General features: G+C 64.4%; 50 protein-coding genes, 1 tRNA gene, 3 pseudogenes and 1 riboswitch (2 of these 55 only partly in view). Of the genes and pseudogenes, 21 read left to right on the forward strand and 33 right to left on the reverse strand.

Annotated features, from left to right (window positions below):
• The 3 genes from tldD to ACOCG7_RS33230 all read right to left on the reverse strand — a co-directional run.
• A protein-coding gene (tldD, locus tag ACOCG7_RS33220; protein WP_073428213.1) for a metalloprotease TldD crosses the window boundary here: on the reverse strand, positions 1-494 show its 5' end (the start). Its footprint begins 973 nt before the window's first position; 494 of the gene's 1,467 nt are visible here — the first part of the coding sequence; its start codon is at positions 492-494; its stop codon lies off the left edge, out of view.
• A 104-nt stretch (positions 495-598) separates the two neighbouring features.
• Positions 599-1,453, reverse strand: a complete 855-nt coding sequence (locus ACOCG7_RS33225; protein ID WP_073428212.1) for a carbon-nitrogen hydrolase family protein — start codon at positions 1,451-1,453, stop codon at positions 599-601.
• A gap of 129 nt (positions 1,454-1,582) precedes the next feature.
• A complete protein-coding gene (locus ACOCG7_RS33230) occupies positions 1,583-5,767 on the reverse strand; it encodes a YhdP family protein (protein ID WP_114161907.1) in 4,185 nt (1,394 codons plus the stop codon).
• Between the two features lie 186 nt (positions 5,768-5,953).
• Between ACOCG7_RS33230 and glnE the strand changes: the two genes are divergently transcribed.
• A complete protein-coding gene (gene glnE, locus ACOCG7_RS33235; protein ID WP_114161908.1) occupies positions 5,954-8,746 on the forward strand; it encodes a bifunctional [glutamate--ammonia ligase]-adenylyl-L-tyrosine phosphorylase/[glutamate--ammonia-ligase] adenylyltransferase in 2,793 nt (930 codons plus the stop codon).
• A 75-nt stretch (positions 8,747-8,821) separates the two neighbouring features.
• Here the strand turns inward: glnE and recN are convergent, their stop codons facing one another.
• Positions 8,822-10,492 carry a DNA repair protein RecN gene (recN, locus tag ACOCG7_RS33240; RefSeq protein WP_114161909.1) on the reverse strand — a complete coding sequence of 557 codons (1,671 nt, stop codon included), beginning with the start codon at positions 10,490-10,492 and terminating at the stop codon, positions 8,822-8,824.
• A gap of 73 nt (positions 10,493-10,565) precedes the next feature.
• A complete protein-coding gene (locus ACOCG7_RS33245) occupies positions 10,566-11,468 on the reverse strand; it encodes an NAD kinase (protein ID WP_073428208.1) in 903 nt (300 codons plus the stop codon).
• A gap of 384 nt (positions 11,469-11,852) precedes the next feature.
• On the opposite strand from ACOCG7_RS33245, the gene hrcA reads away from it, so the two are divergent.
• From hrcA to ACOCG7_RS33260, 3 genes are all read left to right on the forward strand, one after another.
• Positions 11,853-12,872 (forward strand): heat-inducible transcriptional repressor HrcA, encoded by a 1,020-nt coding sequence (gene hrcA / locus ACOCG7_RS33250; protein WP_073428207.1) that lies wholly within the window; start codon positions 11,853-11,855, stop codon positions 12,870-12,872.
• 175 nt (positions 12,873-13,047) lie between these two features.
• Entirely contained in the window at positions 13,048-14,118 is a 1,071-nt protein-coding gene (hemH, locus tag ACOCG7_RS33255) for a ferrochelatase (RefSeq protein ID WP_083084556.1), read from the forward strand.
• A gap of 9 nt (positions 14,119-14,127) precedes the next feature.
• Complete coding sequence (locus ACOCG7_RS33260) at positions 14,128-14,535, forward strand: RNA-binding S4 domain-containing protein (RefSeq protein WP_073428205.1); 408 nt, start codon at positions 14,128-14,130, stop codon at positions 14,533-14,535.
• Here ACOCG7_RS33260 and ACOCG7_RS33265 read toward each other — a convergent pair.
• The gene (locus ACOCG7_RS33265; protein ID WP_167363274.1) at positions 14,521-14,673 is read right to left on the reverse strand and encodes a hypothetical protein; all 153 of its coding nucleotides are present in this window, start codon (positions 14,671-14,673) and stop codon (positions 14,521-14,523) included. The genes ACOCG7_RS33260 and ACOCG7_RS33265 overlap by 15 nt on opposite strands.
• A gap of 388 nt (positions 14,674-15,061) precedes the next feature.
• Between ACOCG7_RS33265 and grpE the strand changes: the two genes are divergently transcribed.
• The 5 genes from grpE to pabB all read left to right on the forward strand — a co-directional run bounded on the left by grpE (position 15,062) and on the right by pabB (position 21,631).
• Complete coding sequence (grpE, locus tag ACOCG7_RS33270) at positions 15,062-15,658, forward strand: nucleotide exchange factor GrpE (protein WP_073428204.1); 597 nt, start codon at positions 15,062-15,064, stop codon at positions 15,656-15,658.
• Positions 15,659-15,700: 42 nt separating this feature from the next.
• Positions 15,701-16,147: a thioredoxin family protein gene (locus ACOCG7_RS33275; protein ID WP_073428203.1), complete on the forward strand. Its 447-nt coding sequence runs from the start codon at positions 15,701-15,703 to the stop codon at positions 16,145-16,147.
• Positions 16,148-16,300: 153 nt separating this feature from the next.
• Positions 16,301-18,253 (forward strand): molecular chaperone DnaK, encoded by a 1,953-nt coding sequence (gene dnaK, locus ACOCG7_RS33280; RefSeq protein ID WP_073428202.1) that lies wholly within the window; start codon positions 16,301-16,303, stop codon positions 18,251-18,253.
• A gap of 266 nt (positions 18,254-18,519) precedes the next feature.
• Positions 18,520-19,662: a molecular chaperone DnaJ gene (gene dnaJ / locus ACOCG7_RS33285; protein WP_073428201.1), complete on the forward strand. Its 1,143-nt coding sequence runs from the start codon at positions 18,520-18,522 to the stop codon at positions 19,660-19,662.
• A 25-nt stretch (positions 19,663-19,687) separates the two neighbouring features.
• Positions 19,688-21,631 carry an aminodeoxychorismate synthase component I gene (gene pabB / locus ACOCG7_RS33290; RefSeq protein ID WP_073428300.1) on the forward strand — a complete coding sequence of 648 codons (1,944 nt, stop codon included), beginning with the start codon at positions 19,688-19,690 and terminating at the stop codon, positions 21,629-21,631.
• An 84-nt stretch (positions 21,632-21,715) separates the two neighbouring features.
• On the opposite strand, the gene panB is transcribed toward pabB, so the two are convergent.
• The 7 genes from panB to ACOCG7_RS33325 all read right to left on the reverse strand — a co-directional run bounded on the left by panB (position 21,716) and on the right by ACOCG7_RS33325 (position 28,039).
• Positions 21,716-22,531, reverse strand: a complete 816-nt coding sequence (panB, locus tag ACOCG7_RS33295; RefSeq protein ID WP_073428200.1) for a 3-methyl-2-oxobutanoate hydroxymethyltransferase — start codon at positions 22,529-22,531, stop codon at positions 21,716-21,718.
• 36 nt (positions 22,532-22,567) lie between these two features.
• Positions 22,568-23,248: a deoxynucleoside kinase gene (locus tag ACOCG7_RS33300; RefSeq protein ID WP_073428199.1), complete on the reverse strand. Its 681-nt coding sequence runs from the start codon at positions 23,246-23,248 to the stop codon at positions 22,568-22,570.
• Positions 23,245-23,793, reverse strand: a complete 549-nt coding sequence (gene folK / locus ACOCG7_RS33305; RefSeq protein ID WP_083084550.1) for a 2-amino-4-hydroxy-6-hydroxymethyldihydropteridine diphosphokinase — start codon at positions 23,791-23,793, stop codon at positions 23,245-23,247. Before folK ends, ACOCG7_RS33300 begins: the two co-directional genes overlap by 4 nt.
• A 48-nt stretch (positions 23,794-23,841) precedes the next feature.
• A complete protein-coding gene (gene pcnB / locus ACOCG7_RS33310) occupies positions 23,842-25,440 on the reverse strand; it encodes a polynucleotide adenylyltransferase PcnB (RefSeq protein WP_073428197.1) in 1,599 nt (532 codons plus the stop codon).
• Entirely contained in the window at positions 25,437-26,123 is a 687-nt protein-coding gene (locus tag ACOCG7_RS33315; RefSeq protein WP_073428196.1) for an HAD family hydrolase, read from the reverse strand. Before ACOCG7_RS33315 ends, pcnB begins: the two co-directional genes overlap by 4 nt.
• Positions 26,116-26,877, reverse strand: a complete 762-nt coding sequence (gene hda, locus ACOCG7_RS33320; protein WP_073428195.1) for a DnaA regulatory inactivator Hda — start codon at positions 26,875-26,877, stop codon at positions 26,116-26,118. The genes ACOCG7_RS33315 and hda overlap by 8 nt, the downstream gene beginning before the upstream one ends.
• A gap of 85 nt (positions 26,878-26,962) precedes the next feature.
• On the reverse strand, positions 26,963-28,039 hold the full coding sequence (locus tag ACOCG7_RS33325) for an AI-2E family transporter (protein WP_073428194.1): 1,077 nt from the start codon (positions 28,037-28,039) through the stop codon (positions 26,963-26,965).
• A 95-nt stretch (positions 28,040-28,134) separates the two neighbouring features.
• Between ACOCG7_RS33325 and purM the strand changes: the two genes are divergently transcribed.
• Entirely contained in the window at positions 28,135-29,190 is a 1,056-nt protein-coding gene (purM, locus tag ACOCG7_RS33330) for a phosphoribosylformylglycinamidine cyclo-ligase (RefSeq protein WP_073428193.1), read from the forward strand.
• A gap of 62 nt (positions 29,191-29,252) precedes the next feature.
• Here purM and miaA read toward each other — a convergent pair whose 3' ends face one another.
• Positions 29,253-30,200 (reverse strand): tRNA (adenosine(37)-N6)-dimethylallyltransferase MiaA, encoded by a 948-nt coding sequence (gene miaA / locus ACOCG7_RS33335; RefSeq protein ID WP_073428192.1) that lies wholly within the window; start codon positions 30,198-30,200, stop codon positions 29,253-29,255.
• 43 nt (positions 30,201-30,243) lie between these two features.
• Positions 30,244-32,271: a DNA mismatch repair endonuclease MutL gene (mutL, locus tag ACOCG7_RS33340; protein ID WP_073428191.1), complete on the reverse strand. Its 2,028-nt coding sequence runs from the start codon at positions 32,269-32,271 to the stop codon at positions 30,244-30,246.
• 193 nt (positions 32,272-32,464) lie between these two features.
• On the opposite strand from mutL, the gene ACOCG7_RS33345 reads away from it, so the two are divergent.
• Positions 32,465-33,136: a DedA family protein gene (locus ACOCG7_RS33345; RefSeq protein ID WP_073428190.1), complete on the forward strand. Its 672-nt coding sequence runs from the start codon at positions 32,465-32,467 to the stop codon at positions 33,134-33,136.
• 114 nt (positions 33,137-33,250) lie between these two features.
• Here ACOCG7_RS33345 and ACOCG7_RS33350 read toward each other — a convergent pair whose 3' ends face one another.
• The 13 genes and pseudogenes from ACOCG7_RS33350 to ydfG all read right to left on the reverse strand — a co-directional run bounded on the left by ACOCG7_RS33350 (position 33,251) and on the right by ydfG (position 44,310).
• On the reverse strand, positions 33,251-33,619 hold the full coding sequence (locus ACOCG7_RS33350) for a hypothetical protein (RefSeq protein WP_073428189.1): 369 nt from the start codon (positions 33,617-33,619) through the stop codon (positions 33,251-33,253).
• 340 nt (positions 33,620-33,959) lie between these two features.
• Positions 33,960-35,759 (reverse strand): chloride channel protein, encoded by a 1,800-nt coding sequence (locus ACOCG7_RS33355; RefSeq protein WP_073428188.1) that lies wholly within the window; start codon positions 35,757-35,759, stop codon positions 33,960-33,962.
• A gap of 78 nt (positions 35,760-35,837) precedes the next feature.
• Positions 35,838-36,251: a MarR family winged helix-turn-helix transcriptional regulator gene (locus ACOCG7_RS33360; protein ID WP_073428187.1), complete on the reverse strand. Its 414-nt coding sequence runs from the start codon at positions 36,249-36,251 to the stop codon at positions 35,838-35,840.
• Positions 36,252-36,336: 85 nt separating this feature from the next.
• On the reverse strand, positions 36,337-37,512 hold the full coding sequence (locus ACOCG7_RS33365; protein ID WP_073428186.1) for an HPP family protein: 1,176 nt from the start codon (positions 37,510-37,512) through the stop codon (positions 36,337-36,339).
• Between the two features lie 225 nt (positions 37,513-37,737).
• A tRNA-Lys gene (locus ACOCG7_RS33370) sits at positions 37,738-37,813 on the reverse strand.
• A 183-nt stretch (positions 37,814-37,996) separates the two neighbouring features.
• Entirely contained in the window at positions 37,997-38,746 is a 750-nt protein-coding gene (gene ybgF / locus ACOCG7_RS33375; RefSeq protein WP_073428185.1) for a tol-pal system protein YbgF, read from the reverse strand.
• A gap of 19 nt (positions 38,747-38,765) precedes the next feature.
• On the reverse strand, positions 38,766-39,275 hold the full coding sequence (pal, locus tag ACOCG7_RS33380; protein ID WP_073428184.1) for a peptidoglycan-associated lipoprotein Pal: 510 nt from the start codon (positions 39,273-39,275) through the stop codon (positions 38,766-38,768).
• A gap of 31 nt (positions 39,276-39,306) precedes the next feature.
• Positions 39,307-40,598: pseudogene (gene tolB / locus ACOCG7_RS33385) on the reverse strand (Tol-Pal system beta propeller repeat protein TolB).
• 137 nt (positions 40,599-40,735) lie between these two features.
• Complete coding sequence (gene tolA / locus ACOCG7_RS33390) at positions 40,736-41,743, reverse strand: cell envelope integrity protein TolA (RefSeq protein WP_073428182.1); 1,008 nt, start codon at positions 41,741-41,743, stop codon at positions 40,736-40,738.
• Positions 41,740-42,183 carry a protein TolR gene (gene tolR / locus ACOCG7_RS33395; protein ID WP_073428181.1) on the reverse strand — a complete coding sequence of 148 codons (444 nt, stop codon included), beginning with the start codon at positions 42,181-42,183 and terminating at the stop codon, positions 41,740-41,742. Before tolR ends, tolA begins: the two co-directional genes overlap by 4 nt.
• A gap of 10 nt (positions 42,184-42,193) precedes the next feature.
• On the reverse strand, positions 42,194-42,871 hold the full coding sequence (gene tolQ / locus ACOCG7_RS33400; protein ID WP_007179119.1) for a protein TolQ: 678 nt from the start codon (positions 42,869-42,871) through the stop codon (positions 42,194-42,196).
• Positions 42,872-43,025: 154 nt separating this feature from the next.
• On the reverse strand, positions 43,026-43,505 hold the full coding sequence (gene ybgC, locus ACOCG7_RS33405) for a tol-pal system-associated acyl-CoA thioesterase (protein ID WP_073428180.1): 480 nt from the start codon (positions 43,503-43,505) through the stop codon (positions 43,026-43,028).
• 58 nt (positions 43,506-43,563) lie between these two features.
• Entirely contained in the window at positions 43,564-44,310 is a 747-nt protein-coding gene (gene ydfG / locus ACOCG7_RS33410; RefSeq protein ID WP_073428179.1) for a bifunctional NADP-dependent 3-hydroxy acid dehydrogenase/3-hydroxypropionate dehydrogenase YdfG, read from the reverse strand.
• Positions 44,311-44,548: 238 nt separating this feature from the next.
• Positions 44,549-44,657, forward strand: a riboswitch (ZMP/ZTP riboswitch).
• Positions 44,658-44,823: 166 nt separating this feature from the next.
• Here ydfG and glyA point away from each other — a divergent pair.
• From glyA to ACOCG7_RS33445, 7 genes and pseudogenes are all read left to right on the forward strand, one after another.
• Positions 44,824-46,071 carry a serine hydroxymethyltransferase gene (glyA, locus tag ACOCG7_RS33415; RefSeq protein ID WP_114161917.1) on the forward strand — a complete coding sequence of 416 codons (1,248 nt, stop codon included), beginning with the start codon at positions 44,824-44,826 and terminating at the stop codon, positions 46,069-46,071.
• Positions 46,072-46,077: 6 nt separating this feature from the next.
• Positions 46,078-46,560, forward strand: a complete 483-nt coding sequence (gene nrdR, locus ACOCG7_RS33420) for a transcriptional regulator NrdR (protein ID WP_012431825.1) — start codon at positions 46,078-46,080, stop codon at positions 46,558-46,560.
• 199 nt (positions 46,561-46,759) lie between these two features.
• Positions 46,760-47,326 (forward strand): GspH/FimT family pseudopilin, encoded by a 567-nt coding sequence (locus ACOCG7_RS33425; protein ID WP_167449645.1) that lies wholly within the window; start codon positions 46,760-46,762, stop codon positions 47,324-47,326.
• The gene (locus tag ACOCG7_RS33430) at positions 47,323-47,769 is read left to right on the forward strand and encodes a type IV pilus modification PilV family protein (protein WP_114161918.1); all 447 of its coding nucleotides are present in this window, start codon (positions 47,323-47,325) and stop codon (positions 47,767-47,769) included. Before ACOCG7_RS33425 ends, ACOCG7_RS33430 begins: the two co-directional genes overlap by 4 nt.
• A 137-nt stretch (positions 47,770-47,906) precedes the next feature.
• A pseudogene (locus ACOCG7_RS33435) lies at positions 47,907-48,689 on the forward strand (PilW family protein); the annotation flags it as partial.
• An 89-nt stretch (positions 48,690-48,778) separates the two neighbouring features.
• Positions 48,779-49,291, forward strand: coding sequence for a pilus assembly PilX family protein (locus tag ACOCG7_RS33440; protein ID WP_244219958.1), 513 nt, complete (start codon positions 48,779-48,781; stop codon positions 49,289-49,291).
• A gap of 10 nt (positions 49,292-49,301) precedes the next feature.
• Complete coding sequence (locus ACOCG7_RS33445; RefSeq protein WP_114161920.1) at positions 49,302-49,733, forward strand: type IV pilin protein; 432 nt, start codon at positions 49,302-49,304, stop codon at positions 49,731-49,733.
• Positions 49,734-49,779: 46 nt separating this feature from the next.
• Here the strand turns inward: ACOCG7_RS33445 and ACOCG7_RS33450 are convergent, their stop codons facing one another.
• The 3 genes from ACOCG7_RS33450 to ACOCG7_RS33460 all read right to left on the reverse strand — a co-directional run bounded on the left by ACOCG7_RS33450 (position 49,780) and on the right by ACOCG7_RS33460 (position 51,194).
• Complete coding sequence (locus ACOCG7_RS33450) at positions 49,780-50,250, reverse strand: DUF3318 domain-containing protein (RefSeq protein WP_073428173.1); 471 nt, start codon at positions 50,248-50,250, stop codon at positions 49,780-49,782.
• A 118-nt stretch (positions 50,251-50,368) separates the two neighbouring features.
• Positions 50,369-50,755: a phage holin family protein gene (locus ACOCG7_RS33455; protein WP_073428172.1), complete on the reverse strand. Its 387-nt coding sequence runs from the start codon at positions 50,753-50,755 to the stop codon at positions 50,369-50,371.
• A 136-nt stretch (positions 50,756-50,891) separates the two neighbouring features.
• Complete coding sequence (locus ACOCG7_RS33460; RefSeq protein WP_028198798.1) at positions 50,892-51,194, reverse strand: DUF883 family protein; 303 nt, start codon at positions 51,192-51,194, stop codon at positions 50,892-50,894.
• A 343-nt stretch (positions 51,195-51,537) separates the two neighbouring features.
• Between ACOCG7_RS33460 and ACOCG7_RS33465 the strand changes: the two genes are divergently transcribed.
• Positions 51,538-52,176 (forward strand): peroxiredoxin, encoded by a 639-nt coding sequence (locus ACOCG7_RS33465; protein WP_073428171.1) that lies wholly within the window; start codon positions 51,538-51,540, stop codon positions 52,174-52,176.
• Between the two features lie 111 nt (positions 52,177-52,287).
• On the opposite strand, the gene ACOCG7_RS33470 is transcribed toward ACOCG7_RS33465, so the two are convergent.
• Positions 52,288-53,478: an acyl-CoA dehydrogenase gene (locus tag ACOCG7_RS33470; RefSeq protein ID WP_114161921.1), complete on the reverse strand. Its 1,191-nt coding sequence runs from the start codon at positions 53,476-53,478 to the stop codon at positions 52,288-52,290.
• A 95-nt stretch (positions 53,479-53,573) separates the two neighbouring features.
• Between ACOCG7_RS33470 and ACOCG7_RS33475 the strand changes: the two are divergent.
• A pseudogene (locus ACOCG7_RS33475) lies at positions 53,574-54,359 on the forward strand (IclR family transcriptional regulator); the annotation flags it as partial.
• Between the two features lie 73 nt (positions 54,360-54,432).
• Here ACOCG7_RS33475 and ACOCG7_RS33480 read toward each other — a convergent pair.
• The gene (locus tag ACOCG7_RS33480; protein WP_073428169.1) at positions 54,433-55,266 is read right to left on the reverse strand and encodes an EAL domain-containing protein; all 834 of its coding nucleotides are present in this window, start codon (positions 55,264-55,266) and stop codon (positions 54,433-54,435) included.
• A gap of 305 nt (positions 55,267-55,571) precedes the next feature.
• Here ACOCG7_RS33480 and hmgA point away from each other — a divergent pair, with 305 nt between their 5' ends.
• On the forward strand, positions 55,572-56,570 hold the 5' portion of the coding sequence (gene hmgA / locus ACOCG7_RS33485; RefSeq protein ID WP_114161922.1) for a homogentisate 1,2-dioxygenase. The gene runs 348 nt beyond the window's last position; the window shows 999 of its 1,347 coding nt (coding positions 1-999); its start codon is at positions 55,572-55,574; the stop codon falls past the right edge of the window.

The following is a 56,570-nucleotide window of genomic DNA, read 5'->3' on the forward strand; positions in this document are numbered from 1 at the left end:
TGAATACGCGGATCGCGACCGCGCGCCATCTGTTCGACGCGCTCGAGCAGCTTGACCTTGGCGGTGGCGTCGAGCGAATGCAGCGGGTCGGACGGCAGATACAGGTCGCGGCCGGCGATGCCCGTCAGCGACGACGCCACCTTGATCTTCTGCTTGCCGCCGCCGGCCTTGGCGATTGCGCGTGTGGCGATGGCCGCCTGGCGGATCGCTTCGGGCGAGAGGTCGTCCGAATAGGCGAAAGCGGTGCGATCGCCCGACACGGCGCGCACGCCGACGCCTTGGTCGATGCTGAAACTGCCCGACTTCACGATACCCTCTTCGAGACTCCACGCTTCGCTGCGCGTAGCCTGGAAGTACAGGTCGGCGTAGTCGATCTTGTGCGTGAAGATTTCGGCGAGCGTGCGGGTGAGCAGGGATTCGTCGAGGCCGTAGGGCGTCAGGAGGATGTCCTTGGCGGTGGCGAGATTACGGATACCGGGTTCGATGATGTTCATGCGAAGTATGTTCTGCTCGATACGAAGGATTCGGTTAGCGCCACGCTCGCTATATGAGTGGCAGGCGCCGCAGTTTCAACGTCTTGATGCGTCAGGTCAATGAGTCAACTCAGCACGCGGTGACGCCAGGCGGGCAGGCTTTGCCGCACTTCGTCGATGCGCGCACGCTCGAGATCGCCGGCGACCACGCCCGCGCCCTCGTCGCGCACCGCGACGATTTCGCCCCACGGGTCGATCAGCATGCTGTGGCCCCAGGTACGGCGGCCGTTTTCATGTTTGCCGCCTTGCGCGGCGGCCAGCACGTAGCACTGGTTCTCGACCGCCCGGGCGCGCAGCAGCATCTCCCAGTGCGCGCGGCCGGTGGTGTAAGTGAACGCGGACGGCACCACGATCAGCGCGCAATCGCCCATGCGGCGGTACAGCTCGGGAAAGCGCAAATCGTAGCAGACCGACAGGCCGACCCGGCCGAACGGCGCCTCGAAGGTGCGGACCTCGCCGCCGGGACAGATGGTGCGCGCCTCGTCGAACGATTCCTCGCCTTTTTCGAAGTTGAACAGATGGATCTTGTCGTAGCGGGCGGCTTCGTTGCCTTGCGGATCGAACACCAGCGTGGTGTTCAGCACGCGCGACGCTTCGGGTGCCATCAGCGGCAGCGTGCCGCCGATCACCCAGAGCTGGTGACGGCGTGCGGCGTCGGCGAGAAAGCGCTGGACCGGGCCGTCCTGATAGGCTTCGCGCACGGCGAGCTTGTCCGTGTCCTTGAAGCCCATGAAGCAGAAGTATTCGGGGAGCAGGACGAGCTGCGCGCCGTCGGCGGCGGCCTCGGCGATCAACCGGTCCGCTTCGGCCAGATTGCGCTCGCGCTCGGGCGTGCTCACCATTTGCAGCGCGGCGACGCGAAAGACGCTTGCGGAAGATCCGCTGGACGACGGCAATGAAGAGACGTGTGTTTCGCTCATGAGCGTTTCGAGAAACTCCCGGCAAGGCGGCGGCGCGAATCGCTCGGGCCGCGGACGTCGTTCAAGGCTGGCTGCGGCCGGGCGGCGCGGCGCCTGGTTTTTTCGGCCGAACGAGGGGTCGAATAAAGCTCAATGCGCTTGCACGGCCGAAGCCGGAGCGTCCATCTTACCGCGATCGCCCTTCACCCGCTCGATGTGCGGTTTCGACCACGAACCGGTGATCGCGTACTCCCGCGAAAACGCGTGCGAGATCGACTGGCTGAACGCCAGATCGGCCACCAGCGCGCCCAGGCCGAGCAGCGGATTGATCACGGTCGCGGCGATCACGGCGGCGCCAGCGCTGACCGTCGGCACGATCTGAACGTGCAGATTCTGCGTCTCCTGGGCGAGATCGACCGAGCCCTTCATGTCGACGCGAGCCGGCGCCGTCACCATCTCGAAGTTCTCCGTGCGGCCGATGCCGTTGCGGACCTGGGCGGTCCCGGTCACGTGTTCGAACGGCAGACCTTCGCCGATCACGTCGCGGAAATTCAGCGTGGCGAAGCGCGCGAGGCTTTGCAGACTCAGCACGCCCAGCAGCTTGGCGACGCCCGGGTCGACCTTGAGAATCTGCCCGTGGCGCAGATCGACGGCCAGGTTGCCGTTGAGCGTCGGATAGTCGATGGCGGTCGGGCCGCCGCGCCACACCATCTTGCCGGAGAGCGAACCGCTGCCCGACTTCAGCGTGCGCGGCTGGCCGAAGCGTTCGAGCAGCGCGCCCGCGTCCTTGATGTCGAGCTTGAAATCGAACACCGTGCGGCGCGGCGTCGTTTCGTCGGCGGCGCTGCCGAGGCCCGTCGAGGTGCGCCAGTTCGCGGTGGCGGTCAGCGTGGCGGCGGCGTTGGTGATGCCGAGCTTGTCGAGTTGCCAGACCGGCACGCCGTCCTCGTCGAAGTTGTGCGCGTTCACTTCGAGACGGCCGACGTTGCGATCGCGGAAGATCAACTCGTTGACCACCAGATCGATCGACGGCATGTTCTGCGCGGGAGCGGAGATCGCCTGGCCGAGCAGGTCCTTGTCGGCGACCGAAGGAATCACCACGCGCGCGAAGCGCGCCTGCAGCGTGCCCGGCGATTCCTTGCTGGGGCCCGGCAGCCACGACACGTGGCCGGATACCTGATTCGACGCGATGTTGGCCTGCCATTTGCCGTCCGCATGCGACGCGCCGACGATCACGCTGTCCCAGTGGCGCTTGAGCAGCGTCAGCGTGCCGATGTGCAGCGCGAAGCGGTTGGGCAGGAACTGCGTGAGGATCGGGTTCGGCGCGGCCGGCGGCGCGGCGGCGGGTGCTTCCTTGTTGCGCATCTGCGCCACGAGCGCGCGCCAGGCGTCGGCGTCGAATGCCTCGACGTCGACGGCCGCGATCACGCCTTCGGACGGCAACTCCGCAGGCTTGTTGACGCCGATCGCGCCGCGCACGACGGTGGGCGCCGCCTTCGGCTGGTAGCCCAGCAGGTAGGCGGCGGCGACCGGGCCGAACGTGAGATCGGCGCGTTCCAGGCCGGTCTCGCCCGGCGCCGCCGACGGCCTGACGGCAAAGCGCAACGGCATCGGCGTGCCGACCGGCTTGTTGAACGGCGCGGGGAAGTCGAGCGCGAGACCGGTGAGGTCGGAGTTCGCCGTCACGTCCGGCAACCGGCCTTTCGCGCCGCGCACGGTCAGCGCATACGGCGCGCTGCCGCTCATGCGCGCGAGCACCTCGGCGGCCGGACCATGCAGATTCAGATCGCGCGCCGCATCGACGGCAATGTGGCCGCCGAGGTCGAGCGCATAGGTGCCGTCCTTTTTCAGCCCGCCGCTCGCATGCACGTCGCCGCCGAGGAACTGGCCGGAGAGCCGATCCGCCTGAGCCGTATATTCGGTGAAGCGCACCTTGCCGTTCAGTCGCGACAGCGGCGGCACGTTCTCGACCGTCAGCCGGTTGTTCTGGAAACCGACCGCGCCTTCCACGGCGATATGCGGCTTCGGCGTGCGCGGCACCGTCAGCTTGAGCGCGAGCGACGCCGGCCCTTCGGCGCGCACTTTCTCGGTTTCGTGCTTCGCCATGATGCCGAGCGAGCTTTCGTTGACGTAGTCGAGCATGTCGGCGAGCGGCCCGCGGCCGTCGCCCTGAATGACCAGGTTCGACGCCTTGGTGCCGAGATCGTCGATCTTGCCGTTGACGCCCATCAGCGCGACCTGCTTGTAATGCGCGCGGTCGATGTCGAAGCGCAACATGTTCTGGCTCAACTCGAACACGCCGTCGATGCCGTCGAGCGGCGGCCACACGTTCGGCGTGCCGTTTTTCATCGTGCGCGGCGGGTACGGCGAGGGATCGAACTTGCCGCCCTTGAACGGCGCGACGATATGAAAGATGCCGGCCTCCGGGTCGCGCGAGTAGGGGAACCTGGTCAGATCGCCGTGCACCTCGATGGTCGCGCCCTTCGATACGCCCGCTTGCAGCCCATGGCCGAGATAAATGCGCAGCTTCTCGCTGATGCTGGTCGGGAGATAGCGGACGATGCGCGTCACCTGCGCGCGCTCGAAGTCGGCTTTCAGGTCGAGCGCGCCGCGGCCGTGGCCGGGGTTGCTGTAGTCGGCGGTGGCGCTGGCCGCGACGTCCGCATTGGCGACGCTGAGATGGGCCACCTTCACGGCAAAGGCCGGGTGGTTTTCGCCGGGCGCCTTCGGCGTGATGGTCCAGTCGGCGCGGCCTTGCAGACGGTCGAACTTCAGGCGCGGATCGTCGAACACGCCCGGCAGCGTGATCGCGACGTTGGATGTGTCGAGTATCGCGGTGCCGCGCTTTTCGTCCGCATCGACGCTGCCCCACAGGTTTTCGATGCCCGGTATGCCCGCGCGCGGGTGATTGCGCAGCGTGAGCCCCGGCGGCGGTTCCTGCGCGGCCACGCTGATGCCTTGCAGGTCGCCCTTGAAACGATAGCGCTCGATCGGCTCGGTCCCGCTCGCGAGATGGTCGCTGCCCGCCTCGCCGGATTCGGGTTTGCCGCGCTCGACCTCGATCACATAATTGGCGACCAGCCCGCGCGGATTGAAGCGCACGAGACCGTTCAGCAGGCGCCGCGGCAGCGGCAGCGCGCGGCTGAATTCGGCGAGGATGCCCAGGTCGACGCGGTCGCCGCTCACGCTGAGCAACTGGCCGCGCTGCTGCGTGGCGGTGCGAAAGCGTCCGCTCAACGTCGACAGCGCGAGGATGCGGGTGAGCGAGGTGCCGTCGTCGAGCGGCGGCTGGCCGAGCTCGGCGTGCAGGTCGTTCAATTGCAGCTTGTAGTCGCCCTGGTCGGCTTCGAGGCGCCATGAAAAATGAGCAACCGGCAGCAGCAGCTTGGGCTGTGTGGGGCGCACTCGCAGGGCGACGTCCGTGCCGGCCAACTGCCCGCTCGCCGCCTTCATGCGGCCGTCGGCGAAGTCGGCCCAGATCGCGTTGTCGATGCGGCCGGCAAACGTCTCGATCGGGAATTTGACATAGCGCGCGAGCATCGGCAGATCGACCGGGCCCGTCGAGACATACACCTGGCCCTTCCAGTTGACCGGCGCGCCGATCTCGGAGAGACGCGCGTGTTTGAAGTTCGTGCGGAAGTCGATCGGGCCGCGCAGGACCTGGCCGTCGGCGGGAGCCTGCAACGCCAGCCGGTGATCGTAGCCGTCGTTGAGAATCGCGATGCGGATGTCGCGCAGCGCGAGTTCCGGTGCGTCGCGCTGGGCATCGCGCCAGCGCAGCACGCCGCCGCGCACGACGATCGCCTGTTGCCGCAGTAGCCAGGTCGTCAACGTGGCGTTGCCGCTATGCCGGGTCGGCACGGGCACGCCCGCCACCGACAGCACGCCGTCGCCGGCGCGCGAGACCAATACGTCCGGCTTGTCGACGATCAGGCTGGAGAGCGCTGGACGAAACTGCCAGAGCGACTTCCACGAGAGCGTGGCGGTGGCGTGCGGAATCGTCAGCGCCGGTTTGCCCTCGCGGTCGCGAATGACGAGATCGGTGATGTCGAGGCCGGGCTGAAAGCCGCTCCAGAGAGGCGCGAGCTTGCCGATGGTGAACTGCGCATGCAGCTTCTCGGAGACGGTGGCTTCGATGCGCGGCCGGAACGAATCGGCACGCGGCAACACCACATAGCGCAAACCGAGGAACAGACCCGTCGCAATGAAGTAGAGAACGAGGGCGAGCGCAAGGACGACATGCAAGGTCCGGCGCAGCACGACGTGATCGCTTCCGCTCGCAGGCCGGACCTGCCCGGTTTCGTGCGGGTCGGCGGATTCGTTTCGCTCGGGCATGCTGCGGCGGGTGGGCGTATGGTAGTTTTGCGAATTAACGACGAAATGTAACACACGGGCAAGCGTCGGCAGTACTTCCTGCAAAGCCAGTCTGCATGCGCCTCGCGACGTTCGCAAGGACGCCGGAACCGTGTGCCGCGATGAACTGAACCACGCTAATCAAGCAACGAGCGAGCCAGATCCTTGATGACTGACGCCACACTACTGAGTTCCAACTATTCGCATTACGCGGCGCGTGCGGTGGCGGCCCGTCCGCGACTCGCGGCGCACGTGGCGGCGCTTGCCGCCATGCCGCTGACCCGTGAGCGCATCGACGCGCGCTTTGACGCGCTGTGCGCCGAAGCCGCCGGCGCGAGCGGCGCTCCGTTGAGCGAGGACGCGCTCAAGCGGGCCTTGCGGCAGTTGCGCACCGAGGTGTTCTGCGCCGTGATGGAGCGCGATCTGACCGGCGAGGCGGACGTCGCCGAAGTCACCGGGGCAATGACCGATCTGGCGGAGACGACGATCCAGCGCGCGCTCGCGGTGTTGTCCGCCGAACTGGAAACGTTGTACGGCGAGCCGCGCGGACCGCAAGGCGAGCGGCTTGCGCTCGGCGTCGTGGGCATGGGCAAGCTCGGCGGGCGCGAGTTGAATGTGTCGTCGGACATCGATCTGATCTTCGTCTACGAAGAGGACGGCGAGACCGCGGGCGGCCAGCGCGCGCCGATCCCCACTCAGGATTTTTTCACGCGCCTCGGCAAGCGCCTGATCGGCGCACTCGCCGAAGTCACCGCGGATGGTTATGTGTTCCGCGTCGACATGCGCTTGCGGCCGAACGGCGACTCGGGGCCGCTCGTCTCCAGTCTCGGCATGCTCGAAGAGTATTTCTACGTGCAGGGCCGCGAGTGGGAGCGCTATGCGTGGATCAAGGGCCGGCTCGTGTCCGAAGGCGCGAGCGACGCGGCGCGGCGATTGCAGAAGCAGCTCGACGCGATCGTCACGCCGTTCGTCTATCGGCGCTATCTCGACTTCGGCGTGATCAGCGCGATTCGCGCGCTCCATCTGCAGATTCGCCAGGAGGCGCAGCGCCGTGCGTCGATGCGGCCGGACAAGGCCGACGACATCAAGCTCGGGCGCGGCGGCATCCGCGAGATCGAATTCAGCGCGCAGGTGTTTCAGTTGATTCGCGGCGGCCAGGACGCCGGTTTCCGGGTGCGGCCGACGCTTGCCGTCTTGCGCTATGCGGCCACGCATGGGCTGATCGACTCGGCGGTCTGCGTGAAGCTCTCGCAGGCCTATCGCTTCCTGCGCGAACTCGAGCATCGGCTCCAGTACCGCAACGATGCGCAGACCCACGCGATGCCGGTCGATGCCGAGGAGCGCGCGGCGCTCGCTCGCGCGATGGGTTGCGATAGTTATGCCGCGCTGATGACGAAGCTCGACGCGCACCGCGAATTCGTCGAGCAGCAGTTCGACCAGATTTTCGCCGACAAGGTGAGCGGCCGCGACGGCTGCGGCGCGCCCGAAGACGGCGCCGCCGCGTGGGTGTGGAGCAGCGCGCTCGCCGACGACAGCGCGGAAGATGCCCTGCGGGCGCGCCTCACCGAACTCGGCGTTGCCGAGCCGGGCGAATTGCTCGCGCGGCTGCGCGGGGTGTGGCAGTCGTCGCGTTATGCGGGGCTGGCCGAGCGCAGCCGGCAACGCTTCGACATCGTCGCGCAGCGCGCGCTCGATGCCGCTCGCACGCTGGAGCCGCCCGAGCGGCGCGGCGACACGGTGGCGCGCCTGTTCGATCTGCTCGAGGCGGTGGGCCGGCGCGGCGCGTATCTGGCGTTGCTGACCGAATATCCGCAAGCGCTGCACCAGGTGCTGTCGGTGCTGGGCGCCTCGCGCTGGGCCGCGGGCTACCTGATCCGGCATCCCCAGTTGCTCGACGAACTGCTGGACGACGAGGCGATCAACAGTCCGTTCGACTGGCCCGAGTTCAAGCGCTCGCTGCGCGTGCGCCTCGCCGCCGCCGACGGCGTCGAGCAGCAGATGGATCTATTGCGCCACGCTCACCAGGCCGAGGTGTTTCGTATCCTGCTGATCGACCTCGCGGGCAAGCTGAGCGTCGAGCATGTGAGCGACCGCCTGTCCGAACTCGCCGACGCCGTGCTCGACGTCACGCTCGAAGCGGTCTGGAAGCAGTTGCCCAAACGCCACCGCGAGGCGCCGCGCTTCGCGGTGATCGCCTACGGCAAGCTGGGCGGCAAGGAACTGGGCTACGCGTCCGACCTCGACGTGATCTTCCTTTACGACGATCCCGACGATGCCGCAGCCGACGTCTATTCCACCTATACCCGCCGCCTCATCACATGGCTCACGACCGCGACCGGCGCCGGCACGCTATTCGACGTCGACTTGCGCTTGCGGCCGAACGGCGAGTCGGGTCTGCTCGTTACCGATCTGGACGCGTTCCGCCGCTACCAGTTGCGCGAGGGCGACGCGGCGAATACCGCCTGGGTCTGGGAGCACCAGGCATTGAGCCGCGCGCGGTACTGCGCGGGCGATGCCGAGATCGGCGCGAAGTTCGAGGCGATCCGCGAACAGGTGCTCACGACGCAGCGCGAAGCCGCGCCGCTTGCGAACGAGATCGTGGAGATGCGTGAGCGCGTCGAGGCGGGGCATCCGAACCCCACGCCGCTGTTCGATCTGAAGCACGACCGCGGCGGCATGGTCGATATCGAATTCGCCGTGCAGTACTGGGTGCTGTTGCACGCGGCGAGCGATCCCGCGCTGATCCGCAACACCGGCAACATCGCGCTGCTGCGCGAAGTGTCGGGCCTTGGCTTGATGAGCGAGGCGGAAGCGGAGACGGTCGGCGCGGCTTATCGCACTTACCGCAAGTTGCAGCACAAGCTGCGGCTGGACGGGATGGAGAAGGCGCGGGTCGATCCGGCGTTGGTTGCCGCCGAACGGAAGGCGGTGCTGGCGCTGTGGAAGCGGGTGTTCGGGTGAGGGGTAAGGCGCTGCGTTGGCTGGGGGGGGCGGTTCGGTGCGCCGCTGCGATTCCCCTGTCCTCGCACAATTACGCTACGCCGCCAGCATTTCCTTCGCGTGCTTGCGGGTGGTCGCGGTGATTTCCAGGCCGCCAAGCATGCGCGCGACTTCTTCCACGCGGCTCGCCTTGTCGAGCGAGATCACGCTGCTGACCGTGCCGCCCTTGCCGTTGCCCGCCTTCGCCACCTGGAAATGATGGTCGCCGCGTGCCGCGACCTGCGGCAAGTGCGTCACGCACAACACCTGGCGCGCTTGCCCGAGTTGATGCAGCAAACGCCCGACCACTTCGGCGACGCCGCCGCCGATTCCGGTATCCACTTCGTCGAAGATCAGCGTGGGCGTCGGGCTGGCGGCGCTCGCGATCACCGCCAGCGCGAGGCTGATGCGCGCCAGTTCGCCGCCTGAGGCAACCTTCGCGAGCGGCCGCAGCGGCACGCCGGCATGACCGGCGACGCGGAACTCCACCTGCTCGAGTCCATGTGCGCCGCCTTCGGGTAGCGGCACCAGCGCCACCTCGAAGCTGCCGCCTTTCATCGACAGTTCCTGCATGCCGGTGGTGACCGCCGCGCCGAGCGCCTTGCCGGCTTTGGCGCGCGCTTTCGACAGTTTTTTCGCTTCGGCCAGGAAGGCTTCGCGGGCCTGGGCTTCGGCGGCGTGCAGGCTATCGAGATCGGCGGCGGCGTCGAGCGCGGCCAGTTGCGCGCGGCGCGCTTCGTGTTCCTCGGGCAGCGTTTCGGGCTGCAAGCGGAATTTGCGCGCGGCCGAATGCAATGCGTCCAGACGCTTTTCGACTTGCGCGAGACGGTCCGGGTCGAGTTCGAGCTTTTGCGCGTAATGACTGAGCGAATACGCCGCTTCCTGCAACTGGATCTCGGCCGGCTCGAGCGCGGCCAGCACGTCGTTCAGCGCCGGATCGATCTCGGCCAGGTCGCGCATCTTCGAGATGATCGACGCAAGGTGCGTGATCATCGCCTCGTCCGATTCGGACAGCGCGGCGAGCGCGCCTTGCACGCCGTCGATCAGATTGGCCGAATGCGACAGCCGCCGATGCTCGCTGTTGACCTCCTCCCATTCGCCCGGCTGGGGTGCGAGCTTGTCCAGTTCGGCGAGCTGCCATGCAAGGCGCTCGCGCTCCAGTTGCAACTCGCGGTCGCGCGTTTGCGCGTGCTCGACTGCCTGAACCTTTTCGCGCCACGTGCGCCACGCCCGCGTTACCGACGCGGCGGTCTCGGTCAAACCCGCGTGCGTGTCGAACAGTTCGCGTTGCGCGTCCGGCCGCATCAGCAATTGATGCGCGTGCTGACCGTGGATATCCACCAGCATTTCGCCGACTTCGCGCAGTTGCGCCAGCGTCGCCGCCGTGCCGTTGATGAACGCCCGCGAGCGGCCATTCGCGTCCACCACGCGCCGCAGCATCACCGTGCCGCCGTGTTGGCCGTCGTCGGCGGTGGCCCCGAGCGCCTGCTCGTCGAGCCACTGCTCGACTTGCGCATGCGTCTCGAACTCGGCGGTGATGTCGGCGCGGCTCTCGCCGGTGCGCACCACGCTCGCATCGGCGCGCGCGCCAAGCGCGAGCGCCAGCGCGTCGATCAGGATCGACTTGCCGGCGCCGGTTTCGCCGGAGAAAACGGTAAAGCCGCTGTCGAATTCGAGATCGAGCGCGGCGACGATGACGAAGTCGCGTATCGAGAGATGGCGAAGCATGGAGGTCGTCTGGTGAGCGTGAGATTCAGGGTTCGGCAGCGGCGGCGTTCGCGTTCCAGTGATTGCCGGCCGCTCAGGGTTTGTCGTCTTCTTCGTGTGACGGGTATTCGTTCCAGTGCAGCTTCTTTCGCAGCGTCGCGTAATGGCTGTAGCCGACCGGATGCAGAATCGGCACGGTATGGCGCGAGCGGCGCACTTCGATCGTGTCGCTCAGTTCGAGCGAGGTGAACGACTGCATGTCGAAATTGACGTTCACTTCGCGGCCCGAGACGATCTGAATGCTCACCTTTGAATCGTCCGGCAGCACGATCGGCCGGTTCGACAGCGCGTGCGGCGCGATCGGCACCAGCACGATGCCCTGCAACTGCGGATGCAGGATCGGCCCTTGTGAAGAAAGCGCGTAAGCGGTCGAGCCGGTCGGCGTGGCGACGATCAGGCCGTCGGAACGCTGGTTGTACATGAAGCGCCCGTCCACCGAGACATGCAGTTCCGCCATGCCCGAGAAGCCGCTGCGGTTCACCACCACGTCGTTGAAGGCCAGCGCGTGATAGATCGGGTTGCCGCCGCGCATGATGCGCGCTTCGAGCAGCATGCGTTCCTCGCGCTCGAAGTTGCCGCACAGCATTTGCGGCACGGTCTCGCGCATGTCGGAGATCGGAATGTCGGTAATGAAGCCGAGCCGCCCGTGGTTGATGCCGATCAACGGCGTGCGGTAAGGCGCGAGCTGACGGCCGATGCCGAGCATGGTGCCGTCGCCGCCCAGCACCACGGCGACGTCGGCGCGCGCGCCGATCTCGGCGGGACGCAACGCCGGGTAGTCGGTGATGCCGATTTCAGCGGCCGTCTCGGCTTCGAACACGACGTCGAAGCCGCGCTTCGCGATGCACGCGGCGAGCTCGGTCAGCGGCTCGCCGATGCCCGGCGTGTTGTTGCGCCCGACGAGCGCAACGGTCTTGAACTGGCTGGTTACTTGCATGCCGGCATTACACCATAGGTGGGGCCTGAAAAGAACCGCAGACAGACCCGGTGGCGGGCCGGCTGGAGCGGGCTGTCAGCGTATCGCGCGATTGTCGTTAGAATGGTGAAGCCTTGATGACATGCGCGCCGGGTAAAGTGCGGCGGCGCGCTGCCGTCGGATTCGTCGGACTGGCGGCCGGCGAGGCGCTGTACCGAGCGATGGACTTCGCGCCGCCACTGGATCGCGCGGGCGCAAGAACGCTGGACGAAGCGCCGAACCGCGGGCTGGCACGCGCGCCGCAGCGAATGCGAAACGCCGTCCCGCCGGCTTGCGGCGCGGCCGTTAGGGGCGGGCGCCGTTAGCGCTCGCGGTAGCGCTGTCATTGAGCTAAAATTTTCCGTCATGCTAGATCCTCGCGCACAAACCCTCCTCAAAACGCTGATCGAGCGCTACATCGCCGAAGGTCAGCCGGTCGGCTCGCGCACGTTGTCACGCTATTCCGGCCTCGAACTGAGTCCGGCCACGATCCGCAACGTGATGTCCGATCTCGAGGACCTGGGGCTCGTGATCAGTCCGCATACGTCGGCGGGCCGCATTCCTACTCCGCGCGGCTACCGGCTCTTCGTGGATACGATGCTGACGGTGGAATCCGCCGCGGACGAAGAAGCCGTGATGCGTACCGTCAAGACTACGCTGCAGGCGGGCGAACCGCAGAAAATCGTCGCCGCGGCGGCGAGCGTGCTCTCCAATCTGTCGCAGTTCGCCGGCGTGGTGCTCACGCCGCGGCGCAGCCATGTGTTCAAGCAGATCGAATTCATGCGCCTGTCCGACAAGCGCATCCTGCTCATCATCGTGACGCCGGAAGGCGACGTGCAGAACCGCATCATGGCCACCCAGCGCGACTTCTCGCCGTCGCAACTGGTTGAAGCGTCGAATTACATCAACGCGCACTTCGCTGGCCTGTCGTTCGACGAAGTGCGCCGCCGTCTGCGCGAGGAAATCGACGAACTGCGCGGCGACATGACCACGTTGATGCACGCCGCCGTCACCGCCAGCACGGATGAAGCCGACACCGGCGAGACCGTGCTGATTTCCGGCGAGCGCAACCTGCTGGAAGTCGCCGATCTGTCCTCGGACATGGCGCGCTTGCGCAAGCTGTTCGATGTGTTCGACCAAAAGACAAGCCTCCTTCAATTGCTCGACGTGTCGAGCCATGCGGCGGGTGTGCAGATTTTCATCGGCGGCGAGTCGAACCTGGTGCCGATCGAGGAAATGAGCGTCGTCACCGCGCCCTACGAGGTGAACGGCAAGATCGTCGGCACGCTCGGCGTGATCGGGCCGACCCGCATGGCCTACAACCGCGTGATCCCGATCGTGGATATCACGGCGCGTCTGCTTTCCCTCACCCTCAGCCAGCAGTAACACGGCCGCCCATCGCGGCCGCGGAGGTTCGTGCCGCACATGATGCGCGACGGCGCCCGGCTTGCCAATTGGCCGAATGGCCAGGGGTCTCCGGCGGACCTCGCCGGGAACCGCGCCGCTATAATGAATCCCACCTGAACCGACTTTCCGCCCAAAGCGGTTACCCCTCCTGCCTATGCGCTTCGACCTCGAGCGGCCTTCACAGAACGCCACGTCACATCGTGTCGCCGTGCTGCTGATCAATCTCGGCACGCCGGACGCGCCGACGCCGCGCGCGGTCCGCCGCTATCTGGCGCAGTTCCTGTCCGATCCCCGCGTGGTCGAGATTCCCGCCTTGCTCTGGCAGGTGATTCTGCGTCTGCTGATCTTGCCGTTGCGCGGCCGGGCGTCGGCGAAGAAATACGCGGCGGTCTGGATGCCCGAGGGCTCGCCGTTGCGCGTGCATACGGAGAAGCAGGTGGAGGCGTTGCGCCATCTGCTGCAATTGAACGATTACACGGTGCTGGTCGACTACGCGATGCGTTACGGCACGCCCGGCATTCCGGCCATGCTGAACCAGTTGAAGCTGGCGGGCGCCGAGCGCGTGCTGCTCATGCCCATGTATCCGCAATACTCGTCGTCCACCACGGCCACCGCGTTCGACGATGCTTTTTCGGCTCTCAAGCGCATGCGCAACCAGCCGGAAATCCGCACGGTGCGGCATTACGCGGACCATCCGGCCTATATTGCCGCCCTCGCCGCGCAGGTGCGTCAATACTGGCATCAGCATGGCCGGCCTGACTTCGCGGCGGGCGACAAGCTGGTGCTGAGTTTTCACGGCGTGCCCAAGCGCACGCTCGATCTCGGCGATCCGTACCACGAGCAATGCCAGCAGACCGGCGCCTTGTTGATGCAGGCGCTCGAACTGACGCCGGTGGAATGCCGCATTACTTTCCAGTCGCGCTTCGGCAAGGCCGAATGGCTGCAGCCGTACACTGCGCCCACGCTGAAGGAATTGGGCGCGGCGGGCGTGCGGCGTGCTGACGTGTTCTGTCCAGGCTTCACCGCCGATTGCCTGGAAACCATCGAGGAAATCGGCATGGAAGTGCGCGACGAGTTCCTGCATGCGGGCGGCAAGGAGTTTCACCGGATCGCCTGCCTGAATGCGTCGCAAGCGTGGATCGCGGCGCTCGGCGAAATCGTCGCGCAGAATTTGCAAGGCTGGCCGGTGCAGGCGGTGCCGGTGCCGCATACGACAGGGGCTTGACCGAGGCTCATGAATTACAGGATCTCCACTGAACCGGGCGCGAGGCTGCGCATCGACAAATGGCTGTGGGCGGCGCGCTTCTTCAAGACGCGCTCGCTGGCGGCGGACGCGGTCGACAAGGGGCACGTGCGCATCGGCGGCGCGACCGTCAAGCCGAGCAAGGACGTGCGGGTCGGCGATCTGGTCGAGATCGAGATCGAACGGATCGTGTGGCAGGTGGAAGTGCTGGGCGTGTGCGACGTGCGCGGCCCCGCGAGCGTCGCGCAGACGCTTTATGCGGAAACCGGTGAGAGCAAGGTAAAGCGGCAGGCCGAGCAGGAACGGCGCAAGACGTATCGCGAACCGGCCGCCGCATTGCACGGCAGGCCGACCAAGCGCGACCGGCGCACTATCGACAAATTGTCAGGTGGCGGTTAAACAGAACAGTTGTTCCAAGGTCGCGTTCACGCCGCCGTATTCGGTCGTGCGATCGTTGACAGCGCCGGACATGCAGATGGTCGTGGTGCCTGCAATCAGTACCAAGGCGACCACCGAGATTGCAAAGGTCAGTTTCACGGTACTCCCCTCGGGACGTTGCAGGATAGAAACGGGCGTTTCGGTTGGAATTTGAAAAATGTCGGAAAGGCGCTTGTCAGACTAGGGTTAACACGTCTTTTCCGATGCTTTATTGGAGCATAGGCCACTTGTTGGTCGCACTCAATCTCAATCTGATTGCGCCGATCCAATGGTTGTAACGGCGCATTTCCGCCACGCGTCAGCGGCGTGAAAAGTTCGGGCAGAGGCGCTTGAAACGGGTCTTTCCGGCCCCATCTGCGGTGGCGATACGCGGTGACGCGCCCAATCCGCGCCCGGTTGTTGTCGCAATATTGCAACGCACGAATGGCACCGGTTGTTGGGCGCCGCCACCACCGTTGGCTTTTACTTTTTAACGACTTTCAGCGACATGGAAAACACGCAAGAGAACCCGACGAGCCAGAATCCCACGCCCGCCGACGAAGCCGCGCGCCAGGCCGCAGAGGCTCCCGAGGCAACTGCTCCGCAACAGGACGAGGCAGCCGCGGGCGCCGCCGCCGAGGCGCCCGCAGCCGCCGCGCAAGCCGCGCTGGCCGAAGCCGAGGCGAAGATCGCCGAGTTGCAGGAAAGCTTCCTGCGGGCCAAGGCGGAGACCGAGAACGTGCGCCGCCGTGCGCAGGAAGACGTGGCCAAGGCCCATAAATTCGCAATCGAAAATTTCGCTGAGCATTTGCTGCCGGTGGTCGACAGTCTCGAAGCGGCGGTTGCCCACTCGTCCGACGATCTGCAGAAGGTGCGCGAAGGCGTCGAACTCACGTTGCGCCAGCTCAATGGCGCGTTGGAGAAGGGCCGCGTCGTCGCCTTGAACCCGGTTGGCGAGAAGTTCGATCCGCACCGTCATCAGGCGATTTCGATGGTGCCGGCCGACCAGGAGCCGAACACCGTGGTCGCGGTGCTGCAAAAGGGTTTCGTGATCGCCGACCGCGTGCTGCGCCCGGCGCTCGTGACCGTCGCGGCGCCGAAGTAAGCGTCGCGGGGTTCTGGTCAGCCGTTTCGCATAGCCGCCGTCATGACGAACATTCCCGTCGACGCCACCGCCTTCACAGTGTTCGACATGCGGGAACTCAGCGCCGCATCGTTCGACGCCGGGCTCGCGGAAGCGGGGGACGCACTGGCCGTGGTGTTTTTCTGGGGGCTCGACTGCTTCAACTGCGAGATCGCCAAGAAGGCCATGCTGGCGCAGCCCGACGCGATTCGCGCGCTCGGGCTCAAATGGTTTCACAGCAACGTCTACGAGCATCGTGAACTGGGCCGTCGCTTCATGCTTCACGGCGTGCCCACCTGGTTTTTCTTTCACCGCGGCAAGCGGCTCGGCCGGGCGACCGGCTGGCACGGCCTCGGGCAGTTCCAGGCGGCGGTCGCGGCCGCGCGGGACAAGATCCGGGCGGCCAATGCGAGCGGTGCCGCGTCGTCACACGGCAGTGGCGCGAATTCGGACGAAAGTTCGGCTGATTGAAAAAAATTAAAGACCGCATCGCAAAAGAGGTCTTGAAAACGATGCGGACGCACTTATGTTGAGTGCAGGTTATGAATTGAGAGCGGAGCGCCTGACCGCCACACGGCAAAAACGGCGCTTTCCGCAGCGATCAAAGTCAGGAGATTAGTAAAAATGGGCAAAATTATCGGCATCGACCTCGGCACGACCAACTCGTGCGTGGCGATCATGGAAGGCAATTCGGTCAAGGTGATCGAGAACTCGGAAGGTGCGCGCACCACGCCGTCGATCATCGCTTACATGGAAGACGGCGAGATTCTCGTCGGCGCGCCCGCGAAGCGTCAGTCGGTCACGAACCCGAAGAACACGCTGTACGCGGTCAAGCGCCTGATCGGCCGCCGCTTCGAAGAAAAAGAAGTGCAGAAAGACATCGGCCTGATGCCGTACAAGATCATGAAGGCCGATAACGGCGACGCATGGGTCGAAGTGCGCGAGCAGAAGCTGGCGCCGCCGCAAATCTCCGCGGAAGTGCTGCGCAAGATGAAGAAGACGGCTGAAGACTACCTCGGCGAGCCGGTCACCGAAGCGGTGATCACGGTTCCCGCGTACTTCAACGACAGCCAGCGTCAGGCAACCAAGGACGCAGGCCGCATCGCCGGTCTCGAAGTGAAGCGCATCATCAACGAGCCGACCGCGGCCGCGCTCGCATTCGGCCTCGACAAGAACGAGAAGGGCGACCGCAAGATCGCGGTGTACGACCTGGGCGGCGGCACGTTCGACGTGTCGATCATCGAAATCGCGGATGTCGACGGTGAAAAGCAGTTCGAGGTGCTGTCCACGAACGGCGATACGTTCCTCGGCGGCGAGGACTTCGACCAGCGCATCATCGATTACATCATCGGCGAGTTCAAGAAAGAGCAAGGCGTCGATCTGTCGAAAGACGTGCTCGCGCTGCAACGCCTGAAGGAATCGGCGGAAAAGGCCAAGATCGAGCTGTCGTCGAGCCAGCAAACCGAAATCAACCTGCCGTACATCACGGCCGACGCGTCGGGTCCGAAGCACTTGAACCTGAAAATCACGCGTGCGAAGCTCGAGGCGCTGGTCGAGGAGCTGATCGAGCGCACGATCGAACCGTGCCGCGTGGCGATCAAGGACGCGGGCGTGAAGGTCGGCGAAATCGACGACGTGATTCTGGTCGGCGGTATGACCCGCATGCCGAAGGTGCAGGAAAAGGTTAAGGAATTCTTCGGCAAGGATCCGCGCCGCGACGTGAACCCGGACGAAGCCGTGGCCGTTGGCGCCGCGATTCAAGGCCAGGTTCTGTCGGGCGACCGCAAGGACGTGCTGCTGCTCGACGTGACCCCGCTGTCGCTCGGCATCGAAACGCTCGGCGGCGTGATGACGAAGATGATCAACAAGAACACCACGATCCCGACCAAGCACGCGCAGGTCTACTCGACGGCCGACGACAATCAGGGCGCCGTGACGATCAAGGTGTTCCAGGGCGAACGCGAAATGGCGGCCGGCAACAAGCTGCTGGGCGAGTTCAACCTCGAAGGCATTCCGCCGGCGCCGCGCGGCACGCCGCAGATCGAAGTGAGCTTCGACATCGACGCGAACGGCATTCTGCACGTCGGCGCGAAAGACAAGGCGACCGGCAAGGAAAACCGCATCACGATCAAGGCGAACTCGGGTCTGTCCGAAGCTGAGATCGAGAAGATGGTGAAGGACGCAGAAGCGAACGCGGAAGAAGATCACAAGCTGCGTGAGCTGGCCGACGCCCGCAACCAGGGCGACGCGCTGGTCCACAGCACGAAGAAGGCGCTCACCGAATACGGCGACAAGCTGGAAGCCGCCGAGAAGGAAAAGATCGAAACCGCGTTGAAGGAGCTCGAAGAGGCGCTGAAGAGCGGTTCGAGCGACAAGGCGACGATCGAAGCCAAGATCGAAGCGGTAGCCACGGCCTCGCAGAAGATGGGCGAGAAGATGTACGCCGACATGCAGGCAGCGCAAGGCGCCGAAGCGGCGGCAGCGGGCGCGGCTGGCGCGGGTGCATCGGCGGGCGGCGCGAGCCAGCAGCAGGACGACGTGGTCGACGCTGAGTTCAAGGAAGTCAAGAAAGACTAAAGCCAGGTCGCATTTCGACCGTAAAGCCGCACACAGCGATGTGTGCGGCCCGGCTGCACAAGGGACCGAGCCGTTCTGGTCTCGCGAACGTGCAAGAGCGGTTATCTCGCCTGGCGAGCCTTTTGGGCTCTCCGGGCACATTTGTTTTATGGAGGGCGTTGTTTTAGCCGCCTGAAAGCGGCGTGAACAGCGGCCGGACGAGTCGTGAGACTCCAGCATTCAAGAGGAGCCACCGCGCCGTATTGCGCGAGTGGCGTTGAACCGATATGGCGAAACGGGATTACTACGAGGTTCTGGGCGTTGCGAAGAACGCGAGCGACGACGAAATCAAGAAGGCTTATCGCAAGCTTGCGATGAAGCACCACCCTGACCGCAATCCGGACAACAAGGATGCGGAAGGGCATTTCAAGGAGGTGAAGGAAGCCTATGAAATGCTCTCGGACTCGCAAAAGCGTGCCGCGTACGATCAGTACGGCCACGCCGGCGTCGATCCGAATATGGGCGGAGCCGGTGCGCAGGGCTTCGGCGGTTTTGCCGATGCGTTCGGCGATATTTTCGGCGACATCTTCGGTCAGGCGGCCGGCGGCGCAGCACGCGGCGGTGGCGGCCGGGCCGGCCCGCAGGTCTATCGCGGCGCGGATCTGCGCTACAGCATGGAAATCACGCTGGAACAGGCCGCGCACGGCTACGACACGCAGATTCGCGTGCCGAGCTGGGTATCGTGCGAAGTCTGTCACGGCTCGGGTGCGAAGCCCGGCACCAAGCCCGAAACCTGCCCGACCTGTAGCGGCTCCGGTGCGGTGCGCATGTCGCAGGGCTTTTTCAGCATCCAGCAGACTTGCCCGAAATGCCACGGCACCGGCACCTATATTCCCGAGCCCTGCGCCCACTGCCACGGCGCCGGCAAGGTGAAGGAAACCAAGACGCTCGAAGTGAAGATTCCGGCAGGTATCGACGACGGCATGCGCATCCGCTCCGCCGGCAACGGCGAGCCGGGTATCAACGGCGGTCCGTCGGGCGATCTGTACGTCGAGATTCACATCAAGCAGCATTCGGTATTCGAACGCGACGGCGACGATTTGCATTGCCAGATGCCGATTCCCTTCACCACGGCGGCGCTCGGCGGCGAGATCGAAGTGCCCACGCTGGCGGGGCGCGCCAGCTTCACGGTGCCGGAGGGCACGCAGTCGGGCAAGACGTTCCGTCTGCGCGGCAAGGGTATCAAGGGGCTGCGTTCCAGCATTGCCGGCGATCTGTACGTGCACGTGCAAGTGGAAACGCCGGTCAAGCTCACCGAGTCGCAGCGCGAGTTGCTTCAGCAGTTCGAGAAGGCGCTGGTGGAAGGCGGCGCGCGGCATAGTCCCCAAAGCAAAAGCTGGTTCGACCGGGTGAAGAGCTTCTTCGATTGATGGCGGTTTGATTTTGGCGGTCAGCATGACGGCGGATGAGCGCGACGCGGTTTTCGCATTGCTCGACGATTGCGACGCGACGGCGGCGTGGCGCTCGAGCCGTCTCTACACGGGTTTTTCGCATGAGCTCGTTTGTGCGGATTCCGCGCAGCTCGAAGCCGTGTGTGAAGCCGTGGCTGCCGAGAGCCGGCGCGGATTGCATGCCATCGTGCTGGCCGACTATGAATTCGGCCGTAATCTGCTTCTCGACGGGAAGTCCCGGCACTTCATGAAAACGCAGCGTGGCGATGCCGCGCTGTGTTTTTTATTGTTCGAACGTTGCGAGAAACTTTCGCGCGACGAGGTCGACGCGTGGCTCATGGCGCGCGATGGCGGCGCGCTTGAGCCCTCAGTGGCGGGCACGGCCAACGTGAGCGCGAGCGTCGATGCGGCGCAATTCAACCAGGCGATCGACGCGATCCATGCCGCCTTGCGCGCGGGCGATTCCTATCAGGTGAACTACACCTATCGGCTCCGCTTCGATGTGTTCGGCTCGCCCGCGGCGCTCTATCGGCGCTTGAGGACCCGGCAGCCGGTTCGGTACGGCGCGCTGATCGCGTTGCCGGCCAATCGTTGGGTGCTGTCGTGCTCGCCGGAGCTTTTCATCGAAAAGGCAGGTTCCACGTTGCGCGCCCGGCCGATGAAAGGCACGGCGTCGCGCTCGGACGATCCGGCGGCCGATCGCGCCGCGGCCGAATTCCTCGGCAACGATCCGAAAAACCGCGCTGAAAACGTGATGATCGTCGACCTGCTGCGCAACGATCTTTCGCGGGTCGCGCAAACGGGGTCCGTCAACGTGCCTGCACTGTTTTCCGTCGAGCCATATGCCTCGGTTTGGCAAATGACATCCACGGTGCAGGCAACGTTGCGCGCGGGCACCTCGTTCGCCGAAATCATGCGCGCGCTGTTTCCGTGCGGCTCGATCACCGGCGCGCCGAAGCATCGCACGATGCAGTTGATCGACGAGCTCGAAAGCACGCCGCGCGGTCTTTACACAGGGGCGATCGGTTGGCTCGATGCGCCGGCGCCTGGCCACGACGAGGCCGCCACGTCGTCTGCATCGAATCCCGACGCGTGCGAAAACGCCTGCGGCGACTTCTGCCTGTCGGTCGCGATCCGCACCTTGGTTCTCAACCCGACGACGGCCCGGTCAGCCGAACTGCGAGGCAAGCTCGGCATCGGCGCGGGCATCGTGCTCGACAGCGTCCCCGCCGACGAATATGCGGAATGCCAATTGAAGGCGCGCTTCCTGACCGGCGCCGACCCTGGCTTCGAGCTATTCGAAACGATGCACGCGACGCGGGAAGAGGGCGTGCGATATCTGTCGCGGCATCTCGCGCGGCTCTCGTCGAGCGCGGCGGCGCTGGGCTTCGGACTCGGCGAGGAAAGCGAACTTCGCGCGCAGCTTGCAGCGAAATGCGAGGCGCTGCCGCCGCAAACCCCGCACCGCATGCGGCTCGCATTGAGCAAAAACGGCGCGATTCACATCACCGCCGCGGTGCTGACGCCGCTAGCCCGCTCCGACTCCGATCAAACGGTCGGCGTACTGCTCGGCCCGGACCACAATTTTCCCGCCACACGAGCCGACGACGCGCTGCTGCGCCACAAAACCACGCGCCGGGCCGAATACGATCGAGGCTGGCGTGAAGCCGAAGCGAAGGGCGCATTCGACACGCTGTTTTTCAACGAGCGGGGCGAGTTGACCGAAGGCGGCCGCTCGAATGTCTTTCTGAAGCTGGCAGGGCGGTGGTGGACGCCGCCGCTCGCGTCGGGCGTGCTGCCCGGCGTGATGCGAAGCGTATTGCTGGAAGAGGATTCGGGCCTGCGAGCGGCTGAAAAAATACTCACGCGGGCCGACGTGCTGAACGCCGAAGCATTACTGATATGCAACGCGTTGCGCGGCGCGTTGCCGGCGCGGATCGTCCGCTAGAGCCGGAACGCGGAGCCACCCGCGCGCGTCCGCAAAAACAAACCGCGGCCTCGGCGACCGAACCGCCGAGCCGCGACAGTCAAATCAGAACATGTGCTCAGGCCCAGGAAACGAGCCGTCCTTCACCGCGCGCACATACGCTTCCACCGCGGCCAGAATGCTCGGCTGGCCGTGCATGAAATCCTTCACGAAGCGTGGCCGCTTGCCGGGGAAAATGCCCAGCATGTCGTGCAGCACCAGCACCTGACCCGAGCAATCCAGACCCGCGCCGATGCCGATCGTCGGAATCCGCAGTTGTTTCGTCACTTCGCTCGCGAGCAGCGTCGGAACCGCCTCGATCACGATCAATTGCGCGCCGGCATTTTGCACCGCAAGCGAATCCCGCAGCAGCTGGCTCGCGCCCGCCTCGGTTTTCCCTTGCACCTTGAAGCCGCCGAACGCGTGCACCGACTGCGGCGTGAGCCCAACGTGCGCGCACACGGGAATCGAGCGCTCGACCAGAAAACGCACCGTGTCCGCCAGCCATTCGCCGCCTTCGAGCTTCACCATCTGCGCGCCGGCGCGCATCAATTCCACCGAACTGCGGAAGGCATCTTCCGCCGTGCCGTAGGTGCCGAACGGCAAGTCGGCGATCACCAGCGCCGAAGGCCGCACCCGCGCGACGCTCGCGGTGTGATACGCGATGTCCGCCAACGTCACCGGCAATGTGGTCGTCTGACCTTGCAACACGTTGCCGAGCGAATCGCCGATCAACATGACGTCGACGCCCGCGCGATCCAGCAACGCGGCGAAGCTCGCGTCGTAACACGTGAGCATGGCGATCTTTTCGCCGGCATCGCGCATTGCCTGCAGTTTCGGCACGGTGATGGCGTTCCGGCTCGCATCCTGCAAATAGGTCATGGGTCAATCCGTTGGAAAAAGAGGTGGCCGAGCCGCTTAAAGCGACGTGCCTTTGACAAAGAATTCCTTGCGGCCGCGCATGGTTTCGATGCGTTCGGCGAGCAGCGCAAGGTCCGCGTCCGAGTCGAGCGGATTCAGATGTTCGGCGTTGACCGTCAACACGGGCGTGCTGTCGTAGTGATAGAAGAACTCGTTGTACGCGTCGCACAGCGCGTGCAGATACGCATCGGAAATCTGCAGTTCCATCGGCACGGCGCGCTTTTGAATGCGCGCGAACAGCACCTCGGGACTGGCCTGCAGATAGACCACGAAGTCCGGCGCCGGCGCGCTCACCTCGAGCCGCGCGGCGAGCGCGCGATACAGGTGCCACTCGTCCTCCTGCAGCGTCAGACGCGCGAAGATGTCGTTCTTCTGCGTCATGAAGTCGGCGATCAGCGGCGTGCCCGACACATGCGCCACGCTCACTTCCTGCGCCTGCTGAGCGCGTTGCAACGCGAAGTGCAACTGCGCGGGCAATGCGTAACGCGTGGTGTCGCGATAAAAGCGTTCGAGAAAGGGATTGTCCTGCGGCCGCTCGAACATTTCCTGCATCGACCAGCGTTGCGCGAGGCGCCGCGCGAGCGACGTCTTGCCGACGCCGATCGGCCCTTCGATCGCGAGATAGCCGAACGGAGGCCGCAGATGCGGCGCGGTGACGGTAAGCGGTGGAGAATTCATTCGCAGCGGCCTTTGCTGTCCGTGCCGGCGCCTGTCGCGAACGCATTGAGCATCGGACACTGGCAGGTTGATTTGACCTTTTCGATACGCTGATCGGCGACGCCGGCGAGCAACCCGTCCGCGCGGCCATGCTGCGGGATGATGAGCGCCGCGTCGATTTCGATCAGCGGCACGAGCGCAAAGGCGCGTTCGATCAGACGCGGATGCGGCACGATCAGATCGGGTTCGTCGATCGATTGATCGCCGTAGAGCAGGATGTCGAGATCGAGCGTGCGCGGTGCGTTGCGAAACGGCCGTTCACGGCCGAACTGATGCTCGATCTTATGGCACAGCGCAAGCAGGTGCCGCACGGGGAGCGCCGTTTCGATCTTCACGGCGCAATTGAAATAATCGTCACCGCCCGCGTCGATCGGGGCAGTGCGATACAGGCTCGACTTGGCGAGCACGGTGATGGCGTGCTGTTGTGCGAGGCACACCACCGCGTCTTTCAGGGTCTGGCGCGCGTCCCCGAGATTCGCGCCGAGGCCGAGATAAGCAACCGTCATGGCATAACTTCCTGCAACTATCGTTCGACGGCTTCAGCGAACGCGAGGTCAGTTTTCGTGCGAACCGTCATGGCCCGCTTCGTTGGCTGTGCGTTCGGCTGGCGTGCCGCCCTCCATTCCGTCGCCCGCATTGCGGTTCCTGGCGCCACTGCTGCGCCGCCGTCGTTTTCGGGGACTCCGGTCCTTCCCGCCTTGCGTGAGCAAGGCCTCACGCGCCGCGACGTCTCCTTCGATGAACTCCGTCCACCACGCACCGACCGACTCGTCGAGTTCACCCGATTCGCAGCGCAACAGGAGGAAATCATACCCCGCTCTAAATCTTTGGTGTTCCAGCAGCTTCAGCGCGCTCCTTCCCGAGCGTTTTTCGAGGCGCAACTGCAGGCCCCAGATTTCGCGCATGTCCGCCGAAAAGCGCTTATGGATCGCAAGTTTCCCGGTTTGCATATCGAGGACTTCGTCCATCGCGCGATGCAGCGCGGGCACCGGATATTCACCGTTCGCTTCAAATTTCTGCCAGCGCTGCTGCACGTCGTGCCACAGCAGCGTGGCGAACAGGAAGCCGGGCGACACCGGTTTGCCGGCGCGCACTCGAGCATCCGTGTTGGTGAGTGCAAGCGTGATGAATTTTTCGCCGGTGGGTTGCTCCAGCACCACATCGAGCAACGGCAGCAGGCCATGATGCAGGCCTTCCTGGCGCAGACGCTTCAGGCAGGCGAGCGCGTGGCCCGACAGCATCAGCTTGAGCATCTCGTCGAAAAGACGCGCGGCGGGCACGTTGTTGATCAGATCCGCCATGTCGGCGATCGGCGCGCGCGTCGTGTCCTCGATCTCGAAGTCCAGCTTCGCGGCAAAACGCACCACGCGCAGCATGCGCACCGGATCCTCGCGATAACGCGTGGCGGGGTCGCCAATCATGCGCAAGAGGCGCGCGCGCATGTCGGCCATGCCGTTGTGATAATCCAGCACGGTTTGCGTGGCCGGATCGTAGTACATCGCGTTGATCGTGAAATCGCGGCGCGTGGCGTCTTCGTGCTGCTCGCCCCAGACGTTGTCGCGCAGCACGCGACCGCTCGCGTCCACGGCGTGCGTGCGGCGGTCGAGTTCGTCGCGCTTCAGGCGGCGCTGCGGCGGCGCGTCGGCGGCCGGCGGATCGACCAGCGCGCGGAACGTCGAGGTTTCGATGATTTCCTGGCCGAACTGCACGTGCACGATCTGAAACCGCCGGCCGATGATGCGCGCGCGGCGAAACAGCTTCTGCACCTGTTCGGGCGTGGCGTCCGTGGCGACGTCGAAGTCTTTCGGCTTGATGCCGAGCAGCAGATCGCGCACCGCGCCGCCGACGATGAACGCGCGGTGCCCCGCCTGTTGCAGCCCTTCGGTCACGCGAATCGCGTTTCTCGAGATCAGCGCCTGATCGATGCCGTGCACGTCGTGCGGAATGATGACCGGTACATCGGGATCGGGCACGGTTTTGACCGCCGCGCCGCCGCGGGCGGGTTTGCGGCGTGTCTTGCCGGCGCCTGAAGCGCCTGCTGCATGGCGTGCCGGTGCGCTGCCGGTTTCGTCTGCTTCGGCTTCGGCGGATGGGGTGTCCTCAGCGGGCGCCGAGTCCTGGCCGAATAGCTTGCGGATAAATTTTTTGATCACGTGGATTGAAAGAGTTCGAGGATGCGCCAGCCTTTGGCCTGCGCATGGGCGCGCAATGTGTCGTCGGGATTGGTCGCGATCGGATCGGTGACCTTTTCGAGCAGCGGAATGTCGTTGTGCGAGTCGCTATAGAAATAGCTGCGCTCGAAGTCGCTCCACGTCTTGCCGAGCGAGGCGAGCCACGCCTCGGTGCGCGCGATCTTGCCTTCCTTGTAGCTCGGCATGCCGGTGGGGCGGCCGGTGTACGGCGAATGCGGCTGGCCGTCGACGGTTTCCACTTCGCAGGCGATCAGCGTGTCGACGCCGAACGCTTGCGCGATCGGACGGGTGATGAATTCGTTGGTGGCCGTGACCACGCAGCAGAGGTCGCCCGCTTCCTGATGTTGCTTCACCAGTTCCAGCGCGACCGGCTGGATCGCCGGTGTGATGACTTCGTGCATGTACTGCGCGTGAAAGTCGGCGAGCTGCGCGCGCGTGTACTTGGCGAGCGGCGTGAGCATGGCGATCAGGTAAGCGTGAATGTCGAGCTGGCCGGCTTTGTAGTCGGCGTAAAAGCGGTCGTTTTCACGGGCGAAATTGTCGGCGTCGACCATGCCGTGTTTCACCATGAAGCGGCCCCATTCGTGGTCGCTGTCGGTGGGAATGAGGGTGTGGTCGAGATCGAAGAGTGCGAGATTAGCCATGAGGGCCTATTTTACTTGAAGCGGCGGGTGACGCAGACGAAGCGGACGCCGCGCGCCGTTCGTCGGCGTCCGGCTTGGCGAGCATGGTGCGCAAAAGCGGCAGCGTGACGGCGCGTTTCTGTTCGAGCGAGAAGCGGTCGAGCGCGTCGAGCAGCGCCATCAGGCTCGGCATGTCGCGGCGAAAATGCGTGAGCAGGTAGGCGGGCACGTCGTCGGCGAGCATGATGCCGCGCTCGCGCGCCGCGTGCTTCAGCACGGCGGCCTTGTCCTCGTCCGGCAGCGGCGCCAGATGGAACACGAGGCCCCAGCCGAGCCGCGTGCGCAAATCCTCGCGCACCGTCATGCCGATCGGCGGCGCGTTGCCCGCGGCGACCAGCGCGCTCGTGGGATGCGCGCGCACTTCGTTGAAGAGATTGAACACGGCGATCTGCTGCGCGGCCGACAAAGCGTCGCAATCGTCGATCGCATACAGCGCGACGCGCGGGTCGAACGTGAAGGCGGCGAGACTGCTCTGGGGACCCGCATAGCGCGCATGGCCCGGTGGCGCTTCGTGCACCAGCGCCTGCAAAAGATGCGTGCGGCCACTGCCGGCTTCGCCCCAGATATAGAAGGTGCGATCGGCCACCGGCCCGGCCGCGAGCGCGTTGTCGAGCTCGCGCAGCCGCGTGACCAGCTCGGCGTTGGCGCCGGCGAAGAAGTTATCGAATGTCGATGGCGGCGGGGTGCCGAGATCGAGCGTCAGTTGACGAAGCACAGTAGGTTGATGCCGAAAATGAGGCTTGGGCCGCGAATGGCCCGAACCTCGGGCCCTAAACAGTCGATGACAAGTCAATGACCCGTCAGTTGTTGTAAAGCGTGCTCGTCAGATAGCTTTGCCGCAACTCGCGCATCGCCACCGAGAGAATCGCGCTGACCGGCAGCGCCAGCAACACGCCGAAAAAGCCGAACAGCTGGCCGAACGCAAGCAGCGCGAAGATGACCGCGAGCGGGTGCAGGCCAATGCGTTCGCCGACGAGGCGCGGCGTGAGAAAGAAGCTCTCCACGATCTGGCCGACGCCGTAAATCAGCGCGACCGCGCCGAAGCCATACCAGTCGCCGAATTGCAGGAGCGCCGCGAGCAGCGCCAGCGCGAGACCGGTGGCGAAACCGATGTACGGGATGAACACCGCGAGACCCGTGAAAATGCCGACCGGCAACGCGATCTCGAAGCGGGCGATGGTCAGCGCGACCGCGTAGTACACGGCGAGCACGCCCATGACGAGCAACTGGCCGCGCAGGTATTGCGACAGCATCTGGTCCATGTCGCGCGCGAGTTGCAGCGTCTTGTCGAGCCAGCGGCGCGGCACGACGGCCTGCATGCGCGCGAGCATGCGATTCCAGTCGTACAGCAGATAGAACAGCACGAGCGGCACCATCACGACGTTGCCGACCACCGTCATCATGACGTTGCCGCTGGTGCGCACGGAGGTCCACACGTAAAGCGCGACGGTTTGCGCGCTGCCTTCCAGTTGCCCCATCACGAGATCGCGGATGCTGGCGAAATCGAGCGAATCGGCAAGGCCCAGCAGCGCGAGTTTCGGTTGCAGCCACGCGTTGATATGCGTGAACAGCACCGGAACCTGCTGCCTGAGTTGCGGCGCTTCTTTCTGGACGACGGCCAGCACCAGCAGCACGAGCATGGTCATCAGGAGCGTGAACAGCAGCATCATCAGCAACGCGGCGACGGCGCGCGGCACACGCCGGCGCACCATCCACGCGACGCCAGGCTGAAGAATGTACGCGAGAATCGCGCCGAGCAGAAACGGTGTGAGGACCGGGCTCAGGAGCCACAGCAAAATGCCGACGCCCAGTGCGATGGCCAGCCAGATGAAGGCGCGGCGCTGAACGGGCGTCAGGATGGAGGAGTTCTGTTGCAAAGTTTGTTTCCCAGGTGTCGTCGGAACGCGTGAAATCCAGCCAACCGGCCGGCATCGGGTAAAATCGCATTTTACCGACCTTCTCGCTCTTCCCCATGAATCAACCGAAATCCGCCCCTGACGCCCAAGGTTTGTCGTATCGCGACGCCGGCGTGGACATCGACGCGGGCGACGCCCTTGTCGACGCGATCAAGCCATTTGCCAAAAAGACGATGCGCGACGGCGTGCTGGGCGGCATCGGCGGGTTCGGCGCGCTGTTCGAAGTGCCGAAGCGCTACAAGGAGCCGGTGCTGGTGTCGGGCACCGACGGTGTCGGCACGAAGCTGCGCCTCGCGTTTCAACTGAACAAACACGACACCGTCGGCCAGGACCTGGTGGCGATGAGCGTGAACGACATTCTCGTGCAAGGCGCCGAGCCGCTGTTCTTCCTCGACTACTTCGCGTGCGGCAAGCTGGACGTCGGTACGGCGGCCACGGTCGTGAAGGGTATCGCATATGGTTGCGAACTGGCGGGCTGCGCACTGATCGGCGGCGAGACGGCGGAAATGCCGGGCATGTATCCGGACGGCGAGTACGATCTGGCTGGCTTCGCGGTCGGCGCGGTCGAAAAGAGCAAGATTATCGACGGCAGCACGATCGCCCCCGGCGACGTGGTGTTGGGGCTGGCTTCGAGCGGGATTCATTCGAACGGTTTTTCGCTGGTGCGCAAGATCATCGAGCGCGCGCAGCCTGATCTGAATGCGGATTTCGACGGCCGCTCACTCGCCGACGCGCTGATGGCGCCCACGCATATCTATGTGAAGCCGTTGCTCGCCGTGATGCAGCAGATCGCTGTGAAGGGTATGGCGCACATTACCGGCGGCGGGCTCGTCGAGAACATTCCGCGCGTTTTGCGTGAAGGCCTGACGGCTGAGCTGGATCATCGCGGCTGGCCGTTGCCGCCGCTGTTCTCGTGGCTGCAAAAGCACGGCGGCGTGGCGGATGCCGAAATGCACCGCGTGTTCAACTGCGGCATCGGGATGGCGGTGGTGGTGTCCGCCGCGGATGCGGACGCGGCGATCGGGCTGTTGTCCGCAGCCGGCGAGCAGGTCTGGAAAATCGGCGCGATTCGCGAAAGCGCGCCGGGTGAAGCTCAAACGGTCGTGGTTTAACCCAAGGCTCGTTTGCCTGCGCGGCGTGGAAGTTCCAAGCGCCGCGCGGGGCCGATAGCGATTCAGATCAACGCTTCAATCACATCGAGCACCCGCGCGGTAGCGCGCGGGTCGCAGCAATCGATCACTACCCGCTCAGTCATGCTCCGCAGCCACGTAAGCTGCCGCTTGCACAGTTGCCGCGTAGCGAAGATTCCCTTGTCCCGCATGGTCGGATAATCGACGGCTCCGTCGAGATATTCCCATACCTGCCGATAGCCCACGCAACGCATCGACGGCATCTCCGGCGACAAATCCCCACGCTCGCGCAGTTTCACCACTTCATCGACGAAGCCGCCCGCCAGCATCGCGTCGAAGCGCTTTTCGATGCGCGCGTGCAGCATGCTTCGATCGGAAGGTTCCAGCGCAACCGGCACGAAGCGCCACGCCGAAGCGGCGTTGTCCACCCGAGCCGGCGCGGCCAGCAACGCGGACATCGGCTGGCCGGTCAACATGAACACTTCCAGCGCCCGCTGAATCCGCTGCGAATCGTTTGGCGCAAGACGAGCGGCCGTCACGGGGTCGAGCGCGGCAAGTCGCGCATGCATTGCAGGCCAGCCTTCGCGCGCGGCATCGGCGTCGAGCGAGGCGCGAAGCTCGGCGTCGGCGGGCGGCAGGTCGTTCAGTCCTTGCGTGAGCGCCTTGTAGTACAGCATGGTCCCGCCGACCAGCAACGGCACTCGCCCGCGCGCGCTGATCTCGCCCAGCAGGCGCAACGCATCCGCGCGAAATTCGGCCGCTGAATAGGCGTTGGCCGGATCGACGATGTCGATCAGATGATGCGGTGCCGCCGCGAGCTCTTGCGCCGTCGGTTTTGCCGTGCCGATGTCCATCTCGCGATAGACCAGCGCCGAATCCACACTGATGATTTCCACCGGCCGCCGCGCGGCCAGCGCGAGCGCGGCGGCGGTCTTGCCGGATGCGGTGGGCCCTAGCAGGCAAGCGACCGGCGTGGCAGTGCGTGAAGTCATGGGGAAACCGGCGCGCGGCGAATGAGCGTGATCGAGCGCACCGCTACTGCCCACGCATGAACAGCCGATCGAGATCGGAGAGCGTCAACTGATACCACGTCGGACGCCCGTGGTTGCATTGATCGGCGCGCTCGGTCGCTTCCATCTGGCGCAGCAGCGCGTTCATTTCATCGAGCGTCAGGCGCCGGTTCGCCCGCACCGCGTGATGGCAGGCGAGCGTGCCGAGCAGTTCGTGCTGACGCTCGGTCAACACGCGCGAGCCGCCGAACGCGTGAAGGTCGGAGAGGACCGCGCGCGCCAGCGCCTGTAGATCGGCGTCTTTCAAGAGCGCGGGCACGGCGCGGATGGCGAGCGTGGTGGGCGACAGCACCGCGAGGTCGAAGCCGAGCGCGTCGAGCGTGTCGCGCTCTTCCTCGACCGTGCCGATTTCGATCGGATCGGCCTGCATCGTCTGCGGGATCAGCAGCGGTTGGACGGCGATCGTGCGATCGGCCAGCGCGTTCTTGAACTGCTCGTACAGAATGCGCTCGTGCGCGGCGTGCATGTCGACGATCACGAGGCCGTGCGCGTTCTGCGCGAGCACGTAGATGCCGTGGATCTGGCCGAGCGCGAAGCCGAGCGGCTGTTCGTCGGCGACGTTGAAGGCGGGTGACGCATAAGGCGCGGAGGCGTTGTACGGCGCGGTTGTTTCCGTGGCCGAGTCGCGCGCTTCGAAGAGCGTCGCGCCTTCCACTGCGCCGGCGTTTGTGTCTCTGCGGCCGAACAGCGCGTCGTAAAACGCCAGCGGTTGGGCAACGGGCAAGGTGCCTTGCGTCATGCGCGCCTGGCGCATCCATGTGTTGCCCGGCTGTGACGACGAGCCAGATCCGCCACCGAAGCCGCCTGCGCCCGCGCTCGTACCAAGGCTGGCGGTACCCGCTCCACCTAACGGCGTGGCGCCGAACGACGCCGGCCCGCCCATCGACGCCTCCAGATGCGCGGCATGCCCGCCTGCCGTCGTTTCCGGCGACGCGCCCGCATGCCGCGCCAGCGCGCGCTGTACCGCGTGGAACACGAACTGGTGAATCGAGCGCGAATCGCGAAAACGCACTTCGATCTTCGACGGATGCACGTTCACATCGACGGCTTCAGGCGGCAGATCGAGAAACAGCACGTAGGACGGATAGCGGTCGCCGTGCAGCACGTCTTCATAAGCAGCGCGCACGGCGTGCGTGAGCAGCTTGTCACGCACGAAGCGGCCGTTGACGAAGAAATACTGCTGGTCGGCGCGCCCGCGGCTCGCGGTCGGCAGACCCGCGCAGCCGTAGACGGCAAGCGGTCCGGCGGATTCGTCGAGCGGCAGATGCGCCGTTGCAAATGTCTCGCCGAGAATCTTCGCGACTCGCACGGGTGGTTCGCTGGCGTTCCAGTGTTCGACCGCCTTGCCGTTATGCAGCACCGAAATCGCCACGTCCGGTCGTGCCAGCGCCGCGCGGCGAATCTGTTCGAGACAATGGCCGAGTTCGGTTTGCTCGCTCTTCAGAAACTTGCGGCGCGCGGGCGTGTTGAAGTACAACTCGCGCACTTCGATCGTGGTGCCCTGGGTGCCGGCAGCGGGGCTCAGCACGCCGGTTTGCGCGTCGACGCGCACCGCATGCGGCGCGTCCGCGGTGCGGCTCGTGATGTACATCTGCGCGACCGATGCGATCGAGGCTAGCGCCTCGCCGCGAAACCCCAGCGTGGCGACCGCTTCCAGTTCGGCAAGCGAGCGGATCTTGCTCGTCGCATGACGCATCAGCGCAAGCGCCAGTTCGTTTTCGGGAATGCCGCGGCCGTCGTCGGTGATCGAAATACGTTTGACGCCGCCTTCGTCGAGCATGATGCGCAAAGTCTGCGCACCCGCGTCGAGCGCATTTTCCAGCAACTCCTTGACCACCGAAGCGGGCCGCTCGACCACTTCGCCGGCCGCGATCTGGCTGATCAACTGGTCGGGCAGCGGCTGAATCGCGCGCAATGGGCGTGGGGCGGGCGCAGCGGCGGAAACCGCGGCCGCGGCGGTGGTGCCGGCAGACGTTTCGGAGAATTCGGACATGGCGAAATTATAGCGATTCGGCACCGCCGGCCCCGAGGCGTCCGAGCGGCCGGACTTTTTTAATTGCGGCCGGGCACTTTCGGTATCATGACGCGGTCAATTGCGGGGCGGTGAGCGAGTGCTCGTCGCGTTCGCTCGTAGGTTCGCAGAGCTATTCCCCGCCGCGCTCACATTCGCTCAATAAAGGACGCCTTTGGACACGTTGCTACATTTCGCCAATCTTGTCTTGCACATCGACAAGTTTCTGGGAGACTTCATTCACGTGTACGGCGCCTGGGTCTACGCGGTGCTGTTTCTGATCGTGTTCTGCGAAACGGGGCTGGTCGTCCTGCCGTTTTTGCCGGGCGACTCATTGCTGTTCATCGGCGGTGCTTTCTGCGCGACCGGTGAAATGAACGTTGGCTTGCTGATCGTGCTGCTGCTCGTCGCGGCAATCAGCGGCAACACGGTCAACTATATGATTGGGCGGGCCATTGGACCGCGGGTGTTCAATTCGCACATCCCTTTTCTCGAGCGCTTTCTCGACCGCAGCGCATTGCAGAAGACCCACAATTTCTACGAAAAGCATGGCGGCAAGACCATCGTGCTGGCGCGCTTCATTCCGGTAGTGCGGACCTTCGCGCCCTTCGTTGCCGGCGCGTCCGAAATGACGGTGAGCCGGTTTCAGCTTTTCAACGTTCTCGGCGCGTTGTTGTGGGTGCTGCTGCTGGTGTTGCTCGGTTATTTCTTCGGCAACATTCCGTTCATCCGCCAATATCTGAATGTGATCGTGCTGGTGGGTATCGGCGCGGCAATCGTGCCGGTTCTGCTCGGCGCGCTGTGGAAGATGATGCGCAAGGACGCCTCCAAGCCCGGCACCCGCTGACGCTTCATCGCTGGTGTGGCCGGAACGACAAACGGCGTCGCGAATCTCGCGACGCCGTTTTTTTCGCTCTCTCGGGCGGATTTTGCAAAACAATTGATCGCAAAGGGCGTCGCGTTACATCGGCAGATGCGATTCCGAATACGGCGAAGTGCGGATGACAAGCGAGTCACCGGCTTTAGCCTGGCGCGAGCGGCGCCACAGATAGCGCCAGCCGAAGGCGGCGAGCCCTGCAAGCCCATAGGCGCCGGCGCGTTGAAAAAACGCAGCACGCGTGCTGAACTGGCCGTAGCGGTTTTGCGCATCGGCGAATATGAGAAAGGTCAGCGCGGCATCGAACAGCAGTGCGGCCAATGCGAGCCCGACAAACACATGCGGCCCATTGAGCGTCGCGCCCGGTATCAGCCGGTTGCATAGATGACAGACAATCAGCACGGCCGCCAGCAATGCGAGGTTTGAGACAAGATTGAACAGGAAATTGGCCATCTCGACGGAATGAAAGCGCAGGGGGCTGCGGCGTTGCCAGAGCGTCTACTCACGCGGTATCACAGCCTGTTTCGCTGGATCGGCGGCGATCATTGCACGTCTTGATGTCTCAATAAATGTTCACGTTTGTCGTCCGTTGTATCTATCGGTGCTGGTTAAGTCGCGTGTAGGAGTGCGGCTCTTGTTGTACGTGCAATGACGACGAACGCTCTGGGATTGTTCGTTTCGACTGTGGGAAATGCAGTCATGTCATTCCGATTCAGCGCGATTTGCAACGGCTCACGGCCCGTTGCCCGCTCGCTCGCGCGACGAAAATCGCGCCCGGTTAGGGCTGGCGCGCTCAGCCGGCACGCCGCACCGGCGACAGGCGGCGCTTTGCCGAGCGTGGGCCGAGACGCCTGAAGCGTTCCTTCTTGTGCTCTTCGTCGAAGTGAGCGAGCGACGGCTTCACCAGATCGCTGCGGGACACGATGCCGACGAGCCGCCGCGTGTTTGCATCGTCCACTACGGGCACGCGTTCCAGGTTATGAACCGCAAGCCGCGTTGCCACCAGGCGGCAAGTTTCGCCCGGCACCGCGACGACCGGCGCACGCGTTTTCATCAATTCGAGCAGCGTGGTCGCGGCGCCAGCGCCGTCCCACTCGGTGCGTGCACGTTCGAGCGTCGCACGCTCGACCACGCCCGCCACCTTGCCCGCATCGATCACCGGATACGCCCGATGCATTTGCGTCGCGCCGAAGTACTTCGCTAGCGCTTCGCCGACCGTCAGTTGGGCATCGATCGTTTCCACTTCGCGCGTCATCACCTCGTCGATGTAATGACGTTCGAGCGGATCGACGCCGTATTCACGATAAATGTGATAACCGCGGCGCGCGATTTTCTCGGTCATGATCGAGCGTCGCATCACGACCGTCGCGAAGCCGTGCGCGACCAGCGTGGCGGCGAGAAGCGGCAGCAACGCATTGCTGTCGTGAGTCAGCCCGAAGGCGAACACGATGGCGGTAAGCGGCGCGCCCAGCGTCGCACCGAGCGTGGCCGCCATGCAGACGAGCGGCCACAGCGCGGGGTCGCTGCCCGGCAGCAGATGGCTCATCACCACGCCTAGACCGGCGCCCAGCATCAGCAGCGGCGCCAGTACGCCGCCCGACGTGCCCGAGCCGAGCGCGACGACCCACATGACGGCTTTCACGAGCAACAACGCAAGCGCAGCCTGCAATGCCAGATGCAGATGCAACAGATCGCCGATGACGTCATACCCGACACCGAGCGCGCGCGGCTCGATAAAGCCGCCGATGCCGACCACGAGGCCGCCGAGCGCGGGCCACCACATCCAGTGAATGCTCAGCTTGCCGAACAGGTCCTCGGTCTTGTAGAGCGCCGCGGACAGCCCCGCTGCCAAGGCTCCCGAGAGCAGCCCGGCCAGCACGCACGCGAAAAGCGATAGTGCGCCGGGCGGCGTCGTTTCAAGCGGAAACAGCGGCCCCGCGCCGAACAGCGGTGCCCGCGCGAAACCCGCCACCGCGCACGCCAGCGCGACGGGCAAGAAACTGCGCGGCCGCCATTCGAACAGCAGCAACTCGACCGCAAGCAGCACCGCCGCGACCGGCGTGCCGAACACCGCGGTCATGCCGGCCGCGGCGCCCGCGACCAGCAGCGTCTTGCGTTCCGCCGCGCTCACGCGCACGCACTGCGCGATCAGCGAGCCGAGCGCGCCGCCCGTCATGATGATCGGGCCTTCGGCGCCGAACGGGCCGCCGCTGCCGATCACGATGCCCGAGGACAGCGGCTTGAGCACCGCTACCTTCGGCGACATGCGGCTCTTGCCGAACAGGATCGCCTCGATCGCTTCGGGGATGCCGTGGCCGCGAATCTTTTCCGATCCGTAGCGCGCCATCAGGCCGACGATCAGCCCGCCCGCCACCGGCACCAGCACGACCCATGCGCCTAGCGTGTTATGCGACGGCGAGCGGTCCGCGAAGGACAGCGCGCCGAAGAAAAACAGGTTCGTGAACAGGTGAATCAGGCTCAGCAGCGCGAAAGCCGCCAGCGTACTGATTGCGCCGATGCACGCGGCCAGCAGGGCGATGCCCGGCAGGCGGCGGTTGGCGGCGAAGTCGCGTTTGTAGGTGTCGGCGGTCATGGTCGGGGCGGTGGTGGGTTGGCGGGCCGCGGCGGGTGGTCGAACGCGGTGGTCGAAAGAAAAGCGGCTCAAAGACGCCTAAAGATCGATCTGCGGAACATTGAAAGCGCCTTCGAGCGACTTCAGCTCGGCGCGGTGCAGTGCGGCCAGCTTCGCGAGCGTCTTTTCGCCGGGCTTTTGCAGATGCACTTCCACCTGGCGGCGATCGGTCTCGCTGACCTTGCGCTTGACGAGGCCGAGCGCTTCACAGCGCGACACCAATGCCACCACACCGTGATGCTGCGCTTGCAGCCGCTCGGCCAACTCGCCGATCGTCGCCCAGTCTCGCCGCGGATAGCCTTTGATGTGCAGAAGCAGCAGATATTGCAAGGGCGTGATGCCTTCGCTCTGGGCGGCCTGTTCGGAGAAGCGTTCGAAGCGCCGCATCTGATAGCGGAACTCGGATAGCTGCTCGAAATCGGCTTTGCCAAGCTCGCGAGGGTGAGGCTTCATGGGTGGCTCGTGGAAAAGGGTGCGGCTATCTTTGTCATGACGTGAGATTTCGGGGCGTGGTGGGGCTGAGCGAAGTTTGTTCGAATCAGGCGGCGGCGCGCTGTTGTCGTGCTTGTGCTTGCAGTTGCCTGTGCGGCTGACGATACAAACCGGCGATCAGGTCGGCTTGGGTCACCATGCCGGCCAGTCGTCGCGTCTCGCTGTCCAGCACCGGAATGTGGTGATGTCCGAAGTCGGCAAAAAGCGGCACGAGGTCCGCGATCGAGGTGGAGGTGTCCACCGTGCGCACCTGGGTGGTCATCAGCGCGCCCACGACGGGTTCGCCGGCGCGCCGGCGGCCAAACAGCTTGTGGCGGACGCTGGTGAACATGCCGAACTGCTGACTACTGCCGAGGTCGGCCCGTGTGACGATGCCGATCACATGTTGCGCTTCGTCCGTTACCGGCAAGGCTTTCACGCCGTGGCGTTTCAGGATGCTCCACGCGGTCGCCGCACGCGTTCCCGCCGACACGGTGATGACGCCGCGCGACATGATGTCCGCGCACGTCAGTTCGTCGAAAGTGCGAGCGTAGGTTTGCAACTGCAATGCACGTAGCAGGGATTCGAGGTCGTCGGGCGCGATGTCGAGCAGTTCGCCTTGCCGCTTGAGCACGGCGTCGAGATCCGCACGCGTGAAGCCGGAGCGCGGCTGCGCGGTCGCGGCCGTTTTGTCGCCGTGGTGCCGCGCGGAATGGGGATAGCGATGCCCGGTCAGCGTGTGATAGACGATCGCGGCGCAAAGCAGCGCAGCCGATTGAAGCGCGATCGGTTCGATCACGAAGCCGTAACCTAGCGAATGCACGGCCGGGCCGCCCAGCACGGCGGTGAGCGCGACCGCTCCGGACGGCGGGTGCACGCAGCGCAGCGCAAACATCGCGCAGATCGCCGCCGCGACGGCAAGCGCCGCCGCCGGCAAGGGATCGTGGACCCAGATGGCGCACGTGACGCCCACCGTCGCCGAAACGAGGTTGCCGCCGATGATGGACCACGGTTGCGCAAGCGGACTCGCCGGCACGGCGAACAGCAACACGGCGGAGGCGCCCATCGGCGCGACCAGCATCGGGATGTTGCCGCTCGAGCCGAGCAGAAGATGAGTGATGGCGCCGGTGAACGTGATGCCGATGAGCGCGCCGAGGCACGAACGAAAGCGCTCCTTCCATTCGATGGCGATGGTGGGCGGAGCGAAGCGGGCGAGCCAGCGAATGACGGCGGAGTGTGGCAAGATCGGATCGGTAGTGAGTGGCTTGAAGGTTTGTGCCGCGGCGCGTGAGGCTCTTTCAGAAGCCGGGCGCGCAGAGCGAAAGCGTCGATTATATGTGATTGTGATATAAATTGTCGCGGCAGATCCGGGCGCGATTTTTTGACGCCGCAAATGAACGAAGTTGGAAAAGGATGCGGAAAAAGAAAAGGGCTTACGACGCAAACGCGTGTAAGCCCTTGAATCTTTTGGTAGGCCGTACGGGATTCGAACCTGTGACCAACGGATTAAAAGTCCGCTGCTCTACCAGCTGAGCTAACGACCCAAAAGAGAAGCGAAATTATAGCGATAGCGCGTGTAGGCTGTCAACCGATGGTGGTTGGCCAAGCTATCAGCACTTCAGATAGTGAAAAACCCGGGTAGCGATACCCGGGTTTTTCAGCGAGAGGCGCGCGTGGCTTTGACGTCGGACACTGCGCGTGACTGCCAACTGCGAGGAACTTCTGCGCTACTTGATTTGCGACAGCTTGCTCTGAGCCGACTGCGCGACATCCGAGCCGCCGTATTGCGCGACGATCTGTTCGAGCGTCTTCTTGGCCGCGGCCTTCTGACCTTGCTCAAGCTGATTGTTCGCAATCGCAAGCAGCGCTTCCGGCGCACGCGGATGTTGCGGGTAGTTCTTCACCACACCTTGCCACGTCGCCGTCGAGCCCTTGTAGTCGCGCAGCGCATACAGCGCGTTGCCGAGCCAGTACTGAGCGGTCGGCTGATAAGGGCTATTCGGATACTTGGAGATGAAGCTACGGAACGACGCCGCCGCGTTCTTGAAGTCGCCGCTGCGGAACTGTTGCGAAGCCGCATTGAACGACTCGGTTTCGCCCGGCTGCACCTCGCCCTGGACCCCGTCCACCGTCTGTTGCTGCGGCTCGAATTTCTTCAGACGCGTATCAAGATCGGTGTAGTAGTCCTTCTGCTGCTTTTGCACCGCGGCGAGCTGGTTGGCCATGTCCTCGTTCTGCCCGCGCAGCGTGGCGACCTGCTGATTCAACTGGTCGAGACGGTTGGACTGATCGAGGATCGTGCGTTGCGCGGCCGACAACTGGCTCGACAGGCTTTCGGTCTTCGAGCGCAGATCGAGAATGGCCTGGCGGGCCTGGTCGTCGTCGAACATGCCCGCATGCGCGGGCACAGCCGCGAAGGCCGTGCCCGCGACGCAGGCCGCTGCGGCAAACCGCAGCCAGGAGAAACGATGCGTCATTCGGCTCATCACCCGTTACTTACTGTTGGTACACGAGGTCGGCGCGGCGGTTCTGTGCCCACGACGATTCGTCATGACCCGTGGCTTGCGGCTTTTCCTTGCCGAGGCTCACGGCTTCCATTTGCGAGTCCGTCACGCCCATCAGCGACAACGAACGGCGCACGGCTTCAGCACGCTTCTGGCCGAGCGCCAGGTTGTACTCGCTCGTACCGCGTTCGTCGGTGTTGCCCTGAATCAGCACGTGGCGTTGCGGATGGCTCTTAAGGTATTGCGAGTGTTGCTGCAGCAGCGACTGATAGTCGTCCTTGACCGAGTAGCTGTCGAAGTCGAAATAGATGCTGCGCTTGGCGAGCGGGCTGTTCGGATCGTTCAGCGGATCGACGTTGACCTGTGCGACATCGGTCGGGTTCGGTTGCGTGCCGATTGCACCGCCCTTGTTGGCGTTTTCGTCGAGCTTGACGCCCGAGTGACATGCGGCCAGCGCACCGACCATCAGAACGGCAAATGCGAAACGAAGCTTGGACATCATTTTTTACTCTCCTTGTGTTATTGCATCAACGTTATTGCATAAACGGGCCCAGGACGGCTCGCGCACGCTGCCGCCCTGAACGGACAGGACCTGCCGGGTGCGACCATCGGTCGATACCGCGGCCAACACGCCACGGCCGTTCACCTGTGTGGCGTAAAGAATGTACTGACCGTTCGCCGCGAAGCTCGGCGATTCGTCATGTGTCGTGTCCGTCAGACCCGTGGCCGTATTGCCTTGCAGGTCCTGGATATAAAGCTTGAATCCGCCGCCGACGCGCGAAATATACGCGAGTTGCTTGCCGTCGGGGCTGACGCGCGGGCTCGTGTTGTAGCTGCCCGTGAAGGTGACGCGCTGTGCGCTGCCGGCGCTTTCGCCCTGGGCCGACATCTTGTAGATCTGCGGTTGGCCGCCACGATCGCTGGTGAAATAGATCGACTGGCCGTCAGGCGAGAAGGTGGGTTCCGTGTCGATCGAGCTGCCTTGCGTCAGACGCCGCAGCCCGCTGCCGTCCGCATTGACGGCGAAGATCTGCGTGTTGCCGGTGCGCGAGAGCGCGACGGCCAGCGTGCGGCCATCCGGCGACCACGCCGGTGCGCTGTTATTGCCCTTCTGGTCGGAGACCACGACGCGACGGCCCGTGGGCAGATCGTGGATATAGACGATCGGCTTCTTCTTCTCGAACGAAACATAAGCGACCTTGGTGCCGTCGGGCGACCATGCCGGCGAGATGATCGGCTCAGGGCTCGACAGCGCGATGTGCGCGTCCTGGCCGTCCGAATCGGAGATTTGCAACTGATAACGGCCGCCGGTCTTGATGACGTACGACAGGCGCGTGGCGAACACGCCGCGCCCGCCCATCAGCTTCGCGTAGATGTAGTCCGCGACCTTGTGCGCGCTCATGCGCAAGCCGCTTTCCGGGCTCACCAGCACGAGGCCGCCGAGGCTTTCCTGTTTGACCGTGTCGTACAGCTTGAAGCGCACTTCGTACTGGCCGTTCGGCAGACGGTTCACACTGCCCGACACGAACGCATTGGCGCCCTTGGCCTTCCAGCTGCCGAGGTCGACGGACGCCGTTTCCGGCACCGGCGTGCTGCCCGCGTCGATGTTGGTGAATTTGCCGCTGCGTTGCAGATCCTGCCGCACGATCGTGCTGACCTGTTGCGGCGAGTTCGCTTCATTGGCGAAATTCGCCGTTGCGATCGGAAACTGGGTGGACCCGACGCCCGTCACGAGGACGTTGAGTTGTGCGTTGGCGGCGCCGCCGACGGCGATCAGGCACGACGCTACAAGTGTCCGCAGGCCTAGCTTGGTCATCAAACTCATGCTGTATGGATTCCCCAAAAACGGTTTTACTAACGCTTCACAACAGCAGACAGACCCTCGAACCTTTATTTCGTTCCCCGGCGCGCCACGCTGGGCGGGGCGCCGCGTCTGCTGTCAACTGACTGTCAAGGCCTTCGTCAACCTGCCGGGCGCAGCGTGATCTTGAAGCTGCCCGGCGTCTTGCCGTCGATGTCCTGAGGCATCGGATCGGAACGCTGCACGGCGCGCAACGCGGCGTCGTCCCACGCGGGGTTGCCGCTGCTGCGCGAGATCGTTGCGCTCAACAAGGTGCCCGTCGGCGAACAGCGCACGGAGATCACCGTCTCCAGGCCTTCCGTTTCGCCGCCCCACGTAATGTTCGGGCGCACCACGCGACGCACCTTGTCCGCGTAACCCGGCGACGCCGCCGTGCCGCCCGAGCCGCTGCCGGTGCCGCTCTTCGCAAGCCCGTTGCCGGTCGAGCCTTCGCCGCCCGCCATGCCTTGCATTTGCGCGAGACGCGCGCGACGTTCGGCATCGAGTTTCTTCGCTTGCGCGGCAGCCTCGGCCTGAGCCTTGGCCTTTGCCGCCTTCTGCGCGTCCGCTTTCTTCTGCGCTTCGGCTTCGGCCTGTTTTTGCTGTTCCTGCTGCTGTTCCTTCAATTGCTGCTGTTTCTGCTGCTCGGCCAATTGCTGTTGCTTGAGCTTGTCGGCCTGCTGCTGCTGTTGCTGCAACTGCTTCTGCTTGAGCGCCGCGGCCTTTTGCGCCGCCTGCTCCGCGGCGAGTTGCTGCTGACGTTTCGCCTCGGCTTCCTGTTGAGCCTGCAATTTCTGCTGACGCTGCTGCTCGGCGAGTTGCGCCTCGCGCGCGGCCTCCTGCTGCTTGCGTTTCTTCTCCTGCAACGCGATGTCAGCCTGTTCATCGGGCAGCGGCGGGGCAGGGGCCACCGGCACGGGAGGAGGCGGAGCCGGGCGCGGGATCGCCGTGTCCGGCACCTCGGTCCAGAGCTCCGCTTCAGCGCCTTCCGGCGTACTGTTCTGCCACTGGATGCCGTGGTACAGAAAGAACCCGAGCAGCGCGTGCATCACCAGAGCGAACGCAAAGGCTCGCCCGGTGCCGCGTTCACGCGGCGGCTGGAGCGGGTAGTCGGAATTCTTGCGGATCATTGCGATTTGACGAGCAATCCAACGCGTTTGACGCCCCGGGCTTTCAGCTCGGACATCACGTTCATCACGACTTCGTACTTCACGGTCTTGTCGGCGGCGATCACGACAGGCTGGTCAGGATGCGTTTGCGAACGGTCGGTGATGAAGCCGTTGAGGTCGGCTTTCGTCATGTTTTCCTGCTGCTGCGCGCCCGCGTCGTCTTTGTACTTGACGCTCATGTTGCCGTCCGCGCGGATATTCACGATCACGGGCGGGGTTTGCTGCTGCGGCGCGGCGCCGCCGACGGTCGGCAGATTGACGATCGACGGGGCGACGAGCGGCGCGGTCACCATGAAGATCACGAGCAGCACGAGCATCACGTCGATGTACGGCACGACGTTGATGTCGGACATCGCGCGGCGCGAACGGCCGCCACGCATACTGGAATGTGAGCCTGCCATCTTGGACCCCTTACTGTGCCTGGCGCTGCAGGATGTTCGAGAACTCTTCGATGAAGGTCTCGAAGCGGATTGCCAGGCGGTCGATGTCGTGCGCGTAGCGGTTGTAGGCAACCACGGCCGGAATCGCGGCGAACAGGCCGATCGCGGTGGCGGTCAACGCTTCGGCGATGCCCGGCGCGACGTTCGCAAGCGTGGCCTGCTGGACGTTGGCGAGACCGCGGAACGCATTCATGATCCCCCAGACCGTGCCGAACAGACCGATATACGGGCTGACCGAACCCACCGAGGCGAGAAACGCGAGATTGGCTTCGAGCACGTCCATTTCACGCTGGAACGCGGCCCGCATGGCGCGGCGTGCGCCGTCGAGGATCGCGCCCGGATCGTTCAGGCGTTTTTCCTTGCCCTTCAGGAATTCGCGCATGCCGGATTCGAAGATCCGTTCCAGCGCGCCGATCGTGTGGCGATTGTTCGCGGCGCTCTGGTAGAGCGCCTGCAGGTCGCCGCCCGACCAGAAATCGCGTTCGAAGCGTTCAGTTTGCGCGCGCGCCCGGCGGATCGCAAACCACTTGCGGAAGATGAAAGTCCACGACAACAGCGACAACAACAGCAGCAGGGCCATGACGGCCTGCGCCAGCAGGCTCGCATTGAGTACGAGGGAAACGATCGACAGATCTTGTGTAGTGTTCATAAAGGTTCGTTTTAACGTCCCGGAAGGGGGCGTCCGGCTGCAAGGCCATCGAAGCCTGCCGTGAGCAAAACGGCAGCATCGGCGACGCTGCAAGCCGAACCATGCTTTGTGCTGCTTGATCGATACGAGTTCACCGGCCCCGTAACAACGAGGTTCAGTCGTTGTCCGTTGACACCCCGCCTTCGCCGATGCCCGGCCCGCGGCGCAACGCAGCGAGTACCGGCGGAGGAATCGCGGCCGGCCGCAGCGCGGTTCGCTCGACGCAGCCGACCCGGATGGAGCCGACCGCAAGCAAAGTGCCGTCGCGCCATGCTTCCTGCGCGAAGTCGACCGAGGCGCGGCCGAGCCGCTCGATCCGGCTCACGACGTTGACGACATCGTCGAGCCGCGCAGGCGCACGATAGTCGACCGCCGTGCTGCGCACGATGAAAATCGCGCCCGTTTCGTTCGCGAGCCGGTTCTGGTCGACGCCGCACGCGCGCAGCCATTCGGTTCGCGCCCGCTCGAAAAATTTCAGGTAGTTCGCGTAGAACACGATGCCGCCGGCGTCGGTATCTTCGTAATACACGCGGATCGGCCATGTGAAGCCGATTTCCGTGCCGGGCTGGCTGGTCGACATATTCATGCGGCGCATTTTACCGGAACGCACACCAGGAGGTCTGTTTCAAGATGTGCGTCCCGCCTGGCGGGCTTTAGCCGCGATGAATGGCCAAACCGGCGAATGATTGCGCGACCGGCATCAGCTCGATCGTGTTGATGTTGACGTGCGCGGGGCGCGTGGCGATCCAGTAGATCGAGTCGGCGATATCCTCCGCCGTGAGCGGTTGGACGTTCTCATAGACCTTGCCGGCTTTTTCGTCGTCGCCGCGAAAACGCACGTTCGAGAATTCCGTGCCGCCGCACAGGCCCGGCTCGATGTCGGTCACGCGCAGCGCGGTGCCGGCCAGATCGGCGCGCAGGTTCAGGCTGAACTGGCGCACGAATGCCTTGGTGGCGCCGTAGACGTTGCCGCCGGGGTAGGGCCAGCGGCCGGCCACCGAGCCCAGGTTGAAGATATGCCCGCGGTTGCGCTCCACCATGCCGGGCAGGAGCGCGTGCGTAACCTGCACGAGGCCGGTGCAGTTGGTCTCGATCATCGTGTTCCATTCGTCGAGGCTCGCCTTGTGCGCCGGCTCCACGCCGAGCGCAAGGCCGGCGTTGTTCACGAGCACGTCGAGCGCCGCGAAATCGGCTGGCAACGCGGCCGGCACGGCTTCGACGGCGGCGCGGTCGCGCACGTCGAGCTCGTAAGGCAGAAGCGCGTCGCCGAGTTCGTCGGCGAGCGCCTGGAGGCGGTCCTTGCGGCGCGCGGTGGCGACGACCCGATGGCCGCCCTTCACGAAAGCGCGAGCGATGGCGGCGCCGAATCCCGCGGACGCTCCGGTGACGAACACAATCATTGCAGTTCCCTGGTCGGTTGGAGAGAAAGGCCCCAAGCCTACTTCCAATGCGGCGCTGCGGCAAGGATGAACCAGCCTTACAAGCGGCTCTGGGAGGGATGCGGAACGGCCTCCGGGCCGCCCTTCCTCAGACGTTTGCGCGCCGCATACAACGACGCCATGGCCCGCTTCGGAAGTGCCCGCGGCGGCGGCGGGAAGCCGGTTGCCTATTCGATCCTCTTCCAATAAACTAACGCGCTCATCCCTGCGTGACTGGCGATAGAACCGGTTCAAGCAATCGGGTTCAAGGTGGAACAACCCACCGTGAAGCGCAGGGTGCCGTTTTGCCGTTCGCCTGGGCAGCCGTGATCCGCGCGCATCGATCTGCGCTGACGGTGGCTGTCCTGCCTCGCGTGTGCGGCGACTCTCCTTCCGCCACGTCTGGGCTGGCCCAGCCGCCAGCAGCGCCGCGTACCCTCTACGCAAGATTCGGCGCACAATCCGGTCAACCTGAAAACACTCAACGGAATCCGTATGTTTGACAGAGCCCAAAGCACCATCGCCAACGTCGATCCTGAACTCTGGAAAGTCATCGAGCAGGAAAACCGCCGTCAGGAAGAGCACATCGAACTGATCGCGTCGGAAAACTACACGAGCCCGGCCGTGATGGCTGCGCAAGGCTCGCAACTCACCAACAAATACGCCGAAGGGTATCCGGGCAAGCGCTACTACGGCGGCTGCGAATTCGTCGATATCGCCGAGCAGCTGGCGATCGACCGCGTCAAGCAACTGTTCGGCGCAGAAGCCGCGAACGTCCAGCCGAATTCGGGTTCGCAGGCGAACCAGGGCGTGTTCTTCGCCATGCTCAAGCCGGGCGACACGATCATGGGCATGAGCCTCGCGCACGGCGGTCACCTCACGCACGGTTCGCCGGTCAACATGTCGGGCAAGTGGTTCAACGTGGTGAGCTATGGCCTGAACGAGGCTGAAGACATCGACTACGACGCAGCCGAGAAGCTCGCGCAGGAGCACAAGCCGAAGCTCATCGTGGCGGGTGCGTCCGCATTCGCGCTGCGTATCGACTTCGAACGCCTGTCGAAGATCGCCAGGTCGGTTGGCGCCTACTTCATGGTCGACATGGCGCATTACGCGGGTTTGATCGCCGCCGGCGTCTACCCGAACCCGGTGCCGCACGCCGACTTCGTCACCACCACCACGCATAAGAGCCTGCGCGGCCCGCGCGGCGGCGTGATCCTGATGAAGGCCGAGTTCGAGAAGCAGATCAACTCGGCAATTTTCCCCGGCATCCAGGGCGGTCCCCTGATGCACGTGATCGCCGGCAAGGCCGTCGCGTTCAAGGAAGCGCTGTCGCCGGAATTCAAGGCGTATCAGCAGCAGGTCGTCGAAAACGCACGCGTGCTGGCCGAAACGTTGGTCAAGCGCGGTCTGCGCATCGTCTCGGGCCGTACCGAAAGCCACGTCATGCTGGTCGATCTTCGCGCGAAGAAGATCACCGGCAAGGCAGCGGAAGCGGCGCTCGGCGCCGCGCACATCACGGTCAACAAGAACGCGATTCCGAACGATCCGGAAAAGCCGTTCGTGACGAGCGGTATCCGTCTCGGCTCGCCGGCCATGACCACGCGCGGCTTCGGCGTCAAGGAAGCGGAGCAGGTGGGCAACCTGATCGCCGACGTGCTGGACAACCCGGAAGACGCCGCCACGCTCGAACGTGTGCGCGCGCAAGTCGCCGAGCTGACCCAGCGCTTCCCGGTCTACCGCTAAGCCGTCATGCACTGCCCCTTCTGCCGTCACGCCGATACGCAGGTCGTCGACTCGCGCGTGTCCGAAGACGGCGCGACGATTCGGCGGCGGCGCCGCTGCCCGGCCTGCGACAAACGTTTCACGACGTACGAGCGGGTCGAGCTGGCGTTGCCGTCGGTCGTCAAGAAGGATGGCAGCCGCACCGAATTCGATCGCCGCAAGATCGTCGCGAGCATGCAACTGGCGCTGCGCAAGCGGCCGGTGGCGGCGGACGCGATCGACGCGGCGGTCGCCCGAATCGAGTATCTGTTGCTCGGCAGCGGCGAGCGCGAGGTGCGCAGCGAGCGCCTCGGCGAACTCGTGATGAACGAGCTGCGCGCACTCGACACGATTGCCTATGTTCGCTTTGCCTCCGTCTACCGGCGCTTTGAAGACGTCTCCGAATTCGAGGACGTCATCGAGGAATTCCGCCGCGCCTCCTCGCCTCCCAAGCCTTCTCGCAAGCGCTAATCGCTGTCGCGCCTCGCGTCGTGTTCGAGGTGCCGTCTTTTGCCGCGTTGTCTCGCGCATTCGCATCTCCCGCTCCCCATGATGTTTGGTCGCGTGCATTTTTGCGCGGGATGGCGTCTGAGCGCCACCTGGCCGTTCGGCCGATTGTTGGCGCGTTTGCAAATCGCTAGATTGGCTGCATTCTTTGTAACGAGCAGGGATGCAGATGAAAGCGGATGCGTTTTTCATGCGGCCGTGCCGCGGCTTCACGCTTGTCGAAACACTGGCCGTCGTCGCGCTGCTGGCGGTGATCGCGGTGATGGCAACGCCGTCGTTCGTCGCGTGGCACGTGCGCGATCAGGTCGACGCGCGCACGAAGGCGCTCGCTTCAACGCTCGCCTATGCGCGCAGCGAAGCGCTACGACGCGGCGCACGAGTCACGGTGTGCCGGATCGACGCGGCGCGGCATTGCCTCGCCGCCGGGCAACCGTGCGGCGATGGCGTGACCGACTGGTCGTGCGGCTGGGCGGTGCTGGCCGAGCGGGGCAGCACGGTGTCGCTGTTGCGCGCGCATCCTCTGCTGGCGGCGGTAAGCATTGTCGGCACGCAAACGAATCTCACGTTTACGCCGCCGGCGGGACAGTTGATCGGCACCTTTCGCAGCTTTGATATCGGACCGCGCGCGCCATCCAAGGCGACGCAGGGAGACAAGTGGCGACGTTGCCTACGGATCGCGGCGGGCGGCCGCGTGCGGATCGTCGAAGGGGCATGCGGGGCGGAGTCATGAGGCGATATTCACAGAGCCGATGGTCAAGCCGCCGCGGATCGAAACGCCGCGGCAGCACGCTGATCGAAGTCATGCTGGCCGTCGTGTTGATGGCCGTCACGGCCCTCGGGTTGATCGCCGGTCAGGTGTGGAGCGCGCGCGAAGCTCGTGCGATGGCAATGCGCGAACACGCGGCGTGGATCGCCGACTCCGTCGCGGAAACGATGCGCGAGCCCTCCGCTGGCGACTCCGCGATCAGGCAATGGAGCGTGCATGCAGCCGCTCTTCTGCCGCAAGGTCAGGCCTCGGTGGCTGAAAGTGGCGGCGTCTCTTTTGCGCGCGTCACATGGGCGTCCGTGCGAGACATGCCAGGTGCCGACGACGTGATCGACAAGCCCGAGTCTTGCGGCGGCGTGGACGTCCCTGCGGGTTCCTCATGCGTTGCGCTGGCGTTCGCGAAATGACGCGGCGCCTGTATCGTGCACGCGCCCAACGCGCCCAACGCGCCCAACGCGCCCAACGCGCCCAACGCGACCAACGGGACCAACGCGACCAACGGGACCAACGCGCCCAACGCGCCCAACGCGACCAACGCAGCCAACGCGGCCATACGCTGGTCGAGTTTGTAATCGCCATGGCGCTGGGACTGGTGGTGACCGCGGGTGCGGTGTCGCTGTATACCACGCAGCGCTCCGCATTCGAACACGCGGGCGATGCGATGCGCATTCGCGAAGCCGGCTTGACGGCGCTTACGCTGGTTGGCCAGCAATTACAAATGGCCGGCTTCGTGCCCGCGGACGTCGCGCGTTACAACAGTCCGCCGCCCTTGTTCGGATGTTCGGGCGGTCGCCCGACAGGGGCCGACGACAGTCTTGCCTGCGAGACGTTGCCCGGTCACTCGGACGGCGTGGCCGTTCGTTACGTGGGAGACAACGTTTCCACGTGGCCCTCCGCGAGCGGACAAACAACCGACTGTCTCGGTCAGGCCGTGGCGAACAGCGGCGCGGTGCTCGGCGACCAGGGCGTGCCCGTGGTCAATCGATATTTCGCCCGCGTCAGTGGTTCGACGGGCGAGCCCGAGCTTTACTGCGAAGGCAGCGGCAGGGTGGGATTCGCGCAGCCGCTCATCGAAGGCGTCGAACGGGTGCGGCTCAAGTACTGGCTGGCAGGCGCGCCGAGCGCGGTCGACGCTTCGGCGGTGACGGCCGATCAATGGGCCAGCATCGTTGCGGTCGATCTCTGTGTGCTGGTGCGCGGCGCGCCACGGAGCCAGCGCTTGCCCTACGTCGATTGCGACGGCGTCAGCATGCCTGGGGCGGATTCGCGCGCTCGGCAGGCGTTCTCGCGGCGAGTCGCGATACGCAATCATGCGGAGGCCTCTTGATGGTGAAACGTCGAAGCAAACTGGCGTTGCGCTGCGCTTGCGGGAAGCATTCACGAGGCCGCGAGCAGCCGCAATATCTCGGACGCATCATGCGCATGGCAGGCGGCCGATTCCGCGATCGTCAAAGCGGCGCAGTCCTGCCAATCGTCCTGCTGATTTCAGCGATGATGCTGACCACCTCCGCGGCATGGTTCGAAACGTCGCTTGCGGCGGCGCGCGTCACCACCAACGTGCGCGATTATTTGCAGGCGTTTCATGCCGCCGATTCAGCGTTGCTCCTGTGCGCGCGCAGTGCCATCGCGGCAGCATCCGTGACGCCGATGCCGGCCGCGCCCGGAGAGCCGGCGCAATGGAAACTCGAAGCCGCCTTCGAGGCGAACGCCGTCGCGCCCCTTGCGCAATGGCCAGGATCGGTGCGCGCGCCGCAATGCCTGATCGAAGCCTGGCGTCTCGGCACCCGCGCCGATGCTCGAGCCTATCTGCTGACCTCGCGTGGCTTCGGCCGTAACAACGAGTCACAGGTCTGGCTGCAGATGCAACTGGTCATCGAGGACGAAACGATCGAGCGTCATTGGCGCCACGTCGCCGCACGGCCATTCTGACGGGAGGTCCATGACAAGGCTGCACACATCCGCATTCACGCTGCTCGAACTGATGATCACGCTGGCGATAGTCGCCACGCTGGCAGTGTTCGCCGTACCTTCGTATCGCGATCACGTCGCGCGAACGCATCGCATCGACGCCGCGTCCGCCCTTTATCGCGCCGCGCAATTCGTCGAGGGCGCGGCAAGCGGCAGCGCGTCCACGCTGTTGCCGGGCATGGACCAGGCGCCGCAATTCGGCGCGGCGGTCTACCGGCTGCGCGTGCTGCAGGCGGACGATTCCAATGGTGGCTATTCGATAGAGGCCGCGCCGAGCGAAACCGGTCCGATGCGTGACGACCCCTGCGGGGTTTTCACGCTCGACGCGACGGGGCAGCGAGGCAACAGGAATGGAGCAAACGGTGTGGCGCCGACAAGCGGCGAATGCTGGAATACGGGCTAACCACGCAGAGGCAGGGCTTATGCCGGAAGCAATGCCGCGCTCACCGTTACGGGTTCGATTCGGTCTTGACGGTACGAGGCGCAGCGGAATCGCGCTTCATTTGCTGCCAGATCCGATACGCTTCCCATGCGGCAAGCGCGAGGCCGCCCCACTTCAGTGCGGGTTTTGCACCTGCCGCGACGGTTGCACGCAGCGGTTTGGCGAGAACCAGCGAGGCGATCGAACTGATGAGGGGATACTGTTTGAGGAGCACGCCAATGGTCCCCGCGTTGATCAAGCTCGACTTCGTTCCTTTGCCCACGCGCACGCCGCCCAAGCCCGGCAGAATAAACTTGAGCCAACTGAAATGCGTGACCGCCTGCCGCAATTCGATGGTGGCCTGAGCGAGTTCCATGCGCTCCACATCCGCGCGCACCAGCAGCAATTCCTTGCGCAACGCTCGCAAGTGTGGCGCGCTCAGATCCTTGGCCGGTTGGCGCTTGGCACGGAAGGCGGTATCGGAATGGCTTTGGCTCATGGTGTGTCGGCGGCAGTGAAGGTGGTGCAGTCAAACGGCGCTGCAAATCGCTCGATATCCCAACGAAATCCCAACGCGAGCGCCGGGCGTCGTAGCGACACCCGTTGCGCGTGGGTTGTCACGGTTTGCGGAACACGTCGCGGTCTTTTTCGAACTCCGCAAGGGTGGCCTCGAACACCAGCGGTGCGTTGCGCAAACCGCTGCGCGCTTTCAGCGCACAGACTAGTCCCGCAATCGCATACACGGCGGTAATGCCGGCGAGCGCCTGCCATCGGTAGGTGTCCCAGAACGCAATGGCGATCAGCGCGGTCAAGGCGATCAAGGCCATCGTGGCGAGCATCATGGCGGCGAGACCGAGGAATAGCACGGCGAGCAGCCGGTCTTTTTCCTCGGCGAGCTCGATGCCGACCAGTTCGAGCCGCGTTTGCAGAATGGCGAACACCGAACCGACGATGCGGCGTAACGGACTATGTTCTGCGCGCTGTGTTTGTGTTTCGATCGTCATGGCTGTGGGCGTTGCGCGTGATGGCCTGGGCGGCGCGTGCAAAGGTGCGCGCCAGGAGAAACGGACCGGCCAGGCATGCGCCGGTCCGCTCGATTTACCAGTGGGCCGGACGCGACCGTCCGGCAGCGTCACCGTGTTACTTGCGGTTGATCAACAACCCCAGCAGCACGCCCGCACCCGCCGCGATACCGATCGATGCCCACGGATGCTCGTGCACGTAGTCGTCGGTGGCGCGGGCGGCCTTCTTGCCTTTTTCGACCACCACGACCTGGACGTCAGCCGCCTTTTCCTTCGCCTGTTTCAGACGCGTAAGCGCCGTTTCACGCAACTCCGAGGCGCGCTCGCCGGTGGCGCTCGCGGCCTGTTTCAGCAAATCTTCAGCGTCCGCGAGGACCGTTTTGATATCCGACATCAATCTCTCCTTGTTGACTTCCGACATTGACAGCTCCCCTTCGTCTCACGCCACGCGTGAATCGTAACCAAAGAAACGGCCGCTGGCGAGCGCAGTGCTCGGTTGACGCAAGCGAACGCACGAACCGTTCCCGGTTGAAGCAAAGCCATTGCACGACGACCCGCAACACATTGCAGGTGACAGTTTGCCTCCGATGGAGTTGATCTGTCCCGCAAAGTTTCCACTATATCGGTGAAAATTACAAAAACGCATAAAGTAGTGACGCGATGTTGGTTCGTCATGTACCGCCGCTACCATATGATTTATCGTGGCGGGGCGGCGCGGGCGAATGCTCGCGCGGAATGCCCGAATACTTTAAAGGAGATGCAACATGAGTCTACGTCTTGGCGATATCGCACCCGATTTCGAACAGGAGTCGAGTGTCGGCCGCATCAAGTTCCATGAATGGCTGGGCGATAGCTGGGGCGTGCTGTTCTCGCACCCCGCCGATTTCACGCCCGTCTGCACCACGGAACTCGGCCTGACGGCGAAGCTGGCCGACGAGTTCGCAAAGCGCAACGTGAAGACGATCGCGTTGTCGGTCGACAGCGCGGAGTCGCATAAGGAATGGATCAAGGACATCAACGAGACGCAAGCCGCCAATGTCGGCTTCCCGATTCTCGCCGACGGCGACCGCAAGGTGGCCGAGCTGTACGACATGATCCACCCCAACGCCAATGAAACGCTCACGGTCCGCTCGCTCTTCGTGATCGACCCGAAGAAGAAGGTGCGGCTGATCATCACGTATCCGGCAAGCACGGGCCGCAATTTCGACGAAGTGCTGCGCGTGATCGACTCGCTGCAACTCACCGACAACCACTCGGTTGCCACGCCCGGCAACTGGAAGCAGGGCGATGACGTGGTGATCGTGCCGTCGTTGAAAGACGAGGAAGTCATCAAGCAGAAATTCCCGAAGGGCTACAAGGCGCTGCGTCCGTACCTGCGCATGACGCCGCAGCCGAACAAGTAGGCGGTTGATGCACCGTGAAGCGCGCCGTTAGCTGCAGCGCGGCGCCGCAACGAAAAAGGCCGGTTCGAGGTGAACCGGCCTTTTGCTTTTTATCGGCATGTCAGGAAGACATCAGAAAAACGCCTGAATTCCCGTTTGCGCGCGCCCGAGAATCAGCGCGTGAATGTCGTGCGTGCCTTCGTAGGTGTTGACCACTTCCAGATTCACCAGATGCCGCGCGACGCCGAACTCGTCGGAGATGCCGTTGCCGCCGAGCATGTCGCGCGCGAGCCGCGCAATGTCCAGCGCCTTGCCGCATGAGTTGCGTTTCATGATCGAGGTGATCTCCACGGCCGCCGTGCCTTCGTCCTTCATGCGGCCGAGGCGCAGCACGCCTTGCAGTCCGAGCGTGATCTCGGTTTGCATGTCGGCGAGTTTCTTCTGGATCAACTGGTTCGCGGCGAGCGGCCGGCCGAATTGCTTGCGATCCAGCACGTACTGACGCGCGGTGTGCCAGCATGCTTCGGCTGCGCCGAGCGCGCCCCAGGCGATACCGTAGCGTGCCGAATTCAGACATGTGAACGGACCGCGCAAGCCGCTGACTTCCGGAAAACGGTTTTCTTCGGGAACGAACACTTCGTCGAGCACGATTTCGCCGGTGATCGACGCCCGCAATCCCACCTTGCCATGGATGGTGGGCGCAGACAGCCCCTTCCAGCCTTTCTCGAGAATGAAGCCGCGAATCGCGTCCTTGCCGTTTTCCTCGAGCTTCGCCCACACGACGAACACGTCCGCGATCGGCGAATTGGTGATCCACATCTTCGAGCCCGACAGCGAATAGCCGCCGTCCACCTTCTTCGCGCGCGTGACCATGCTGCCCGGATCGGAGCCGTGGTTCGGTTCGGTCAACCCGAAGCAGCCGATCCATTCGCCGGTGGCGAGTTTCGGCAGGTACTTCCGCTTCTGCGCCTCCGAGCCAAATTCGTGGATGGGCACCATCACCAGCGAGGACTGCACGGACATCATCGACCGGTAGCCGGAATCGACGCGCTCCACTTCACGCGCGATCAGGCCGTATGCGACGTAGTTCAAACCGGGGCCGCCGTATTGCTCGGGAATCGTCGGGCCGAGCAGGCCGAGTTCACCCATTTCGCGAAAGATCTCGATGTGGGTCTTTTCATGACGGAACGCTTCGAGCACGCGCGGCTCCAGCTTGTCCTGCGCATAGGCCGCGGCGGCCTCGCGCACCATGCGTTCGTCTTCGGTGAGCTGCTGATCGAGCAGCAGCGGGTCTTCCCAGTGAAACTGCGCGGCCTCGGCCATGACGTATCTCCTGATTCCTTGCTTGATTCCAACTTGACTTATGTTCCGCTACGCGAAACAATGTTTTGCAAATCACCGATCGAGTGTATCACCTGATGACGCCTGCATCCACCCTCTCCGAACCGCTCGACGAGCGCAAATTCGTCGTTGCCCTCGCGCGCGGGCTGGACTTGCTGCGCGCGTTCAAGCCGGGCGAAACGATGCTGGGCAATCGCGATTTCGTCGAACGCACCGGTTTGCCGAAGGCGACGGTCAACCGCCTCGCTTACACGCTGAGCGTGCTGGGTTATCTGCGGCTCGATGAAACGCTGGGCAAATACGCGCTCGACGCCGGCGTGCTCTCGCTAGGATTCGCATTGCTTTCGGGCACGGACACACTCGAACTGGCTCGTCCGCATATGCGTAATTTCGCGCGCGAGGTGGGCGCGGCGGTTTCGCTCGGTTGCCGCGACGGGCTCGACATGATTTATCTGGAGACGATCCGCAGCGAAACCGCGTTGACGCTCGGGCTCGCATCGGGTTCGAAACTGTCGATGCTGACGAGTTCGATGGGGCGCGCGTATCTCGCCGTGCAGCCGGCGGACGTGCGCGCCGCGTTGCTCGTCGAGCTCAGGAAAGCGGCGGGTAAACCAGGCGCGCCAGGCGCGGCGCTGATCGCGGAGGCGGAAAAGTCGATCGCCGCGTTCGCCGGCGAAGGCTGCTGCTATTCGTTCCGCGCGTGGCACGACGACGTGAACGCGGTGGCCGTGCCGTTTCGCGAGCCGCGTGAAGGACGCTGGCTGGTGCTGAGTTGCAGCGGGCCGGCGTCGTCGATGGGAGAGGAGGTGTTTCGTGAAACCGTCGCGCCGCGGCTCAAGGCGCTCGCGCGGCGCCTGGGCGATACGGTCGAAGCGCCGGCGCGTGCAACCGCAAGCCACATCAACCAGCCGGTCAAGCCGCCGATCAAGCCGCCGATCAAACAGCCCGGTCGTGGTAATGCGCGTTGAACAATGGCCCTTGCACGAAGCGCACGTCGTACTGTTGCAGGGCCACGAACTGCGGCTCATCCATCACGCGATTGAAGATCAACGGAATCCGCAACCGGTTCGCGTAACCCACTAGCGGTTTCACGGTCGCATCGCGCAACGCGGTCGCGGCGTCCATCTTCAGAAAATCGAGCCGCGCGGTTTCCGACACCGACAAAATCTGCCCCGCATTGGACAGATTGCCCGCCACCTTGAAGCCGTAGCGCTGATAGCTCTGCGTCAGATAGCCGAGGAAGGTCTTATGCGCGACCGCCGCGGCCGGCAATTCGATCACCACCCGCGACGGGTTCAGCCCGAACGACACCAGCACGGTCGAAAAATGCAGTCCGTGGTCGTACTTCACGCTCTTGAGCAGACGTTCGTGCACGCGTAGAAACAGCAGACCGTGCCGCTGCGTCCCGAAGAAATTGATCGCGTGCAGCGCGCGCGACATGCGGTCGAGCGCGACCAGTTCCTGATCGTCGACGATGCGGTCGAACGGATCGAATACCTCGAACGGCGGCCCGTCCAGGCGCTGGGTGACCGCCTGAAAGCCGAGTTCATCGCCGAAACGGTCGACACCCTCCGGACCCGACGACAACGACTGCGCCAACGCATGCACGCTGATGTCGAAGATCGGCTCGTAAGCGCTGGTGAGCTCCTGCCCGTCGAAGCGTGCGAGCGCGATGTCGTGATGCGCGCCCGTTCCCATTGCCAGATGTTCGCCGAGAAACGGGTGGTGGGCGGCGCGCTCGATGAGGTTGGGGATGGTCGGCGGAATCATGTAGGCGAAAGATTGGCAATGGACGCGCTCGGCGCTCGGCAACGCGACTCGGTTGCCGCATTCCATTGATGGTAGCAGTCCGCACCGTGCGCACATGAACAAAATGCTCATAACGTTATCGGCCGAACGCTTGTCGTTACGGGCTTCCGGGGCTTGTCCGGGTCGTCTTCAGGGTATACGTTAGTTTCACTATTCGTAATTGCTTTTACTATACGTAAATTCATCTGCGGCGACGCCACCGGTTCGCGCATCGAGCCGCAGGCCGCCTGGAACCGACAAGATCGAGCCTCAACGGAGAACCTTGCATGAACACCGCCACCGGTACGCCGGCTACCGCCGGCTCACGGCTAGAAATCGAGCCGGGCTATCAATCGGGCTTCGCGAACGAATTCGCCACGGAAGCCTTGCCGGGCGCCTTGCCCCAAGGCCGCAATTCGCCGCAACGCGCGGCCTATGGCCTGTATGCCGAGCAACTGTCGGGCACCGCGTTCACCGCGCCGCGCGGTCACAACCGCCGTTCGTGGCTGTACCGGATTCGTCCGGCGGCCGTGCATAAGCCTTTCGCGCCGCTGCCTTCGGAGCGGCTCGTGGCGAATTTCGCCGAGGTGCCGCCCACGCCGCCTGACCAGTTGCGCTGGGATGCCTTGCCGATGCCGGCCGAGCCGACCGATTTCATCGACGGCTGGGTGACGATGGCGGGCAACGGCGCGGCGGAATCGATGAGCGGTTGCGCGATTCACCTGTACGCGGCGAACCGTTCGATGAAGGACCGCTTCTTCTACAGCGCCGACGGCGAACTGCTGATCGTGCCGCAGGAAGGGCGCCTGCATATCGCGACCGAGCTGGGCCGGCTGGACGTGGAGCCGTTCGAGATCGCGGTGATCCCGCGCGGCGTGCGCTTTGCGGTGGGCCTGCCGGACGGCCCGGCGCGCGGCTATATCTGCGAGAACTTCGGCGCGCTGCTGCGTCTGCCGGATCTCGGCCCGATCGGTTCGAACGGCCTCGCCAATCCGCGCGACTTTCTCACGCCGCACGCGGCGTATGAAGATCGCGAGGGCGATTTCGAACTCGTCGCCAAGATGAACGGCAACTTGTGGCGTGCGGACATCGGCCATTCGCCGCTCGACGTGGTCGCGTGGCACGGCAATTTCGCGCCGTACAAGTACGACTTGCGCCGCTTCAACACGATCGGCTCGATCAGCTTCGACCATCCCGACCCGTCGATTTTTCTGGTGCTGCAATCGCAAAGCGACACACCGGGCGTCGACGCGATCGACTTCGTGATCTTCCCGCCGCGCTGGCTC

Origin of the sequence: Paraburkholderia sp. DD10 (genome assembly GCF_049177125.1) — a bacterium.
Lineage (GTDB): Bacteria > Pseudomonadota > Gammaproteobacteria > Burkholderiales > Burkholderiaceae > Paraburkholderia > Paraburkholderia terricola.

Coding starts and splice junctions, on each gene's coding strand:
- ACOCG7_RS33225 (WP_073428212.1), bottom strand. CDS start 1,453: ATGAGCGAAACACACGTCTCTTCATTGCCGTCGTCCAGCGGATCTTCC.
- ACOCG7_RS33230 (WP_114161907.1), bottom strand. CDS start 5,767: ATGCCCGAGCGAAACGAATCCGCCGACCCGCACGAAACCGGGCAGGTC.
- glnE (WP_114161908.1), top strand. CDS start 5,954: ATGACTGACGCCACACTACTGAGTTCCAACTATTCGCATTACGCGGCG.
- recN (WP_114161909.1), bottom strand. CDS start 10,492: ATGCTTCGCCATCTCTCGATACGCGACTTCGTCATCGTCGCCGCGCTC.
- ACOCG7_RS33245 (WP_073428208.1), bottom strand. CDS start 11,468: ATGCAAGTAACCAGCCAGTTCAAGACCGTTGCGCTCGTCGGGCGCAAC.
- hrcA (WP_073428207.1), top strand. CDS start 11,853: ATGCTAGATCCTCGCGCACAAACCCTCCTCAAAACGCTGATCGAGCGC.
- hemH (WP_083084556.1), top strand. CDS start 13,048: ATGCGCTTCGACCTCGAGCGGCCTTCACAGAACGCCACGTCACATCGT.
- ACOCG7_RS33260 (WP_073428205.1), top strand. CDS start 14,128: ATGAATTACAGGATCTCCACTGAACCGGGCGCGAGGCTGCGCATCGAC.
- grpE (WP_073428204.1), top strand. CDS start 15,062: ATGGAAAACACGCAAGAGAACCCGACGAGCCAGAATCCCACGCCCGCC.
- ACOCG7_RS33275 (WP_073428203.1), top strand. CDS start 15,701: ATGACGAACATTCCCGTCGACGCCACCGCCTTCACAGTGTTCGACATG.
- dnaK (WP_073428202.1), top strand. CDS start 16,301: ATGGGCAAAATTATCGGCATCGACCTCGGCACGACCAACTCGTGCGTG.
- dnaJ (WP_073428201.1), top strand. CDS start 18,520: ATGGCGAAACGGGATTACTACGAGGTTCTGGGCGTTGCGAAGAACGCG.
- pabB (WP_073428300.1), top strand. CDS start 19,688: ATGACGGCGGATGAGCGCGACGCGGTTTTCGCATTGCTCGACGATTGC.
- panB (WP_073428200.1), bottom strand. CDS start 22,531: ATGACCTATTTGCAGGATGCGAGCCGGAACGCCATCACCGTGCCGAAA.
- ACOCG7_RS33300 (WP_073428199.1), bottom strand. CDS start 23,248: ATGAATTCTCCACCGCTTACCGTCACCGCGCCGCATCTGCGGCCTCCG.
- folK (WP_083084550.1), bottom strand. CDS start 23,793: ATGACGGTTGCTTATCTCGGCCTCGGCGCGAATCTCGGGGACGCGCGC.
- ACOCG7_RS33315 (WP_073428196.1), bottom strand. CDS start 26,123: ATGGCTAATCTCGCACTCTTCGATCTCGACCACACCCTCATTCCCACC.
- purM (WP_073428193.1), top strand. CDS start 28,135: ATGAATCAACCGAAATCCGCCCCTGACGCCCAAGGTTTGTCGTATCGC.
- miaA (WP_073428192.1), bottom strand. CDS start 30,200: ATGACTTCACGCACTGCCACGCCGGTCGCTTGCCTGCTAGGGCCCACC.
- mutL (WP_073428191.1), bottom strand. CDS start 32,271: ATGTCCGAATTCTCCGAAACGTCTGCCGGCACCACCGCCGCGGCCGCG.
- ACOCG7_RS33350 (WP_073428189.1), bottom strand. CDS start 33,619: ATGGCCAATTTCCTGTTCAATCTTGTCTCAAACCTCGCATTGCTGGCG.
- ACOCG7_RS33355 (WP_073428188.1), bottom strand. CDS start 35,759: ATGACCGCCGACACCTACAAACGCGACTTCGCCGCCAACCGCCGCCTG.
- ACOCG7_RS33360 (WP_073428187.1), bottom strand. CDS start 36,251: ATGAAGCCTCACCCTCGCGAGCTTGGCAAAGCCGATTTCGAGCAGCTA.
- ybgF (WP_073428185.1), bottom strand. CDS start 38,746: ATGACGCATCGTTTCTCCTGGCTGCGGTTTGCCGCAGCGGCCTGCGTC.
- pal (WP_073428184.1), bottom strand. CDS start 39,275: ATGATGTCCAAGCTTCGTTTCGCATTTGCCGTTCTGATGGTCGGTGCG.
- tolA (WP_073428182.1), bottom strand. CDS start 41,743: ATGATCCGCAAGAATTCCGACTACCCGCTCCAGCCGCCGCGTGAACGC.
- tolR (WP_073428181.1), bottom strand. CDS start 42,183: ATGGCAGGCTCACATTCCAGTATGCGTGGCGGCCGTTCGCGCCGCGCG.
- tolQ (WP_007179119.1), bottom strand. CDS start 42,871: ATGAACACTACACAAGATCTGTCGATCGTTTCCCTCGTACTCAATGCG.
- ybgC (WP_073428180.1), bottom strand. CDS start 43,505: ATGCGCCGCATGAATATGTCGACCAGCCAGCCCGGCACGGAAATCGGC.
- ydfG (WP_073428179.1), bottom strand. CDS start 44,310: ATGATTGTGTTCGTCACCGGAGCGTCCGCGGGATTCGGCGCCGCCATC.
- glyA (WP_114161917.1), top strand. CDS start 44,824: ATGTTTGACAGAGCCCAAAGCACCATCGCCAACGTCGATCCTGAACTC.
- nrdR (WP_012431825.1), top strand. CDS start 46,078: ATGCACTGCCCCTTCTGCCGTCACGCCGATACGCAGGTCGTCGACTCG.
- ACOCG7_RS33425 (WP_167449645.1), top strand. CDS start 46,760: ATGCAGATGAAAGCGGATGCGTTTTTCATGCGGCCGTGCCGCGGCTTC.
- ACOCG7_RS33430 (WP_114161918.1), top strand. CDS start 47,323: ATGAGGCGATATTCACAGAGCCGATGGTCAAGCCGCCGCGGATCGAAA.
- ACOCG7_RS33440 (WP_244219958.1), top strand. CDS start 48,779: ATGCGCATGGCAGGCGGCCGATTCCGCGATCGTCAAAGCGGCGCAGTC.
- ACOCG7_RS33445 (WP_114161920.1), top strand. CDS start 49,302: ATGACAAGGCTGCACACATCCGCATTCACGCTGCTCGAACTGATGATC.
- ACOCG7_RS33450 (WP_073428173.1), bottom strand. CDS start 50,250: ATGAGCCAAAGCCATTCCGATACCGCCTTCCGTGCCAAGCGCCAACCG.
- ACOCG7_RS33455 (WP_073428172.1), bottom strand. CDS start 50,755: ATGACGATCGAAACACAAACACAGCGCGCAGAACATAGTCCGTTACGC.
- ACOCG7_RS33460 (WP_028198798.1), bottom strand. CDS start 51,194: ATGTCGGAAGTCAACAAGGAGAGATTGATGTCGGATATCAAAACGGTC.
- ACOCG7_RS33465 (WP_073428171.1), top strand. CDS start 51,538: ATGAGTCTACGTCTTGGCGATATCGCACCCGATTTCGAACAGGAGTCG.
- ACOCG7_RS33470 (WP_114161921.1), bottom strand. CDS start 53,478: ATGGCCGAGGCCGCGCAGTTTCACTGGGAAGACCCGCTGCTGCTCGAT.
- ACOCG7_RS33480 (WP_073428169.1), bottom strand. CDS start 55,266: ATGATTCCGCCGACCATCCCCAACCTCATCGAGCGCGCCGCCCACCAC.